The sequence below is a fragment of the Clostridium akagii DSM 12554 genome (assembly GCF_000686725.1).
Classification (GTDB): domain Bacteria; phylum Bacillota; class Clostridia; order Clostridiales; family Clostridiaceae; genus Clostridium_I; species Clostridium_I akagii.
Genome location: NZ_KK366007.1, coordinates 1 through 57,671, shown reverse-complemented (window position 1 = coordinate 57,671; position 57,671 = coordinate 1). Strand labels below are relative to the sequence as shown.

Genomic DNA, 57,671 nt, shown 5'->3' with positions numbered 1-57,671 from the left:
CAAATATAGCTGTAAATATCATGCATTCAAGAAAATATATTGGCAAAATTAATTTTACAATCAAGGCTTTAAATGTTCCTTTATAGATATCCGAAGTTTCAGCAAGTGGTGCTACTTTGTATATCCATGCGCCCTTATATTTTTCTGAATATTTTATCATCATTATTACACTGGGAAGCATTAAAGCACAAAAATATATAGTAAAGTATAATTTGCTTGATGCCATAGTCGAAAATCCTTCATCTCTAATATAGCTAAACAAAAATATGAAGGGTAATACAATAGAGAAACCTAAAGATGGATAAACTTTCAGTTTGAAATTTCTTTCGTTTTTCATCATATCTAAACAAAATCGAAAAAATGTTTTTTCTACTTTTGTAGAACATATCAAATTAGATATTCCATTAGTAAATTTATAATTTTGATTTTTATTTTGGGAATAGTTATTGTTTAGCTTTTGTAAATTTTTTTCGAAAGTTGGCAAAAGTTTAATATAAATGATTATAGCTATTATTGGTATAACTATTGCTAAAGCTGTTAATATCACGAAATATATTTTAGTGCTACCATTATTTATTAATTCAAATGGTGCTGAAAACCACATGGGAATAATAAAATATTGCCACCATTTAGGTACATAAACTACATTGTAACCTACAATATTAAATATTCTACCTATAAATTGATAACCTATTGTTATAGTTATAGTTAAAATAATTTGTACATAATTAATTATATCCTTTAATTTTTCTCCATCAAAAAATCTTAATATAAACAAATATATTAGTGCTGATAAAACTACCACAAATATATCTATAAAAATTATTTCAATTAGAAATATTAAAAAAAACAATACGCCATGGCGAATTAAAGAAGCAATAAGCCCTAATGCTGACAATGAAAAAGTGATTGAAATCATATAGATTAATATATGAACAAATTTTGCGCCACTTAAAGTTATATTTTTTACCGGTTTTGAAAAAATAATATTTTTATCCCTAATATCTAAAAATACAGAAGAAAAATCTGATATCAAAGTAGTCATAAGTAAAAATATTAAAATTCCAAAAACAAAGGACATTTGAAAAATATAATTTGTACCCATTAAAATAAATGGAAGGAATACAATTCCAATAATAAAATATACTAAAAGTGAGGTTTTGAATAAATTTTTATCTTTATTCCCCTCATTTCTTTTTCTTTTTGATGAACTATTCATGATTGTTGGAACTCTTCTTCCATCCATAGTCAATTTTATTTGGACTATTCTTCTCATTACATGGTAATCAATGCCCATTTTGTTGAAAATGCCTTTAAATCTATCCAGCAGTTTTAGTGCTATAAAAGCCTTCATGCTATTGTCCCCCTTGAACAATAGCTACGAATTGCTCTGCTATTTCTTTATGATTATTAAATCCTGTTAGATTGTTGAATATTTCTTCAAGCGAACCTTCCTTAGATTTTTCTTTAAGTTGCTCAAAAGTTCCATCTGCAACAATTCTACCATTTTTAATCAACACAATTCTGTTACTGATTTTTTCTACCACTTCCATTATATGTGATGAATAAAAGATAGTTTTACCTTGAAGTGCAAGTTGCTTCAAAATTTCCTTAACTACTATTACACTATTTGCATCTAAGCCACTTAATGGTTCGTCAAAGAACAATATGTCTGGATTATGCAAAAGGCTAGAAATTATAAGAACTTTTTGTCTCATACCCTTAGAATAAGACGTCATTCTAGAATTATAAACCTCCCCTATCTCAAACATCCTCATTAATTTTTTCGCTTTGTTGTCAGTTTCCTCTTCACCTAACCCATAAAGTTCACCTACAAATGTCAAATATTCTTTAGCAGACAAATTATCATATATTTCTGCAACTTCTGGAACATACCCGATTTTTCGCTTGTATTCAACATTGCCATCCGAAATATCTTTACCTAATATTCGCACCTGGCCTCCATATCCATTAACAAGTCCTAACATTATTTTTACAGTAGTACTTTTACCTGCCCCATTTGGTCCAATATATCCTATAATTTCTCCCTTACCAACTTTTAAATTGATGTTATTTAATACTACCTTGCCACCGTAATCCATACTTAAATCTTTTATTTCAATTATTGGTTCTTGAAAATCCATAAAAGTATTCCCCCTAATATAATAGTTGCAATGAATAATATTTTACCATTTTTACTGTTATATTGTAAATGATTTATAAATTACTAATACCATTTATCTTCAACGCAAAATAGAGAAAAAGGCTAATGAATTCCACCTTTTTCTCTATCCCTATTTAAAAATCAAATGTTATTTTATGCTGCTGTGCTTTCTAAAGCTTTATCTATATGTTTATTTATTTTTTCACCTTTTTTTACTAATACTAAGGCTACAGCTATTGATACTACAGCAAACACTAATAGTACTCCTAAATCTCTTAATACTAGACTTCCATTAATATTATTAGCGAATAGTAATTCCCTCAAAATTTGTACAGCATAAGTGAATGGTAAGAAATGACTTATACCTTGAAAAAATTTAGGTAATACTTCGTAGGGGAATGTTCCACCGTCAGAACATAATTGTAATACTAAGAGCACTATTGCAGCACCTTCTCCTACCAGTCCAAGTAAACTTACTAGAGCATAAAGTATAGCATCAAATGAAATAGCCATAACTATTAATGAGCCAAAAAACATCACCAAATGTGTGGGCTTAATTCCAAGAGATAAAGTTACAAAACCTAGTAATATTGCTTGTACTATACCTATTACAGCATAATTCAAGTATTTACCTAAAACAAACTCAAATTTGTTTAATTTTTTATAATTATGTTTTTTAATCTTTAATATAAGCATCATAAGTACGGCACCTAACCATAATGATATTGGCAAGAAGTATGGAGCAAGTCCAGTACCATAATTATCTATTTTATCTATATCTGTTTCGGATATTTTTACAGGATCACCAATAAAGGTTCCAAGATCTTTACTTGGCGATGTTACATTATCATTAATTGTTTTAACACCATTTGTTAAACCAGTTTGTAAATCTTTATTTCCATTATTTAAAGTTAATAAAGCACCACCAAGTTTATTTGATCCATCTGCAAGCTGCTGAGTACCAGACGCTAAAGCAGGCATTTTTCCGTTAAGTTCATTTATACCATTATTTAATGTAGATGAACCATTATATAATTGATTAGATGCACTTGCAAGAGATGGCATACTAGCATTTAAAGTTTCAAGTCCTGTAGCCACTTTAGTCGAACCTTGTGCTAATGCATCTAATCCTGTAGCCACTTGTCCTACTCCAGCTGTGTATTGATTTACTCCAGCTGTATATGGCTCAAGTGCTGCTTCATTAAAATTATTTAGTCCAGAATTAAAAGCTGCTGCTAACGAACTGGAATTACCAGTATTCAGCTGGTCTGATAGATTTTTAGTGCCCTTAACTAGTCCAGCTGTTCCCTTTGTCAATTCTTTAATTTTATTAGTGTTTTCACTACTAGACGCCTTCTCAGCTATAGCTTCCATAGTCATTAAATATTTCTGAATAGCTGGATCATTAGCTACCTTTGGATTTACATCCAAATATGCCTTCAATCCTTTTTGTGCCTCATTCATTTTATTTTGGCTGTCTTCTGTATTTTTAACCAATTCAGCTACTCCATCATTAACATTTGTTGCAACACCATTCAATGTATCCGCGCCACTTTTTAATCCTGATGTCATATCACTATATTTGCCAAGTAATATACCGTTGTACGCATTTACCTTAGTACCAGCATCAGTTAAATCTTTTGACTTTGAATTTAGTGTCTTTGCACCATTATCTGCATCAGATACACCTTTATTTAAAGTATCAGCACCAGATGAAAGCTGACCAACTGCACTTGTTATTGTAGGCACCTGTGAATTCAATTTACCTAATCCACTGTTAAGTGTCCCCGAACCATTTGCCAAAGCACTTGCACCACTCTGCAATTTAGGAACTTGATTATTAAGCACATTTAAATTAGAAGATATCTGATTATTACCATTATAGATGTCAGTTGTTCCAGTAATAAGCTTACCCGCACCATTTGAAGCATCATTTAAACCGTCTTTAGATTTATAAATGGAATCAAATGCAGTTTGTCCATATTTAGCAGCAATAGTTTGCTTGATTTGAACTAAAATTTCATTTTTAATATTTTCTGAGATTTTAGTACCAATATAATTTTTTTTGTTGTTGGATACATACTTTATTATTGGAGCTATTACTTTACCATTTTTTGCATCCGCAATTTTTTCTGAAAAATCCTTTGGTATTTCAATTAAAGCAAAATATTTGTCATTGTTAATTCCAGCATTGCCAGTTTTACTGTCCACAAACTGAAAACCAATGTTTGTTTTATCCTTTAAATCCTTAACAGTGTCATTACCATAATTGACCTTTTCATTATTTAAAGTTGCACCAGAATCGTTATTCACCACTGCAACGTGATAATCTTTTAAATCACCATAAGGATCCCAATAGGCTTTCAAGTAACTGAAACTATATAATAGGGGAATAAGTATAACGGCTAAAAGTGCAATTATTTTAATTTTATTTTTTAAAAATGATTTTGACTCTGTTTTTAATACATTAAATAAATTCATGTCATAACCTCCTATGTGCATATACTGACTAGTCAGTATATGAATTATACAACATTTTTAATTAAAACACAATATTTTTTTATATTATTAATGTAAGCAAAAATAGCGACTAATGTTTTACCATGTTTATTATTAAATGTAAACGTAATACATATTTTATTTATTCAGTTTTGTATGATAACCAGTTTAATGATATAATTATATATTGTCATTAGTCTTCTCAAAGAAAAGCACTAACATGTTAGCTGATTACTTTTTGAAGATGCATAAACATGACAAATAAAAAATGTAAAGTGAGAATAATAAAATGAGAAATGAAAAACTAGAACGAGCAATAGTTAAAATGGATAATGATATTGCAGCTATTAACATCGCTAAGAAATACTTATCTAATGGTGATGAAATAAATGAAGTAAGAGACAGCTTAAACAACAAGAAGCAATTGTTGTCTAACGAACTATACGCTGAAGACCATAAAAGTTATGCAGAATGTCGTGAAGTTATAGAAGAATTATTAGACAAAACACTTGGAAAAGAAGAACAAGTAAAATTGCTTGAAACAATTAAAGAAACATTTGGAAGATTAGCTCCAAATGTAAGCAAAAAAAGTAGTGGCCTTAATGGTTGGCTAAAAGAGCTTAACATTGAATATAGCTGGATTAAAGACGAAGAAACTGATTGGGATAATTTAGTTATAACTGGCTTCGGATTATATAAAGAGAGCTAGTTAAAAAAGAGATAAGTGCCCATTGGCTACTTGTCTCTTTTCTGTTTCAACTTTTCTTGTTGCGGTATTACCTTTTCAATAAATATACCTACAAGTTTAGGATCAAAGTTACTACCTGCCATTTCTTGTAATTCCAATATTGCTAATTCTTTTGTAAGTGCACTTCCATAACTTTTATCACTAGTCATTTCATCATATGCATCTGCTATAGTTATGATTCTTGATACCATTGGTATATCTTCTCCTTTTAACCCTTTGGGATACCCTTTTCCATCCCATCTCTCATGATGTGCTAATACATACTCTGCCATTTGTGACATGTCATTTACTGTACCCAAAATTCTATAACCAATTTCAGGATGACGATTAATTTCTTTCCTCTCATTCTCCGTAAGTTTACCTTGCTTATTAAGTATATTTTCATCTATAGCTATTTTCCCTATATCATGAAGTAGTCCAACTGTCTTAAGTTCTTCAACTTCATATTCGGTTAATCTAAGTGCTTTCCCCATTTTTTTGCATAGCTCTGAAACTCTATAGGAATGTTCTTCTTCTCTTTTATTTTTTTGGTAAAGGTTATTTATTATAGCTTTTATTGTTCTTCCTCTCATGCCTGGGCTTTCAAAAAGTTTTTTCTTGTACATCTTGTCTTCTGCCTTTTTAAATATATTTTCAATTTTTTCTTCCTCATTAACCTTAGTTTCAAAGCCAAATGCAATAGAAACATCCGTAGCTCCCACTTTTTCACTTAATGACAAATATGCAATACGATTAAGTATTTTTTCTGTTTCCAAAGCATCCGTTTTGGGTAGTATAATAACAAATTCATCCCCACCCATTCTGGCAATAATATCATCATCACGGCATGCTCTGGTTATTAATTGCGCCACTTTCTTAATAAGTTCATCACCCATTACATGCCCAAAAGAATCATTGATAAGTTTTAATCCGTTTACATCACCCATAACGATAGTTAGTGGAAGATTTCTTTTAGTATCCAGTCTATTTAACTCTTCTTCATAAAATCTACGGTTGTATAAACCTGTTAACTGATCATGATAACTTAGATAGAAAATTTCACTTTCCTTTTTTTTACGCTCTGTTATATCAATAGCCACACCTGCAAAATATTGCTTACCATCCAAATATAGACCACTGGCTGTAAAATACATAGGTATTGTTGTGCCATCTTTTTTCTGAAGTTCTACTTCACCATCCCCAAAGCCTTCCTCAACAGCTCTAGAAATGGCATCTTTTACAATATTTCGACTGATTTCATCACCAATAAACCAATCCAAAACATTGATTTTAAATAATTCCTCTGCTGAGTATCCTGTTATGTCCTCATGTTTTTTGTTCCATCTCACTAATTCATTTTTCTCATCATAGAGAAAAATCATTCCTGGTGCACTGTGAAATATTGCATCTGATAGAATCTTCTCGTTTAATGGTCTATATTTCCAAATTTTATGTTTTAATATAATTCCATCTTTAAATTGTTTGTAAAAATTATTATTCATATGGCATAACCTCCAATTAACTTTCGCGTCATAGTTGAAATTTTTTACATTCCAATATCATTTCATATATTATATCCTATATTTTGATAAAATTCTACACGTTTTTTTAATGTCATATGATTATTTTGAAAATAAAAAAAATATCAATTAAATTGCTCCGCGACACGCAATTCAACTGACACTTTTAATTTTAACTTATAATTATATAAAAAAAGCCCTATAGCATAGACTTTAGATCTACCCTATAGGGTTAATTGTAATTACTTGTAAATATTTATATTCTTCAATCATATATTTAACAATAAGCGTGTCCATTTGTTGGCTTACTACAACTATTTTTTCCATGTCTTCGGCATTTTCGGCTAAAGCGCACATTTCGTTTAAAACGTCTCTTAATTCATTAATATCATTTTTGAGTTCATCGTTATTTATGTGCCCAATCATCTCTGGATTCATCAAACACCTACCTTAAGATATATTTAAGAGTTATCCTAACTTAGAAAAAGCTACTATTACAATCTTAAATCGGCGATTTCTTTAGCTACACTTCATTCAATAATTACAAGTATGTATATATTTACCTTGAATTATACCCAAATGGTGCATACTAAAAAATATGCTATAAGACAACGATAATAATTGTCTTATAGCATATTTTATTATGTATTTCATCTGTTGCAAATTTTATCTTGTAATATGAGGTAAAATTGTTTTAATAACCTCTTCAATAACACTAGCCTCTTTTTCTGAACATTTTACGATTAGGGAATGTAGCTTATTTTCCTCTTCATCACTATAAGCCTCTCCAAAAATCAAATAATCTAATGATATATGTAAGCACTCTGAAACGTTTATCAACGTACTAATGCTCATTTTTCTTTCTCCTCTTTCAATTTGTCCCACAAAAAATGGAGATAGATCTAAAAGTTCTGCGAATTTTTCTCTGGACATATCGAACTTTTCTCTTTCAATTCTAATTTTATCTCCAATTTCTTTATAATTTATTGTTTTTTTCATGTACTCACCTATACATAATTTACCTAAAAATAAGGTTTTTCACCATATGCCATTTGCATAAATTTAATTTTTACTCACAGCATATCATAAAACAAGCTATATTTTTCAACATAATATCTATTATATTATTATGCGAAAAGCAGAAAAAATTATACTTACGCTGAAAATATTTATTAAAGATATTTTATTATCTGATTATTTAAACTAAAAAATACCAGTAGAGTTGCAGGCTAATCTGCAATTCCACTGGTTCATAAAATTCATGTATCAAATGTATTTGTACACACAATTACTAATGAATGATTTTTATTATGCTTACAGGCACATATATAAAAATCAACTATACACTAATATTCTTACAGTATAGTACTTTTCATATTATAATTCTACCTATATTTATTATTTAATATTACTAACAGCATTTTTTATTTTATCAGCACCATCTAAAGCAGCTTTGGTCCACAATACTTTTGAAGGAATCATTTGTTCTATTTTAGTATAAGTTTGTTTTATTACAGGTATGTTTACAATATTTGTACTTTGAAAGCACATTAAAACGAACCAACAAGCCACTACTATCATAACTACTTTAAATATAACACCTATTACTTTTGATACTACATAAAAAGCAATAATAGCTAATATTATTAAAATTATAGTATTGCTAGTTAAATGTACTGGGCTCTTACTGATTAAATTATTTACACTTTGCATTTATACTCTCCTTTTAGGGTTGCACATAATCCACCCGTTTTATCACTAAATTTTTATTTTTTTTTACTTGAATATGTTTTATTCTTCTTCTCTGACATAAAAATATAATAATCATCAATTTCAGTTATTTTAACGCCACCAAAAATTGAAATCAACTTATTTTTATACCATTCTTTTCTCTTAGTAACCATATACATTTTCCCACCAATCGCTAATCTATTAAAACCTTTTTCAATAAATTCCTTTGGAACGGAAAAATCCATATGATATGGTGGGTTAGAAAAAATCAAAGTAAAATCTTTTTCATCCATATTTTTAAATCCATCACTTTTGTGTACCCTAACTCCCTGAACATTATTAAGTAAAATATTTTCCCTTGTAAGTTGTATTGCGTTATCATCTACATCAATCATTACTACATTATTTGCTCCAGCGATTTTGGCTGAAAGTATACCAACTATGCCGTAACCGCAGCCTAAATCTAATACTTTATCATCACTATTTATTTGTGCAACTGATAACATAGCTAAGGTTCCCTTATCAATGTTCTGGGGAGAAAAAACTTTATTTGTTGTATTAAATTTCATGTTTATATCTTTTATGTTTGTAGTAATCATATTTTCATTTAGCCTCCGCTACTTAAATTATAGTACGCATAAAGATATATTAAAATGAATAAGGACTGTATTCATTTTAACACATCTTCACCTTTTATCAAAAACATCATTTGTGAATTAAATATAAACATTCAAGTACGGAATGCGGGCTTTATCCCTAAGTTCAGACTTCGTTGCACTCGTCTTCACTAGGAGTTTACTCCTGAATGAGTAAAACCTTAGTTGTTATTTTATTTTTAAAAAGGTTTTATGTACGTATTCCTCCGCTGTGCTACGGAATGCGGGCTTTATCCCTAAGTTCAGACTTCGTTGCACTCGTCTTCGCTAAGGGCTAAATGCCTATACTGTCCTCTTTCCAGTGAATCATCTAACTTGAGTGCTCCAATGGAAACTCTTTTTAAGTATAGAACATAACAGCCTACAGCCTTTAACATACGTTTTACTTGGTGATTACGTCCCTCCGAAATAGTGAGATATCCAGAAACCGCGGGCAGGTTATAATAGTTTTGGTTTATATTGCACAGATTCTCAGAAGCCATTTCTTGTTCAAACTCTTTATATAGACCATTTTTTTGCACTTCTATTTTACTAGGTGCCGTTTGTATTTTACCTTTTCCTAGAGAAATTCCTTGCTCTAGTTGTTTTATATCTTCCTTATCTAATGACCCCAAAGCCCAAAAGAAATAAGTTTTTTCAACATGGTTTTGTGGGTCCATTAATTTACGCTCAAATTCACCATCATTGGTAAGCAGTAGCAATCCTTCCGTATCTTTGTCTAATCTTCCAACATGAAATATTCCGTTCATGTTTTCATTATCGAAATAATCAAATACTGTTTTATTAACTGCATCTTTTCTTGCGGTAACGCAGCCAGCAGGTTTATTAAACATATAATATACTTTTCCAGTATAAACAATTACTTTACCAAGATATTCAATAACATCAGAACTTTCATTAATCTCTATTGCAGGTTCCCATATCACTTCTCCATTTACCTTCACACAGCCATCTTTAACATAATCCCTAACTCTTTTCCTCATTCCAAGGTCTGATTGTGCTAAAAATTTATCTAGTCTCACATTTCATCACCTCCCTCGTTTCTAACATAAAATTCCCTCAAACATCCGTCTGGGGGAACCAACATCAAAGTCTATTTCATTAAAAATTTTCTAATTCCTTTGTTACGACACTATTTTCTCACTATCTTCACTACATTCTCTACATGTGAAGTCTGTGGAAACATATCTACCGGCTGAATTTCAATGGTTTCATAACCTAAGCCATCTAGGATACTAAGATCTCTAGCTAAAGTTCCAGGATCACAGGACACATATACAATTCTATTTGGTTTCATGCTTGCTATAGCCTCTAGAAGTGATTGTGCACAACCTTTTCTTGGAGGGTCTACTACAACCACCTCTGCATTAATACCCTTGTTTATAAGCTGTGGAATTACTTCCTCTGCCTCTCCAACAATAAATTCAGTATTTTTAATTTTATTTTCAATAGCATTTGCTTTAGCATTATCAATAGCTTCTTTAATAATTTCTACACCATACACTTTTTTAGCCTTTTGTGATAAAAATAAGGATATGGTACCAGTGCCACAATAAGCATCAAATACAATTTCATTACCACTTAAATTTGCATACTCTAAAACTTTTTTGTATAATATTTCTGTTTGCTTTGGGTTAACTTGAAAAAATGATAATGGCGATATATCAAAACTATAGCCGTCAATTGTATCAACTATTTTATCTTGTCCAAATAATGTTATACACTTTTGCCCTAAAATAACATTTGTAGCTTTTTTATTAATATTTTGAATCACACTTTTTACGTCACTTATGTTTTCCGTTAAAACATGGATAAGTTCATCTGAGTGTGGTAATTCATTAGAATTCACAACAATCACCACCATAACTTCGCCAGTTCTAAAAGATTTTCTAACCATTAAGTGCCTTAATATTCCTTGTCCATTTTTTTCATCATAGGTAGATATATTATATTTATTAATCCAAGTTTTAACCAATTTTATTATATCATCAAAGGCTTCGCACTGAATATAACAATGCTCCATAGGAATTATATCATGACTCCTTGGTGAATAAAATCCAATCACAGCTTCGCCGCCTAGATTTGAAATTGGTAGCTGTGCTTTGTTCCTGTATCTATATGGGTTTTCCATTCCGATGGTTTCGTGGATATTTATCCCATCATATCCAAGACTTACAATTTTCAATTTTCCTATTCTTTCAATGCAATCCTCCACTCTTTTTTTCTTAAAATCAAGTTGAGCTCTGTATTTTAAATGTTGCAGATTACACCCTCCACATTTATTGTATATTGGGCATATTGGCTGATCTCTGTTTTCTGATTTTTTTATTATTTTTATAATCTTACCAAAAGCAAAATTCTTATTAACTTTTAATATTTGTGTCTGAACTTGTTCTCCTGCAATGGCATTTTTAACAAAGATTGTAAAATCTTCTATTCTGCCAATTCCTTCACCTTCATATCCATGAGCATCTATATTAATAGTATAAGTTTCATTTTTAAGAACCGGAACATTTTTTTTCATTTTTTTCACCTTTCCAAATAAAATTGATTATAATGCAAGTGAATTAATTATATCATATAAGTGAATTTTCATGAAATTATGATTTTGAAACGAACACCTCACATTTAGTACACCTACTGTCCTCACATTTTAATCCATATATTTGAACACGCTTTGCAACGCACAAATCGCCACTATTGTAAGTACACTGCTTGGCATCACAAATCACTTGAGGACTCATCTCTATTTCATTACTGCTCACAATCTGTTTTACTTCTCCTATTAAGTTTGTATTCACAATACTTGTCAATGTATTTTTTAAATTTCTATTTAAATAAGTTTCACAATCTGTGTCTTCAATGTTATTGCTTATCCCTTTAATCCCTATATGTACATTTCTAGCGGAACATAACACTCCATTTATGTTATATATGCAACTTACAGCACTACATATTAAATCCGACATATATTATCACCTCATTTAAAGTTGTAAATACTAAATTAAATATAGTCTTATGTTTTACTTTAATAAGCAATTTTATTCAGGAAATTTAGGTAAAAAAAGTGCACCACAAGGGTGCAAATAGAATCAGTTGCCATTTTATCAATATTCTCTTATATTTTATCATTATATTATTTTATCCACAATATGTAATTTTATACATTCACTCTATTTAAATAAAAAAGTGGCTACGACAAACTGATTAAATCACTTTGCCATAGCCACTTATTTTTATGGAGTAGGATTATTTTTCAGATCCAACTACATGAACTTTAAGCATATTTGTTGATCCAGCTAATTGAACTTGTATTCCAGCTGCAACAACAACTAAATCACCATCTTTAACAAAATTATATTCTTTAGCTTTCTTTACTGATTCAACTATTAATGCATCAGTAGATACAACCTTTGGAGCAACTATTGGATATACTCCAAAGCTAAGCGCTAATGATCTAGCAACTTTTTCATCTGGTGTAACTGCAATAACTGGAGCTTGTGATTTATATTTAGCTACCATTCTTGCTGTGCTTCCAGTTTGAGTAGCAGTAACTATAGCAGCAACATTAAGTTCGCTAGCTGTTTCACAAGTCGCAAGGCTTATTGCATCTGCAACATTTGTGATTGGAGTTTGTCTTTTCTTTTTAAGAACTTCTTTGTAATCTAATTGTTTTTCAGCAGCTATTGCAATTTTAGCCATAGTTTGTGCAGCTTCTACTGGATATGCTCCATTAGCACTTTCACCACTAAGCATTATTGCATCTGTACCATCGAATATAGCATTTGCTATGTCTGAAGCTTCTGCTCTTGTTGGTCTTGGATTTCTTATCATAGAATCAAGCATCTGAGTAGCAGTTATAACAACTTTTCCTGCTGCGTTACATTTTTTAATTATCATCTTTTGTGTAAGTGGAACCATTTCAATTGGAATTTCAACTCCCATGTCTCCTCTTGCTACCATTACACCATCAGAAGCTTCGATAATTTCATCTATATTATCAACGCCTTCTTGATTTTCTACTTTTGAATATATTTGTATGTGCTCTCCGCCATTTTCTTTTAAAACTTTTCTTATTGCAATAACATCTGCTGCTTTTCTTATAAATGAAGCTGCAACTGCATCAACTTCCATTTCACATCCAAATATTAAATCGCCCTTATCTTTATCAGTCATAGCTGGAAGTTTTATTGAAACGTTAGGAACATTAATTCCTTTATGACTTCCTACCATTCCAGTATTAGCTACTGTACATATAATGTTTGTTCCTTCTATAGAGTCAACTGTTAATCCAACAAGACCATCATCTATAAGAATTGTGCTTCCTTTTTTAACATCCTTATAAAGATCTGTATATGTTATTGAACATTTTGTTGCATCTCCAAGAACTTCTTCATTACAAACTACAGTGAATTTATTTCCTTTTTGTAATTCTAATTTTCCACCATCAAAATTATGAGTTCTTATTTCTGGTCCTTTAGTGTCTAAAATAATAGCTATAGGTTTATTATATTTTGCTCTTAGTTTTTTAACAAGTAGCATTCTTCCTCTATGTTCTTCATGGTCACCATGTGAAAAATTATGTCTTGAAGCGCTCATTCCAGCTTCAATTAATTTTGATACTACCTCGTCTGTTTCACTTGCTGGTCCTACTGTAAAAATCATTTTAGTCTTTTGCATTTTTATTTCTCCTTATGTTCTTATTTTATATTATATCTTTGATAAATCCTATTTTGAAAGCATTTTTGATATTTCATATAGTGATTCATCAAATATTCTTGGCATTGCTAAAGCTTCATCTATATCATCATCAGTTATTTTATTTTCTCTTATTCCAATAACTCTTGATGATTCTCCTTCAATTAGAACCTCAACAGCTCTAACACCCATTCTAGATGCAAGCATTCTGTCAAAAGAAGATGGACTTCCACCTCTTTGAATATGTCCGAGTATTGTTGCTCTTGTCTCTATACCGGTAACTTCCTCAACTTTTTTAGCTAGTTCTGCTGAACCACCGATACCTTCTGCAACAATAATTAGATTATGCATTTTTCCCTTTAATTTTCCTTCAAGTATACTTCTACACAACTCATTAAAGTCATAACCTTTTTCTGGCACTATTACAGACTCTGCTCCACCTGCAATACCAGAATATAATGCTATGTCTCCACAGTCTCTTCCCATTACTTCAATTATACTTACTCTTTCATGGGATGTAGATGTATCTCTTATTTTATTTATAGCATCTAATACTGTGTTTAAAGTAGTATCAAATCCTAATGTGTAATCTGTATATGGTAAATCATTATCAATAGTTCCTGGAATACCAACTGTAGCTACCCCAAGTTTTGATAGTTTTTGCGCTCCCATAAAAGAACCATTACCGCCTATAACTACTAGTCCGTCAACTCCAAATACTTTAAGTACGCCAGCAGCTTTTCTTCTTCCTTCATCAGTAAGAAATTCAGCACATCTAGCAGTTCTTAAAACAGTTCCACCTCTTTGTATTATATCAGATACATCATATCTCTTCATTTCAAAGAGTTCGCCGTTAATTAAGCCACTATAGCCTCTCTTAACTCCCATTACCTTGATTCCCTTGTCTAGTGCAGTTCTCACCACAGCTCTTATAGCCGCGTTCATACCAGGTGCGTCTCCTCCACTTGTCAATACAGCAATAGTTTTCATACATATACCTCCTACGACCACTTGGGACTAAACTTGTCCCACATATTTTATAAAATTGCCAAAGTAATTGATATTTCCATTACAAACACTTACCTACCTATACAATTCTAATTGAAATTAGGAAAAACTTCAATGGTTTAAACAAAATATAACACAATTTAATAATTATTTTATGTAAGTTGTAGAATTATATACTCAGTATTTTATAATAAGGCATAACCAATAAAATAGACTAGAATACTAGTTTACTATTTTATTGACTATTCCTAATTTTAAATAACTTTTACATTTTCCTCTCCAAACCTTTTTCTAAGGAAATTCAACGCCTCAATTTCTTCATCTATCCAAAGGTTATCTGGAAGTAAAAATTTTTTTCTTTCTTTTTTAGTACAAATATAAATAGGTGTACTTCCGCTAAATTCAGATAAAGCTCCACTTATTTCACTTATCGTAGCTCTAACCTGTTTTGCTTCTTCAATTTGCACATAAACTTTTGTATCGTTGACTTTCACAAGAGGTTTAATTTCCTCAGCAAGTATTTTAGGCTGTTCCTCTTCTCTAATACTCACTCTACCTTTTATTATAACCAATCCATCTTCATTAATTAAAGTATTACTCTTATCTAATACCTTTGGAAAAACTACAATTTCAATTTCACCATATATGTCTTCAATCTTTATGAAAGCCATCATAGTGTTTTTCTTTGTAATTTTTCTAGAAACTTCTGTTATTATTCCTCCAATTACTACCCTGTCTCCATCTTGAAACTTGAAGTTTTCATCTGCTTCATTAACTTCTAGAGGTGCATCAACTTCTAGGGATTCATCAACTATTATATCTGAAATTTTAGTATTGGTAACAGCGTTAAGAGTTTCTGCGTATTCATCCAGTGGATGCCCTGAAATATAAAGTCCTGTCATTTCTTTTTCCATGGATAAAATATATTTTTTATCAAATTCTTTAATATCAGGATATTTTATATCCATCTCCTGTTCATCTTTGCTACTAAAATCTTCAAAGAGACTCATCTGTCCATCAATATTTTTTTTCCTCTGGCCACCAATGCCGTCCATTATCTTTTCATATACTGCAGAAAGCTTTGACCTATAAACATTAAAGCAATCAAATGCTCCTGCCTTAATTAGGCTTTCTACTGCTCTCTTATTCACAACTCCAATATCGGCTTTATTACAAAAATCCACAAAACTCACAAACTTACCTTTTTGAATGCGAGTAGCTACAATACTCTCTATTACATTAAATCCAACATTTTTAACTGATGCAATACCAAAACGAATGCTCTCACCATTAACCGTAAACTTAGCAAAACTTTCATTTATATCCGGTGGTTTAATCTCAATGTTAATTTCTTTAGTATATCTTACATAATAAGCCACTTTTTCATTAATACCCATAACACTGTTTAACATTGCCGCTATAAATTCTGTTGGATAATATCTCATTAAGTACGCCGTATGGTATGCCACCAATGCATAAGCCGCAGCATGAGATTTATTAAATGCGTAACTTGCAAAATCCATCATAGAATCAAATATTTTATTTGCTGCCACCTCTGAAATACCATTTCTAAGACACCCTGCTACTTCAATGTTACCATCCGCATCAACAATCCCATGGACGAAATTCTTTCTTTCTTCTTCCATAACATGCTGCTTTTTTTTAGACATTGCACGCCTTACAAGGTCACTTCTACCCATAGAATATCCGGCTAAATCCCTTACAATTTGCATTACTTGTTCTTGATAAACCATACACCCATAAGTAACGCCCAGTATTGGTTCCAGTTCTGGTGTTATATATTCTACTTCCAATGGATTATTTTTATTTTTTATATATCTAGGGATCTCATTCATTGGACCCGGTCTATACAAACTAACTCCGGCTATTATATCCTCAAGACTGTCAGGTTTAAGTTCCTTCATAAAGTTTGTCATTCCCGGTGATTCAAACTGGAACACCCCTACAGTTTTTCCTTCACCAATCATCTTATAAACTTTTTTATCATCAGTATCTATATTATCTAAATCTATTGTTATCCCTTTACCATCTTTTATCATGGTTATGGCATTCTTTAAAACTGTGAGAGTTTTAAGTCCAAGGAAATCCATTTTTAAAAGACCAAGTTCCTCTAGGGTACCCATGGTAAATTGGCTCACAATAGCCTCATCATTTTTAAGTAGTGGCACAAAATTAACTAGTGGCTGTGATGCAATAACTACACCCGCAGCATGAGTTGAAGTATGTCTTGGAAGACCTTCCAAATCTTTTGAAACGTCTATAAGTGCTTTTACTCTAGGTTCTTCATCATAGATCTGCTTAAGTTCAGTATTTATCTCCAGTGCCTTATCTATGCTTATATTTAGAATGCTAGGTATCATCTTTGCTATTCTATCAACCTCAGCATAAGAATAGTCCATGGCTCTTCCCACATCCCTAATACAAGCTCTAGGTGCCATTGTTCCAAAGGTTACAATTTGAGATACATTATTTTTACCGTACTTTTCAACAACATAATCTATAACCTCTTGCCTTCTCTCATAACAAAAATCCGAATCTATATCTGGCATAGATACTCTTTCCGGATTCAAAAATCTTTCAAATATAAGATTATATTTTATAGGGTCAATTTTGGTGATTCCAAGAGTATAGGCTACAATAGACCCTGCTCCACTTCCTCTTCCAGGACCTGTTGGTATAAACTTTTCTCTAGCAAACCTTATAAAATCCCAAACTATTAGAAAATAGTCCACATAACCCATAGTCTTAATTATATCTAATTCATATTCAAGCCTATCTGTAAGTTCCTTTGTCATATCACTATATAGTTCATTAAGTCCCTTATAACAAAGTTCCTTCATGTATTCATAATGATCTATCCCTTCTCCTAGTGGGAAATTAGGAAGTTTTGACTTATGAAATTCATAATCAAAATTACACTGATCTGCTATTTTAACAGTATTCTCAAGTGCTTCTTTTACATATGAAAACTGGCTATACATTTCTTCTGGTGATTTCAAATAGAACTGATCTGAAGCATACCGCATTCTATTCTGGTCATCCACGGTTTTTGCCGTCTGAATACATAACAATATGTCATGGGATTTATAATCGCTATTTCTAATATAATGCACATCATTAGTTGCAACTAATGGTATATCTAATTCCTTGGACATATCTACAAGTACTTCATTTACTCTAAGTTGCTCATCCATACCGTGATACTGTAATTCCAAGTAAAAACCATCTTTGAAAGTTTCTTTATAGAAAAGTGCAGATTTTACTGCCTCTTCTTTACCCATTTTTAAAATTTTTGATTGTACCTCTCCACCTAAACATGCACTTAACGCAATAATACCTTCACTGTGCTCCCTTAAGAAATCATGATCAACTCTTGGTTTATAGTAAAAACCATCAATAGAAGCAGCAGAAACAATTTTCATAAGATTTTTATATCCGGTTTCATTTTTAACTAGGAGAACCAAATGATATGTATGATTTTCTGGGTCTGGCTGTTTTATGTGCATGGATTTTCCTGCCACATAAATTTCACAACCTATAATTGGTTTAATACCTGCCTCTTTTGCTGCCTTATAGAAATCCACTACTCCATACATTGCACCATGATCAGTTATTGCCATACTTTTCATTCCAAGCTCTTTAGCTCTAGCAATTAACTTAGTGATTTTTCCAGAACCATCTAAAAGGCTATACTCTGTATGAACATGAAGGTGAACAAAATCTTCGCTCATTGAATACCCCCTATATTTCAATACTTATTTTTAATAATTTTAGCTGATAACATAAGTTTAGATATCAATTTTTCATTTCCACTAAACATATTTACCTCAACCTTGCAAAACGTTCTTCCCATATCTACTATAGTAGTAAAAACCTCTATTTCACTATCCATTTGAACAGGTTTCATAAAATATGTAGTAATACTATCCACAGCTACATTAACATTATTTTTTTCTCTAAGAGTCATTATACCCATGGTTGACAGTAACATATTAAGAGAACTCCATGATGCTATACCAATAACATCTAACATTTGAGCAACTATCTTACCCTTAAAATGCATTTTTCCTTCCTTATGCTCATACTCAAAGTTCTTAAGGATCATGTCTTCAAGCGTCTCCCCTGTTTGGGGTTGCCTTAATGCATATTGTAGTGCTTTTATTACATCCTGTCTATCCACTATACCTAGTAATTTTTTATTCTCAATTACGGGACATATTTCTATACCTTCCCATCCCATAATATGTGCAGCATACGCTACTGTAGTTTTTGATGTAACTGTCATAAAATCCTTATTCATAAATTTGCTGATAGGTTCATCACTATTAGTTTCAATATCAAAGTTAATTTCTTTCTGAGTTATAACCCCAACAACTAAGCCCTTATCATCCATTACTAAATATTTATCTTTTTTAGTTTTTTTAACAAGTTCACTCCATTTACTTACAGTATCATTTACATTCATGCTATAAATTTTTGTCTCCATAATATCTTCTACTAAAATAATTTCTTTTTTTATTAAACTTTCTGATATAGCCCTATTTATCATGGTAGCAATAGTAAAACTATCATAAGATGAGGATATAACTGGAAATTGTTTTTCATTTGCCAATTTTTTTATGTAATCGGTACATTCAAAACCTCCAACTATTAAAACAGCACAATTGTTTATTAATGCTAATTTTTGAATGTCCTCTCTATTTCCAACTATGATTAAGCATCCAGGACTTATATATTTTTTTGCGGCATCATATGTCATTGCAGCTATGACGAATTTATTCAAAGTTTTATTAATTCCATTTTTGCCGCCAAGTATTGTGCCATCAACTATATTTAAAACTTCACTGTAATTAAGTACCTCAATACTCTTCTTTTCAACCTTATCAATCTTAATGGTTCCAACCCTAGGAATAGTAGTAACAATTCCCATATTTTCACATTCTTTAATTGCCCTATATGCCGTACCCTCACTTACCTCAAGTTCAGTAGCTATAGTCCTTACAGATATTTTTGTTCCTTCTGCGATAGTTCCAATATAATTTATAATAGCTTGATGCTTTGACATATATTCCTACTTACCCTCTTTTCTAAGTTCTTCAGCAATTTTTTCAATTCTTCTCAGCCTGTGATTTACTCCCGACTTTCCTACAGGTGGATCTAACATTTGTCCTAACTCATTTAGAGTTTCATCTGGGTAGTTAACTCTTACTTCAGCTATGTCCCTAAGATTTTGAGGTAGTCTTGAAAGCCCAATTTCCCTTTGTATAAGTCTAATGCTTTCAACTTGTCTTACTGAAGCATTTACGGTCTTACTAAGATTGGCAGTTTCACAGTTTACTAGTCTATTTACATTGTTTCTCATTTCTTTCATGATTCTTACGTTTTCAAGTTTCATAAGACTTGAGTGAGCACCAATTATATTTAAAAGGTCAACTATTTGTTCTCCTTCTTTAAGGTACACTACAAAACTGTTTTTTCTCTGTATAACCTTTGAATTCAATCCAAAACAGTTTATTACACCGCTTAAATCTCTAGCGTAGTCCTCATTATGTGTAACAAACTCCAAATGATATGTTTTTTCTGGATTACTTATACTTCCGCCACCTAAAAACGCACCTTTAATATATAATTTTTTACATTCATCGTTTTCAATTATTTTTTTTGGTATGCTGTAGTCAAGTGATATGATACCCTGTTTTTCTTTCAGCACTGATACTTCTTGCAATAAAGTTCTTATTCCCATAGCTTCATTTATATGAACAATGTAAACATTGTTTTTCTTAAGAGAATTGCTCTTTTTAACTAAAATTTCTGTGTGGATATTAAAATTTTCTTTTAATATTTTAAATATGAATCTCGCAATAGCAGGATTTTCTGTAGCCACATTAAAGCTCATTTGTTTATTACCACCTAAAGATAAGGTTCCACTTACTTTCATTATTGCTGAAATAACTGCTATAGCCTCATCCTTAGAAAAATCAGGAAATCTACAAATTTCATTTTTTACACCCGATGAAAATGACATATCTAATTTACTCCCTGCTTGATTTCATTTTGTTTTCCTTCAATCTTTCTGATAAATAGAAGTATTCAATAATCTTCTTTCTATCATAAAATAATTTTTTATCCATTATTGTTTCAATTAATATGGCCGCTAATTTTTCTGAGTCATGTCTTACAAAACCATCTTTTATTTGTATAAAATCACCTTTAGTAATACCTACGCCTAATTTTTCTATTTCTTTTTCATCAATATTAACTAGTTCAGATGTTTTTTCTGAATATTTATCTTGAAATTCATCATCTATTTTTTCAGTATTAACTACTGTATAATCTATTATCCCTTCACCCACATGCTTGTGTATAGCCTTAATATGATCAGATACAGAAAAACCATCGGTTTCTCCCGGCTGAGTCATAATATTTGAAACATAAAGTTTTAATGCTTTTGTTTTTTTAAGTGCATTAGCTATATCTTTAACTAAAAGATTGGGAATAACACTAGTATACAGACTTCCGGGACCTAAAATTATCGCATCAGCCTCCAGAATTGCTGTTATGGCATCATCCATTGCTTTAGCTTCACTTGGAACAATAAATATGCTCTCAATTTGGCTCTGATACTGAGTAACTGCTTCAGGTATATTTGATTCTCCCTCTACCATAACCCCATTATAAAGTTTTGCCTTTAAAGTTACGTCCTCTAAAGTTACAGGTACAACTCTACCTGTAACTGCTAAAACAGAACTCATTTTTCTAACTGCTTCTTCAAAATTAGTTGACATTCCATCCATAGCCGCAAGAAACAAATTACCAAAACTTTGATTTTTAAGTCTCCCCTCAGTGAATCTATATTGCAAAAGTTCCTGCATTATAGGTTCTGTATCTGAAAGGGCTAGAATACAGTTTCTAATGTCTCCTGGAGGGAGTATCCCAAGATCTTCACGTAAATCACCTGAACCGCCACCATCATCTGCAACGGTTACTATAGCAGTTATATTTGACGTATAATATTTTAGGCCTCTTAACATAGTTGAAAGACCTGTTCCCCCTCCAATTGCAACAATTTTTGGGCCCTTTACTAAAAGTCTTTTTTCATAAATAAGATTTCCAAGCTTTCTAGAATCTAATGATACATTTAAATAGCCTTTGTTTATAAGGGATATAATAGATTTCATTCCTTGAGCAACTGCAAAATATAATATAAAAGCTCCACTGAAAACTAGGAAAACATAAAAAGCTGTATATTCTTTGGAATAAAACCTACTATTTCTCATCATCTCAGATAAACCAAAGGTCATCATCATGATACCCAAAACACCAAACATAATCCATCTTTTCACTTTAATTCCTGGTCTAACCCAGTCAATTATTTTCATAATTTTTTACCACCTCTATTTATATCCTCATCGATGTCTCTATGTTCTATATTAGTATTATATCCGTCATCTTTAAGTTTATGGTAAATTTCATTTGCTATTGCCACCGATCTATGTCTGCCACCAGTACATCCGATTGAGATAATAAGCTGCCTCTTACCCTCTTTTAAATAGTTTGGAATCAAATACTTTAACATATCATCTAATTTGTCTATAAATACGTTGGTTTCTTCAAAACCCAGTACATAATCTCTAACCTGCCTGTCATTTCCCGAAAAAGCCTTAAGTTCAGGAATATAAAATGGATTTGGAAGAAATCTTACATCAAATACTAGATCTGAATCCACAGGTATACCATATTTGAATCCGAAAGACAATACAGTTACTATAATTTGTGTCTCTATTTGCCCTTCTCTCTGGTATATACTATTGATTTTTTCTCTGAGCTCACGGTTTGAAAGTTTTGTTGTATCAATAATATTATCCGCCCTATTTCTAACCTCTTTAAGTCTGTTCCTCTCAAGTTCTATACCCTTTAAAATTCTTCCCTGTGGGGCAAGTGGATGTTTTCTTCTTGACTCTTTATACCTTTTTATCAATACCTCATCACTGGCATCTAAGTATAATATCTCATAACTATATCCGTTATTCTTTATTTCTTTAAGGCTTTGAAATAAGTCATCAAAAAATTTTCCGCCTCTTATATCTATTACTAAAGCAACCCTGTCTATATTGCCTTCTGCTCGAAAACAATCGTCAGCAAATTTAGATATCAAAGTTGGAGGTAAGTTATCAACACAAAAATATCCCAAATCCTCAAGACTTCTTACCGCTTGAGTCTTACCTGCCCCTGATAATCCAGTTACAATTACAAATCTCATATAACTTCCTCCTCCTTATAGGTCTTCCCCTATGGAAAACTTTATTATTGTTACAGGCTGTGATTTTAAAGTATTTTGTCTTCACCTATTATTCTAACCTCAGGACATAACTCAACATTATACTTTTCTTTTACTGTTTTTTGAACAAGTTTAATTAAATCTAAAACATCCTGCGCCGTAGCATGATTTTCATTGATTATAAACCCTGAATGTTTCATAGAAACCTGTGCTCCACCAACTCTTACACCTTTTAATTCACTATCTTGAATCAATTTTCCTGCATAATAACCTTCTGGCCTTTTAAATGTACTTCCTGCAGAAGGATATTCTAGTGGTTGCTTATCATGCCTTCTTTTAGTGAGTTCTTCCATTCTATTGTTAATTTTATCATACTCACCTTGTTTTAGTGCAAATGTAACCTCTAAAGCCACATAATTTTTTTTAAGTACAATACTGTTTCTATATTCTAATTGTAACTGTTCCTTATTAAGTTTCAACAAATTTCCATCATTATCTAAAACTATAGCACTTTCAACAACAAATGACATCTCACCATCGTATGCACCTGCATTCATAGTCAATGCTCCACCAACGCTCCCTGGAATCCCACATGCAAATTCCAATCCTGTAAGCGATGCTTTTCTTGCTGCAAAACTAGTTTTTCCAAGAGTAGCTCCACTTTCAGCAGTTATTCTAGTAGATGAGACAGTAATTTTATCCAGTTTTGAAAGTTTTATTACTACACCTCTTATCCCGCCATCTTTAACAACTATGTTAGATCCATTTCCTATTATATAAAAAGGTATACCCTCATTCTTGCACAATTTAATTATATTTGCCACTTCTTCATTACTTGTTGGTGTTACAAGTATATCTGCAGGTCCACCTACTTTGAAAGATGTATAGTTTTTCATTTCTGCTTGAATCTTTATATTTTCATTCTTAATTGTCTCTTGTAATTTCACCATTATGTTATCAAAACGCCTCATTTAGAATCTCCTCAAAAATTATTCATATAAATTTAAGTATAATGTAAATTACATTTCTAATCAAGGACTAAATCTTTTGTCCTTGCTTTTCTATATATATTAATGAATATATTACTTATTTTTATTAAAATAATCATATATGCTAGTAGCTGCTTTTTTATCTATAGAAACTGTATCTAAAAGTTCTTCATAATTAGCTTTTTTTATATTTTCTATACTTTTAAATTTTTTCAGCAATTCTTTCCTTCTTTTCTCCCCAATACTTGGTATATCATCAAGTATTGAATGTAATACTCTCTTATCTCTAAGACTTCTGTGATAGGTAATTGCAAATCTATGAACTTCATCCTGTATTCTTGTAACAAGATGTTTAACACTTTGTTTGCCATTTAAATTTATTTCTTTATCATTATATATAAGCCCTCTAGTATTATGTTTATCATCCTTAACCATTCCACAAACAGGTATATCTATATTAAAACTTTTTAATACTTGAAGAGCCACATTAACCTGTCCTAGACCACCATCCATAAGAATGAGATCCGGAAACACACAAAATTTTCCTGCGCTCAGTGACAAATTTCTTTCTGCAATTTCCTTAACTTCATCCAATCCGTGTTGAAACCTTCTTGTTAATATTTCCCTCATACTATCATAATCATTAGCACCTTTAACAGTTTTTATTCTAAATCTTCTGTAATCACTGTTTTTAGGTTTTCCATTTTCGAAAACTATCATAGATCCTACAGAATCAACCCCCTGAATGTTAGAAATATCATAAGCCTCAATTCTCTTAGGCAACTCTTCAAGTTCTAACACTTGTGCAAATTCATTAATAGTATCTTTGTTTATAACTTTATCCTGTAAAATTTTTAATTTAAATTGGTCCATCACAGAGTTTGCATTTTTCCAAACCATTTCTAATAAATCCTTTTTAGAACCTTTTTGTGGAATATGTATCTCTACCTTTCCATTCTTCTTCATGGACAACCAGTTTTCTAAAAGCTCCGAATCTAAAATAGCTGGAACATATATTGTTTTTGGAACAAAGGCAACTCCTCCATAAAATTCTTTTATAAACTCTGTAATTATTGCTGAGTTTTCTTCACCAGAAGTGTCCTCCACTATAAAGTGTTCCCTTCCTGTTATATTTCCATCTCGGAGGAAAAATATATTTATGCAAGTATCATTTTCATCACTATCTAAATTAATAAAATCCTCATTTTCGAAATTACCAGTCATTATCTTTTGCTTTTCTGTTATTTTTCCCACTGCAATGATTTTATCCCTGTAGGAAGCAGCACTTTCAAACTCTAAATTATTAGCTTTTTCTTCCATTATACCAGTCAATTGTTTTATTATAGCAGTGTCCTTACCATTTAAAATATCAGTTATCCCTTTAACTATTTCTCCATAACTTGATTTACTTATAAGTCCAGCGCAAGGTGCATCACATAAATGTATATAGTGATTTAGGCAAGGTCTTGTTTTTTCTCCCCCTTCTTTTATACTCCTTTTACATGTCCTTATAGGAAATATTTTTTTTACAAGTTCTATAGTTTCATATACAGCTGATACATTTGTATATGGTCCAAAATATTTAGATCCATCTTTAGCTAAAATTCTCGTAATAAATACTCTTGGGAAGTCCTCATTAGTAGTTACTTTAATGAACGGATAGTGCTTATCGTCTTTAAGAAGGATATTATATCGTGGCTTATACTTCTTTATAAGATTACATTCCAAAATTAATGCTTCCATCTCTGAATCCGTAACAATGTACTCAAACTCAGCTATATTTTTTACCATAGCTTTTACTTTAACAGAATGATTTTTGGAGCTCTTAAAATATTGCTTTACTCTGTTTTTTAAGATTTTTGCTTTTCCCACATAGATAATTTCTCCAAGAGAATTTTTCATAAGATACACTCCCGGTTTATCCGGTAAAATCTTTATTTGATATTCAAAATCAAACATTATCACACCCCCAGTTTTATCCGTAGTAATAGTGGTATATTATAAGCAATATATAAAATTGAACAAATAATTATGATTTCCTCTATAACATTTCCTTTTTTGGAACCTACCCTAAATGAGATAGGAAATTTTATATTCTTATTTCTTAAAGGATAAAATAGAGGTACACCCCTATTGGTAAACATATCACCTATAATATGAGAAGCATAACCAAGAATAAAATAATATACTAAATTTTTATCATTATATATATTTCCTATATAATTTGCAACAAAAGCAAAAATTATAACCCCAGAAATACTATGTGTAAGTCCAGTTCTATGGGATGAAAAAGCTACTATAATAAGAATCGCTCCTGCCACATTTAATTCAGGTATCCTCTCATATTTAAAATTGAAAATTAATAGAGCAATACCCAAAGATCCATATACTATAAATTTAACTCTATTACTTTTTACTGGTAATATATATTTATTAAATATACTTTTCGGATGATCAACATCTGGTAGTAATGAAGCTATAACAAGAATCGCTATGGACATAATATTCATTACACCAGGCAACCTATTACTTAATGCAATACCTATTGCTGTTCCTAGTCCAACGTGAGTCTTTCCTGTCATTGTCATTACCTGCCTATTTCAGTTCTAAGTTTCTCACTATTTGGTCAAAGAGGCTTGTATTACACCGCCTGCAATTTTTGCTGCTGCTATTCCTCCTTGACCACCATCTTCTACAATAACTGCTACTGCAATAGTAGGATCATTTTCTGGTGCAAACCCAATAAACCATGAATGAGGAGTCGCATCTTTGGTGCCTTCTTTATGGTCTGCAGTACCAGTTTTTCCTGCCACATTTAAACCACTTATATTAGCTGCTGATCCAGTCCCATCCGTTACAACACCTCTCATGAATTCCTTCATAGTGCTAGCAATCTCTGGAGTGATTATTGTTCCAAGTGAAATATTATTAAATGTTTTTATAGTATTACCATTACTATCCACTACAGAATTTACAACATGTGGTTCCATCATAATCCCATTATTAGCTATTGTACTAGCTACCATGGCCATTTGCATTGGGGTAGCTAGTACTTGGCTTTGTCCTATGGCACTTTGAGCTATATTCCCCTTCTCATAACTCTTAAACGTAGGAAATCTACTCTTATCAATGACAATACCATCACTTGGTAAATTTTTATTGAAATAGAAGCTTTCAGCTGTATTTTTTAAATTAGTATTTCCAAGTTCTAATCCAATAGTACCAAACACAACATTACTGGAATGAACATAAGCCTGTTTAAAATTAATGCTTCCAAAAGATTCTCCTGCAAAGTCATTTAGAGATTCTGTAGCATTAAATCTAAGAGTTCCATTATCCACAAAAGTTTTATTCATTATTCCACTTATGTTTTCTTGTGCACTAACAGCTGTAACCGTCTTAAATGTTGAACCAGGTGGATAAAGCCCAGATACTGCCCTATTTAGAAGTGGTCTATTAACGTCAGTATTCATAGCAGACCAATTAGCTTTCAATGCTTCGCTATTAGGATCATAAGAAGGTTTGGATACCATGGCAATTATCTCACCACTCTTGGGATTTATTGCCACAACTGCACCCTTATTATTCCCTAGTAAATCAAATGCTGTTTTTTGCACATTACTATCAATTGTTGTTATTAAGTCATTACCTTTTTTATCCTGCTGTTTTACAGTTCCCTTGCTAGCGATTAACTGTTTTATATACTCAGTTATTCCTATGTTGCTTGAGGCTGTAAGATATTTATCATATTGTGATTCAAGTCCTGTAAGTCCATATTGCGTATTTGCATACCCTATCACATGTGCAAAATCCGCTCCACCTGGATATTGTCTATTCTGTGTAACATCGTCGTTAGCTCTTGTACTTACTGCTAATTGAACTTTATTTTTATCATATATTGTTCCTCTTAGAACCTTGTTTCTTGTTGCCCAAAGTCTTGCATTATCGGAGTTGTTAACAATCTTTGGTGCTGTGTACAGTTCAAAATAAGCCACATAGGATATAACTATTACAAACAACAATAAAAATACAAATAGAACTTTTTTTATACCAGTTGAAATCTCATCCATAGCTACCTACCTCCTTCTGAAATCTTTTGGAGTACGCCAAGAGCCATAAAAGTTATAAGCATTGATGTACCTCCGTAACTTACTAAAGGAAGTGTTATTCCTGTAAGTGGAATCATATTTGTAACCCCACCAACTATAACTAGAACTTGAGCTGCTATCATAGAACTATATCCCACAGCAAGCATTCTTGAAAATTTATCTTCTGCTAATATAGCTGCTCTCATACATCTATAAACAAGTAAGAAAAACAATATCATTATTGCAAATCCTATTAGTGCGCCCATCTCCTCACATATTGCTGAAAAGATAAAATCGTCAATATTTACAGGTACTATATTTGGAAACCCTAGACCAAGTCCAGTACCAGATAGTCCACCCCACGCTATAGAATACATAGATTGTACAACCTGATAACTTTGGTCCGCCTTGTATGGCCATGGGTTTTGCCAAATCATAACTCTAAGTCTCACATGACTAAAAAGTTTATAACTTACCATAGCTCCAATTACAAATAGTGCCAAACTAACTATTACATATTTAGCCTTTTCAGTTGCAATATAAAGCATAGCCACTGCAATAGTAAAAAATATAAGAGCAGAACCAAGATCCTTCTGAAGTACCATAAATCCAAGCGTGGCCATAACAACACATGCCGGTTCAATAAGTTGTTTGAAATTTTTATAGTCCTTTAGAGAAGATGCCAAATAAGCTATAAAAAATAGCTTTCCAAATTCCGATGGTTGGAAACTCAATCCATGAAATCTAACCCAGTTTTGCGATCCATTTACTGATGTACCAATAAAGGTTGCCATTCCTATAAATAAAAGCGTACATACTAAATATACATACCTGTATTTTCCATATTTTTTAAGTTCAGGTAATAATACCACTATCAATATAAAAGCCGCTATTCCCAGTACAAACCAAATGATCTGTTTTATTGCGCTTGGAGCACTTAATCTATAAATCATTACCATTCCTATGCTTGAAAGAATACATGCAAAAATCAGTATGTATTTATCTCCATCAGGGAAAAATCTTCTCACTACAAAATGCGCATACCCCATAAGTACGCAAATTACTACTCCTATTATAAGGGCGCTACTATCAAATGTAGGCTTAATTACAGCTAAATTAAAAAAGCTAACTAAGCAAAAAAGATATGTTGCCCTTAAAAGTTTCTTTTCATCTTTTAAACTCTCCATATCTTCACCTATCCTATTACTTTAAACAAAGTTGTTCCTATTTTAAGTTCATCTCCAGAACGAATATATACTTTGTTGTCTATTCTTTCTCCATTTAACACCGTACCATTGGTACTTTTTAAATCCTCTAACACATAATTATTATTTTTCTGATAAATTCTGGCATGATGCCCCGATACATATCCTTCCTCAATTACAACTACATTATCTTCTCTTCGTCCTATTGTAACTTCTCCGTTAATTGGTACTACCGAACCTATTTTTAACGTCTTACTTATTCCAGCATCAACAACCTCAAGCCCAAAGGTCTTTTGTTTTTGCGATCTTACTTGTTTCCTATCTCCATTTTTTAAATCTTTATACATTATTTTAAGTGCAAAAAATATTATAGCATATATTATTCCAATAATAATAAACTTAAAAACAGTGCTTAGCTGGCCGAGTCCTGAAAGACTAATTCCGGCTAGATATATATTACTTGACATCAAGCATTCCACCCTCTTATAATCATAATAATAAAGGACTAGCGTGTTGTTTCAAATGCTAGTCCAGTCTTAATTCAATTATAACATTTTTTTTAAATATTGTCCTGTGTAGGAGGAATTATTTTTCACAATGTCTTCTGGAGTCCCAGTACATAATATATTACCACCTTTTTCTCCACCTTCAGGTCCAATATCAATAACATTGTCTGCGCATTTAATCAGGTCCAAGTTATGCTCTATTACAACAATAGTATTTCCAGCATCAACAAGTCTCTGTAATATTAAAATCAATTTTCTAACGTCATCAATATGAAGACCCGTAGTTGGTTCATCAAGTATATACAAAGTTCTACCTGTACCTCTTTTAGATAATTCAAATGCCAATTTAATCCTTTGGGCCTCTCCACCTGATAATTGCGTAGAAGGCTGACCAAGTTTAACATATCCAAGTCCAACATCCATAAGTGTATCTAACTTATTTTTAATTCTTGGAATATTCTCAAAAAATACTTGTGCTACTTCCACAGTCATATTCAAAATGTCGTCTATATTTTTACCTTTATATTTTATCTCTAGAGTTTCTCTATTATACCTTTTTCCCTTACATACCTCACAAGGAACATACACATCTGATAAAAATTGCATCTCGATTTTAATTATTCCATCGCCTCTACAAGCTTCACATCGTCCGCCCTTAACATTGAAACTAAATCTTCCTGGTTTATAACCTCTCATTTTAGAATCATTTGTAACTGAAAACAATTCTCTTATTATGTCAAATACTCCAGTGTAAGTAGCAGGATTTGATCTCGGTGTTCTACCAATAGGGCTTTGATCTATATTTATAATTTTATCTATATTTTCAATGCCCTGTATCTCCTTATGTTTACCTGGATTTGCTTTGTTATTATTTAATTTTCTATTGATTCCCTTAAATAATATCTCATTTACAAGAGTACTTTTTCCTGAACCTGAAACACCAGTTACGCAATTAAACACACCTAGTGGAAATTCTACATTTAAGTTTTTAAGATTATTTTCCTTGGCACCAATTATTTTAAGTTGGTTTCCATTTCCTTTTCTTCTCTGCTTTGGTATATCAATTTTTTTAACACCTGTAAGATATTGACCCGTTATTGATTGCTTACATTTTTTTATTTGCTCTACAGTTCCAGCAGCTACAACTTCTCCACCATGTTCTCCAGCCCCTGGTCCAATATCCACCACATAATCAGCTTCTCTAATGGTATCTTCATCATGCTCAACCACAATAAGAGTATTTCCAATATCTCTAAGATGCTTCATAGTATGAATTAGCCTATCATTATCTCTTTGATGAAGACCAATACTTGGCTCATCTAGTATGTATAAAACTCCAACTAAACTTGATCCAATCTGAGTGGCAATCCTTATTCTTTGAGATTCACCTCCTGAAAGTGTTTTTGCCCCTCTAGTAAGGTTTAGATAATCTAATCCTACATCTAGCAGGAATTGAAGTCTGTTTTTTATTTCCTTTATAATCTGATTACTAATTATTTTATCCTTTTCACTTAATTCTAAACCATCTAAATAATTTAATTCTTCCCTTATAGGCAAACTACAAAATTCATGAACATTTTTATCTCCAATGGTAACAGATAAAACCTCTGGTTTTAGTCTTGCTCCCTTGCATTTTGGGCACGGAGTATCAGTCATAAAATTCTCAATATCAGTCTTTATGTAATCTGATCCGCTCTCCATATATCTTCTTTTAAGTTCAGTTATAATTCCCTCAAAACGATGGCTAAACTGCATATCTTGATTATCCTTTTTATAATATACAGTAATTCTTTCACCATCACTGCCATATAACAAAACATTTAAGATTTTAGGATCTAAATCATTAATTGGAGTATCAATACTAAACTTATATTTTTTCTGAAGCGCTGTTAAAATTGCAAAGGTCCAAGAATCTTCTTTTAATCTTCCATCACCCCAAGATGCTATGGCACCTTCAGATATACTTTTACTTTTATCAGGAATAATCAAATCCTCATCAATTTCCAAAAGGGTTCCAAGTCCATCACAAGTATCACACTTACCAAAAGGTGCATTAAAAGAGAACATTCTTGGTGTCAATTCATCAAGACTTATTCCACAATCAGCGCAGGCAAAAGCTTCACTAAAAATCAAATCTTTTTTCCCTGGAATATTAATAATAACAGTACCTTCTGTTAGTTTTAATGCTGCTTCTAAGGAATCTGACAATCTACTGGTAACTCCTTCTTTAATAACAAGTCTATCAATTACCGCATCTATGTCATGTTTTTTAGTCTTTTCAAGTTTTAAATTGTCATCCTCAATTTCAATTATTTCTCCATCAACTCTAACCCTCACAAAACCATTTTTCTTTATATTTTCAAGTACCTTAGTATGTTCACCTTTTCTGCCCTTTACAACTGGTGCCAATACTTGTATTTTTGTCTTTTCACCTAAAGCTAGAATCTGATCTATCATTTGATCTACTGTTTGCTGCTTTATCTCTTTTCCACACTTCGGACAATGAGGTACACCAATATTTCCATATAGAAGTCTCAAATAATCATATATCTCAGTAACTGTTCCAACGGTGGAACGAGGGTTTCTCCCTGAAGTCTTTTGGTCAATGGAAATTGCCGGTGAAAGTCCTTCAATGGATTCAACATCTGGTTTATCCATCTGACCTAGAAACTGTCTTGCATAGGAGGACAAAGACTCCATATAACGTCTCTGCCCCTCAGCATATAATGTGTCAAAAGCAAGTGATGATTTTCCTGAACCGGAGAGCCCAGTAAAAACAATAAATTTATCCCTTGGCAATGTCAAACTAACATTCTTTAAATTATTTACATTTGCACCTTTGATAACTATTTGGTTTCTCAAATTTTTCCACCTCTTATCTGTTTCTTTTGTTCTTTTTGTAGTTTATATATCATATCTCTAATTTTTCCAGCTCGTTCAAACTGTAAATCTTTAGATGCATTATTCATTTCAATCTCATATTTTTTTATGGTTTTTCCTATACTTTCAATACTGCCCTTTATTGCCTCTTCTAAACTACCATACTCACTTTTCTCTTCGGCCACCGCTGATATCTCTATAATATCCCTTATATCCTTTTTAACAGTAGTAGGAGTTAATCCATGTTTCTCGTTATAAGCTATTTGTATAGCTCTTCTTCTGTTTGTCTCACTAATAGCCCTATCCATAGATCCTGTAATATGGTCTGCATACATTACAACCTTACTTTCAGAGTTTCTAGCTGCTCTTCCTATAGTCTGAATAAGAGCAGTTTCTGATCTTAAAAAACCTTCCTTATCTGCATCAAGTATTGCCACTAGTGCAACCTCTGGAATATCAAGTCCCTCTCTCAAAAGATTAATCCCAACTAAAACATCTGCTTCACCTTTTCTAAGTTCTTGTATAATCTTCATTCTCTCCATAGTGTCAATACCTGAATGCATATATCTGGCTTTTATATTCATATCCTTTAAATAATCTGTTAAATCCTCAGACATTTTTTTCGTAAGTGTTGTTACCAAAACTCTGAATCCCTTTTCTATAGTCCTATTTATCTGCCCATAGAGATCATCAATTTCACCCTTAACAGGAAGTACCACTATTTCCGGATCCAAAAGCCCCGTAGGCCTTATTATCTGCTCTGCCACATTAGTGGAATGTTCCAATTCGTATTTACTTGGAGTGGCACTTACAAATACCACCTGTTTAAATTTCTTTTCAAACTCCTCGAATCTAAGTGGTCTATTGTCAAAAGCTGATGGAAGCCTAAATCCATAGTCTATAAGTGTATTTTTTCTAGACCTATCTCCACCATACATTGCTCTTACCTGGGGAAGAGTTACATGACTTTCATCTATAAACAATAATAGATCATCTGGAAAATAATCAATAAGTGTTTTTGGTGGCTCACCTGGAGTTCTCCCATCCATAATTCTAGAATAGTTTTCAATACCAGTGCAGTAGCCAACCTCTCTCATCATTTCTATATCATAATTAGTTCTCTGCTTCAGTCTCTGTGCCTCTAATAATTTGTCTTGTGAAATCAGCTCATTAAGTCTTTCTTCAAGCTCCCATTCAATTTGCTTAATGGCAGCCTCCACATTTTCTTTTGAAGTTGCAAAGTGAGAAGCTGGAAATATAACCGCATGCTTAAGAGAACCTATAATATTTCCTGTTAAAACATCAAATTCCTTTATTTTTTCTATTTCATCCCCAAAAAATTCAATTCTTATACCTTTGTTTGTAGCAGAGGCTGGAAATATATCCAAAGTATCTCCTCTAACTCTAAACGTACCCCTGACGAAATTGATTTCATTTCTCTCATATTGTATTTCAATAAGCTTTTTAAGAACTTCATCCCTCTCCTTCTCCATGCCAACTCTAAGCGAAATTGAAAGCTTCTTATATTCATCTGGATTACCTAATCCATATATACAAGAAACTGAACACACGATTATCACATCTCGTCTTTCAAAAAGTGCAGAAGTAGCGGAATGTCTAAGTTTATCTATTTCATCATTTATTGAAGCATCCTTTTCAATAAACGTGTCTGTCTGTGGTACATATGCTTCTGGTTGATAATAATCATAATAGGATACAAAATACTCCACAGCACTATCAGGAAAAAAGTCTCTGAATTCGGAACATAGTTGTGCTGCTAAGGTTTTATTATGTGCCAAAACCAAAGTCGGTCTTTGTACTCTTTCAATAACGTTTGCCATGGTAAAAGTTTTACCTGAACCTGTAACTCCAAGTAAGGTCTGACATTTATCTTTATCTTCTATTAATCCATGCACCAAACTATCTATTGCTGTTGGCTGATCACCCGTGGGCTTAAACTTTGAACATAATTTAAATTCATTCATAATTTCACCTCAATTGAACGCTTGTTCGTATTATTATTTTATACTTTCATTGAATTAAAGTCAACAAAAAAAAAGCAGAATTTTGCTATTAACTAGAGAGCTCTATCCATCTAATTTAAGTACAGTTTCAAGATATTTAATTAAAGCTATCCAAAATGATTTTTGGATAGCTTTAATTTATTCATTGATTTTCAACGTTTACCTTGTCACTTGTACCTTGTAACTTGCAACTTGTCACTTGTCACTTGTCACTTTTCCCGTCATCATCATTTTTTTTCTTAGCTTTTTGAAGTACATCTTTAAATTTGTTTTTATCGTACTTTACCACTACACTTTCCTTTGGAATAATTCTAGGTACAAATATTATTCCCAGTCTCTTTGTTGTATTCATCTTATTGTAATCAACCTGAAGTAATTTGCCTTTTACTGTCTTAACTTTTAGCCATATAAAATTAGACATTTCATTTAAAGCTTCTATCATATCCTGCTCATTAAATATCCTTTTATCATTCACTTCTATAAGCAGATCGCCACTTTTAATACCCATCTCATAGGCTGGTGAGGAAGGTGCCACTTCAAGTACCATTAACCCGTCATCTGTACTCACATATTTAGGTTTGCCTTTCAATTCATAATACATTTGCAGTTTAAGCATTACTTCATGAGCTAAAGGTGCAAAAATAGCAACCATAAGTTGTGCAAAAAGGCTTAACCGTGCAAATTGAGCAACTATAAGCAAAATAACACCATAACTTCCTATACAAATTCCTGAGTTAATAGCCTTTTCTCTCTTTGTTTTAGTAAATGTTATTGCACTATACCCAATCATTCCATAAAAGGGTAATAAAGCTATAGCAGTGGTAGCTACTATTTTAAAATAACTACTTTTAACTATTGGCCATAAACTTGGTGTTGCCACATTCAAACTATCAGCCGTAACTGGATTATTTATTAAAAACATAACTGCTATTGGTATTGCCCAATACCTTTTTAATGCAAAACCTCCGATAATTTTATTATCCTTATTAGAGAAAACTGGTATTGCACCTTTATTTCCATCAATAAATACAAGTATTCCTTCTATTATGTGCATTACTGCCACAAGTGACATAACCATAACCACATCTACTTTTAAAAAATCGTACTGTGATAAATTAATATTACTACCTCTTTGAAATATTTGAAAAACTACACTCACTATTGACAGAATTCCTGCTGAATATGAAAAACATATAAATCTGCTTCTGAATAACATTAGAATTACAGATAACATAAAAAGTAGTGATATTGTTATTTGATTATCAAAAATCACTCCTAAATATGAAAGCATAAGACTACCTAATGCGCCTCCCATTATTCCAAGCACAATTTGTGATATTGTAAGTTCCAAAGCTGAGTTCATATATTCCCCAATTACCATTCTCTGCATTGCCACTGTATTTTTATTTCTTAAATACAGTACAAACCCTATAGTAATGAGTATTAAAACATAGGGCATTGTTGTTATAGCTTCTGCAATAGCTCTAAGTGTAAATATTGCCATATTCATTAAAAACTAAATCCCCTCTCAAATAAAGTGAAACTTGCACTGACATGGAGCTTAGTTTTCCCCCATGTCAGCGATAGCTTTGAATAAATCCATTGTCGCATAAGGCGTTAATTCCTTCTTGTATAATGAGGAATCTTACTCCCGGTAGCATATGGATAAAACTTATTTAACTTTTTGACTCACCATATCTAGTGCTTTTTTAAACTGAGGATCAGTATTTCTATCATAAGTCTTATTCAATAAATCCTGTGGATATTTAACTACTACATCAGGATTAAATCCGTTATGTTGTACATTAGTTCCTAGTGGAGTATACCATTTTGCAACTGTTACTTTTAATTGGGTATCATCACCAGTGTTAAGAGTACTTTGAACTATACCTTTTCCGAAAGTTTTTTCTCCTATCAATGTGCCAGCTTTATAATCTCTCAAAGCACCTGATAATATTTCTGATGCACTAGCAGTATTTCCGTTTACCAGAACCATAACTGGCATTCCAATAGCCGATCCACCATCTGATTTGTACACTTCTTTACTGTTGTTTTTATCCACAGTATAGGTAACCGTTTTACCTTTATCAATAAAATTAGAAGCTACACTTACACTGTCTTGAAGAACTCCGCCTCCATTATCTCTAAGGTCTAAAATCAATCCTTTCATGCCTTTTACCTGAAGCTGTGAAAGTTCCTTTTTAAAATTATCTCCTGTATTTTCATCAAACAATGTGATACTTATGTATCCAATTTTATCATTTAACATTTCACCGGTAACTGTACTGTATGAAACTTTTTCTCGAGTAGCCTTTACATCAAAGCTTCCCTTACCCGCTCTATTAAGAGTAATTGTAACGTCAGTACCAGTCTTGCCCTTCATTATGGCTACTGCTTTGTTTAAATCATCACCTGTATAAGCTATGCCGTTAACTTTCTCAATTATGTCTTTTGTTTTTATACCAGCCTTTTCAGCTGGTGAATCTGCAAAGACGCCTTCAACTGTTATCTTTTTATTATCATTAGCTACTTGTATTCCAATTCCTACATAGTCTTGACCTTGAATCTGAGTATTAAATTGTTTGCTTTCACTTTGGTCCATAAATACAGTATATGGATCTTTAAGTGAATCCGTCATTCCTTTTATTGCACCAGAGACTAATACTTTATCATCTATTTTTCCATTATAATATTTTTCCAGCTGATTTTTAACCACAAACATCTTTTGAAACTCCATTACCTCATTATATGAACTCTGACTTAATTCCACGTTACCACCTGGCAGTGACAACGGAACTCTATTCCCTATAATAAAACTCATTGAATTCGTAATTATCAATACAACCACAGCGATAATTATCCACTTTTTCTTGTTTTTCGACAATATCTTCACCTCTTTATAATATGTACTCTTATAGTATTTATGTAAATATACTCAATTATAACACTAGAAATATAAATTTGCAGAATTCTTTTATTAACAAATCATTAACCATTCAAAATGAATCTCTTGTAAATATAAAAAATGCAAGTGGATTTGTGAAACAAATCCACTTGCATTGTAATTCATCCCTATCATCTTCACTTGTCACTTAACTTATAGCTTATGTTAAACAATTAAGAACTTTCTTATAGATAGTATACTACCTAACGCACCAATAAGTATTCCTCCAATAATAAATGCCCATGATAAATTAGTTACAAAATACATAGGATCTACTAGAGTCATCATAGTGGAAACGAAAGAACCAGCTCTATTATATGCTAATGCATAAACATTATAAATAACAATGTCTGCTACTACGGCTCCAAAGAAACCAATTACCATACCTTCTATGATAAACGGCCATCTTATAAACCAATCTGTTGCACCGATATATTTCATTATACCAATTTCTTTACGCCTAGCATAAACTGTAAGTTTTATTGTATTTGATATAAGGAATAATGATACACCAACCAATATAACTAGTAGAACTCCTCCTACCCACTTAACAGTTTTTGTAACAGCTGAAATCTTGCTTACAATATCTCTTCCATCACTAATTTCATATATACCACTTACACCCTTTAAACTGGATTCAACCTTGGTTATATCTTCTGGGCTTTTAACCTTTACGATATATGAGTTAGGTAGTGGATTGTTTTGTTCCATTCCTGAAAGTAATTCTTTGTTTTTTGATCCTAATTGTACTTTCCATTGATTTAATGCTTCCTGCTTAGTTTGAAATGAAATATTAATAACTTCTGGTATATCATTTAACTTGCCTAAAACATTTTTTTGATCATCTATACTTATATTATCATTTAAGAACACCTTAGCTTCTACCTGTGATTCCACATCAGTTATTCCCACTTTTACGTTTAGAAGAATCATTACAAATGCTCCCAAAACAAAAAGTGTAGCCATAACAGTTGCAACTGAAGCTATACTTATTGTTTTGTTTCTTCTAAGACTCTTTAATGCATCCGTTATAAATAGTTGAATAGTACTAAATTTCATCGTATCTACCCCTCTCCTCGTCTCTTGACAATGTTCCATTCTCTATAGCTATAACTCTTTTTTTCATGTTATTAACTATATTTCGAGCATGAGTTGCCATAAGAACTGTTGTCCCAGCACTATTTACATCAGTCATAATTCTCATTATATCATGAGCAGTATCTGGATCTAAGTTTCCAGTAGGCTCGTCTGCTATTAGAATAGTTGGATTATTAACTATTGCTCTAGCTATTGCAACCCTTTGTTGTTCTCCTCCAGAAAGTTGATTTGGAAAAGCATCGTGTTTACCTGACAAACCAACCATAGATAAAACTAGTGGAACTCTCTTTCTTATTTCCCTATGACCTGCCTCAACAATTCTCATTGCAAAAGCCACATTTTCATAAACATTTAAAGTAGGTATCAATCTAAAATCTTGAAATATCATTCCAATCTTTCTTCTATAATAAGGAATTTGTTTTCTTGTAATAGTAGATATATCCGTATCATTAAGTATTATACTCCCTGACGTTGGATCTATTTCCTTCATCAATAACTTTATAAATGTAGATTTTCCAGCACCACTTGGTCCAACAAGGAAGACGAATTCTCCCTTTTCAATTTCAATATTGATGCTTGAAAGCGCCAGAACGTCATTAACATACACTTTGCTTACATTTTTAAATTCGATCATCGCTTTTTTCCCCTTAATAATTTGTCTTTCAAATTTTCTATGCTATACGAAACGATTATAACATATTTTATTGTCAAACAAAATTTTTTTTGTTTTATAAGACTTTATGTAACTAGCTTAATCCACATATACATGATATTACTCTATAATCTTGGTTTTTTCTACAACATATTGTTTCATATTAAGCTAAATTTTTCATAAGATATCTGAAAAAAACAAACTAGTTCTTTCAGATATCTAATACTTATTCTTCACCAACTATATTATTAAATCCTTCACCCAATACTTCACGAGCATCACATACGGTAATAAAAGCTTTGGGATCAACTTCCTTTATGTGCTTTTTTAACTTAATAAACTCATTTGTGCTTAGCACAGTATACAATATGTAAGTATCTTCCCAGGTATAACCACCTTTACCATTAAAGATTGTACATCCTCTCTCTAGTTTTTCTATAATATATTTACTAAATTCCTGATTTTTTTTGCTTATAACCATAACTTGCTTACAAACATTAAAACCTTCTATAACTGAATCTATTATAAACCCATGAAGTATAACAGATAAAAGAGAGTACATTCCAAGTTCAATTCCCATTGTTGCCACTGCAAACAAAGTTATAATAAAATCTACAATAAGAAGCGATTTTCCAATATCTATGTGGAAAAACTTATTAAGTAATTTTGCAAGAATATCCGTACCGCCAGTAGATGCATTTTGATTAAATACAATTCCCATGCCAATTCCACCGATTAAAGTCCCAAATACGGTAGCTAAAAATAGATTATTGGTTACCATACCATTTGGAATAAATTTATCAAGAATCCAAACTGCTCCTGAAAGCCCTAGTCCCGAATATATAGTTTTTACTCCAAACCTCCCACCTATAGATGAAAATGCCACAATAAAAAGTGCACAATTTAATACGAACATAATCATACCAACGGATAGATTTGGTGAAATATCATTTATTATTATGGCTATTCCCATAACTCCGCCAGCTGCTATTTTATCAGCTTCCAAAAAGAACTTCACACTTATAGCCACAATCAAAAAACCTATGGTAATCAATAAATACTCTTTAAACTTTTTCATCATACCCCCCCTTTAAATTAAGTGGCAAGTTACAAGTTTCAATCTACAGACTGAGAATGCTCATAACTTGTCACTTGTCACTTGTATTACTTCAGTTTGTTCACTTTCAACTTAATTCCTTTTCTAACTGCGCTAACTATGTCATCCGCTGTAAGTCCATAGGCTTTAAGTAATTCATCTGCTTTGCCACTTTGGCCAAATAAATCTTTTATTCCAACTCTAATTACTGGTACAGGATAATTTTCACTTGTAACCTCACAAGTCGCGGAGCCAAGCCCACCAATTATGCTGTGTTCTTCTGCTGTTACAATAATTCCTGTTTCCTTTGCAGCTTTAATAATTATTTCACTATCAATTGGCTTTATAGTATGGATATTAACCACTCTAACATTTATGCCTTCACTTTTAAGTATTTCATATGCTTCTATTGCTGCATCCACCATAATTCCCGTGGCAATAATTGTTGCATCAATTCCAGATTTAAGCTCAACGCCCTTACCAATTTGAAATTTATATTCAGGATTATCATTTATTATATTAACTCCTGCTCTTCCTAGTCTTACATAACATGGTCCATTATATTCAGCTATTGCCATAATTGTTGCCTCTGTCTCAATAGCATCACTAGGGCATATTACTGTCATATTAGGTATACTCCTCATAAGGGATATATCAGCTATTGATTGATGTGAAGCTCCATCCTCGCCAACTGTAAGCCCAGCATGAGTGGCACATATTTTTACATTAAGTCTTGGGTAACAAATTGAATTTCTAATCTGCTCATAAGCTCTTCCTGCTGCAAAAATCGCAAAGGTACTTGCAAAGGGAATTTTCCCACAACTAGCCATACCTGCAGCCACTGCCATCATATTACCTTCAGCTATTCCCATATTTATAAATCTTTCTGGGCACACACTTCTAAAATCTGCAGTTTTTGTAGACTTTGAAAGATCTGCATCCAAAACAACTATATCTTTGTTTTTGAGTCCTATTTCAGCTAATGCCTTACCATAAGCTTCTCTAGTTGCAACTTTTTTTTCCATTATTTTTCGCCCCCAATAATTTCCTTCAATGCCACATCACGCTGCTGTTTACTTGGGGCAGTTCCATGCCAACTAGCTACATTTTCCATAAAACTAACACCTTTTCCTTTAGTAGTTTTACAAACTATCATAGTAGGCTTTCCTTTAGTGTTTTTTGCTTCTTCTATAGCTGCTATTATTTGACTATAATCATGTCCATCAATGTCAATTACATGCCAATTAAAAGCTCTGAATTTATTACTAATTGGTTCAGGTGACATTACATCTGAGCATTTACCATCTATTTGTAAACCATTATTATCAACAAAAGCTGTTAAATTATCCAGGTTATATTGAGCTGCTGCCATGGATGCTTCCCAAACTTCGCCCTCTTCAAGTTCCCCATCACCTAGTATTGAATATACCCTATAGTCCTTACTGTCAATTTTACTAGCAAGTGCCATACCAACGGATGCCGATATTCCCTGGCCTAATGAACCTGTGGACATATCAACGCCAGGAACAGTATTCATATTTGGATGTCCTTGAAGTATTGACCCAAATTTTCTTAGGCTAATTAATTCTGCTGTAGAAAAATACCCTCTTTCAGCCAGTACACTATATAATGCAGGCGCGGCGTGACCTTTTGAAAGTACAAATCTATCTCTATTATCGTCATGAGGATTCTCTGGGTTTATGTTCATTTCTTTAAAATATAGTGTAGTTAGTAGCTCAACTATAGATAATGAACCTCCTGGATGACCTGAAGCTGATTCTGTAAGCATTGTTACAATATGTTTTCTAACATTTTTAGCGATTTCTTCTAGTTTTGTAAAATCATTTTGCATGTTATTTACCTCCTGTTTTACATTATATACAGTTAATTCTTTATATAGTATATCACATTAGCTCAATATTGCTACATATTTAAGTGCTAGAATAAACTGCCCTCACCTTTATGCTGCATAGTTTATTTCAAATACCTTATTCAAAAAAGCATCCTAGTTATATCCTAGAATGCTATTGGTTATTTTAGCTATTTTTTAATGCCATACTCACAAGCAAAGATGTTTGGACTTTATCCATATCATTATCAGTCATGTGGCCTATTTTTTCTTTAAGCCGTTTTTTATCAAGAGTTCTTATCTGTTCTAGTAAAACCACCGAATCCTTGTTTAAACCATATTCTTCTGAAGAAATTTCAACATGAGTTGGTAGTTTTGCCTTATTTATCTGCGAGGTAATTGCAGCCACAATTACTGTTGGGCTATATTTGTTCCCTATATCATTTTGAATTATAATAACAGGTCTTATTCCTCCCTGTTCTGATCCAACAACGGGACTCAAATCAGCATAGAATATATCTCCTCGTTTCACTACCATGGTCATCAGGCAAATCACTCTCCGAAAGCTTAACTTCATATTCTTTCAATTCACATATATCAGTACATAATCCCATTTCACACAACTCAAGGTTCAAGTCCGCCATTTCCATATAACCGTTTTTCATCTTCTCCACTAAATGAAGTTTTTTCTGTTCTTCTATATATAATATTATAGCTTCACGAATAAATTCACTTCTTTTTTTACAATCTTGTTTTAGTGCTTCATCAAATTCAGAACATAGTGTATCTGAAAGGCTTACAACTAATTTCTTTGATTCTGACATAGAACGATCAATACCTCCTATTAAAAAAAAACGAAAATATGTATACTATGATTATAATTCAAAAATTGTCAATATGTCAAAGGATTTGCCTTTTTTTTCATAGGTTTTATCATGGTATCTATTATATGTAATTCCTTATTTTTATAACCTTGTTATTTTTTATATACACTCTTGGAACTCTTTTACTTATCATACATATTATTTCATAATTAATAGTGCCTAATATTTCTGCCATATCATCTGCATTAAACTTGCAGTTTTCTGATTGCCCCATTAGTATAACCTCGTCTCCAACCTTAACATCCTTAATATCAGTTATATCTATCATACATTGGTCCATACATATCCGTCCTACCACAGGAGCAAATTTATCTTTTATAATTACTTTTGCTTTTGAATTCAATAGCCTAGAGTAGCCATCAGCGTAACCAACAGGTATAGTTGCTATAACACTATCTCTTTGGCATTGAAATGTCCTTCCGTAACTTATATAATTACCTTTTTTAAGTTTTTTTACGTGTATAACATTAGTTTTAAGTGTCATTACAGGTTTAAGCTTCAAGTTATCCTTTTTAACTTCTTCAGAGGGATAATATCCATAAAGTATTATCCCTGGTCGTACTGCTTGAAAATTTGTGTTTGGTAAATCCATAATTGCTGCACTATTAGCTATATGTTTTACTCTTATTGAAATACCTTTATCCTCTAGCCTTTGTAAAAACCACTTATACTTTTCCAACTGTATATTGGAATACTCTTTATCCCTCTCGTCAGAAGTAGCAAAATGTGAAAACAATCCTTCTATTACTATATTGGGTAATTTGCTTATTTTATATACATCTTCTACACTTTCTTCATTAGGTAAAAACCCGATTCTGCCCATACCAGTATCAACTGCAATATGTACCTTTACATCTATATGATCTTTTTCTGCCAGTTTGGAAAGTTCCTTAACATATTCATAAGAAAAAACCGTTGGTTCTATACCATATTTAAAAATATCTTCAGTCAAAATCATTGGCGTATAACCTAAAATCATAATGGGTACAGAAATACCAGCACTTCTTAGTTCAACTGCCTCACTTATTACAGCCACTGCTAGTCTAGTAACTCCATTTTCAAGTAGCGTAGGAACTATATCTACAGCTCCGTGCCCATATGCGTCAGCTTTTACAACCCCAATCATCTCGGCGTCTTTAGTACACTTTTTTATTCCCATTAAATTAAATGACAAATTATCAAGATCAACTTCTGCAAAAACAGGCCTAACATGTTTAAACAAATCTACCACACTCCTAACTTCACTCTTTAGTTTATATTGAAAAGATTCTTATCAATAGTCTCATTCTTGAAATTTTTGTATTTTATTATTATCTTTTCATTTCCCTTAGCATCATATATTACCAATGCTCTTGGCAATTTTTCTTTTTGGTTAACATATAATACTAGACGATTTATATTCCTGTTATTTTCAGCCATTGATGTGGTTATAAGTTCATATTTATCCCCATCTATTTCTTTAAATTCATAATTTGTCTTGCCATTTGTATTTAATAATTTTATGAACTCATTGAAAAAGCTAATCTTATAAACATCGCCTGAACTCTTTACTGTTGTATACTTTTGTCCACCTATTAAATCTGAAACATAAATTTTATCATCAGTATATATGAAAACTCTTTCCTTATTTAGCTCAAGCCTCGATCCTAAATCTTGTACATAAAATTGTTTTCCAGCATAATTCAGTTTTTGTTTGTCATTTTGAATGGTCATATCCATATCAGTGCTATAGCTTTTTATATTTTTTAAATAAGGAGTTAAATCCTTATCGGTCTCCTTCTGATAGGTGCATCCAGAAATAAAGACCAATAAAACAGATGTTATTAAAACAAGAAAAAATTTTTTCAAAATTCCTCCATGAAAAGATTGTTTCCATTATTAATACTATATAATTTAGCAATTTATGAGTAGTACCACACTATTAAAAATATTTTAATGGTGTGGTTCCAGTTTTTTGTCACTTGTCACTTCATGAATAGTATATGGTATTTCCCTCAAAAGTTCTGTAGCACTAACACTAAACATATTTTTTGAAAGTGTCTCCCCTGAAAGTCCATGAATATAAGCCCCAGCTGCAGCTGCTACAAGAGGGGATAATCCCTGTGCAATAAATCCAGCTATGATTCCAGTAAGACAATCTCCCATTCCCCCTGATGCCATAGCACTGTTACCAGTTGGGTTTATATAGGTTGTTATTCCATCAGTTATTACTGTATTATAACCTTTGAGAAGTACTATTATCTCATGTTCTTTTGCAAAATTTTGCGCAGTACTTATTCTGTTCTCCTTAATAAAATCTATGGTGAGACCTGTAAGTCTAGACATTTCACCAAGGTGTGGTGTTATAACTATCCCTCTATTTTCACAATTAAACATATTAAGTTTGCCACTGAAAACATTTAAGCCATCTGCATCCAAAACAATTGGACACTTAGCATTTTTTAAAACATAAATAACAGTATTAAATGTATTTTCAGTATTGCCCATGCCTGGTCCTAGGGCAATAGCCTTAGACTTTTCCATAAGTTTTTGAATTCTGTCACTATCCTCAAATGAAACCGTCATAACTTCTGTAAGTTTCTCCCTCAAAATGTTCAGTATATCTTTTGATGAACACAAAGTTACAAGTCCGGCTCCAGATCTTGCGGCACCCATGGAACAAATATATGCTGCACCCACATATTCATTGGAACCTGCAAAAACCAAAACCGATCCATAATCACCCTTGTGAGAATATTTATCTCTAGTAGCTATATTATCCTGTACAAAATTTCTATCAATTATGAATTCACTTTCGCAAAATCTCTCAGCTGCTTCTTCTGGTATACCTATATTTTCTACAATAACATCCCCAAGATAATCGCTAGCACCATAGGTAAGAAAACCTTTTTTATAAAGCTGAAAGGTAACTGTTTTATTACTTACAATACAGCTACCAAGTTTTTTCCCAGTATTACTATCAAGTCCTGATGGAACATCTATAGATAAAATGTACTTTGAGTTTTCGTTTATAACAGATATCACCATTTCATAAATACCAGTTACGTTTCTTTTTATTCCTGTACCTAAAATCCCATCAATTACTACATCAGCCATCATAACTTCAAATTTCAAAGTTTCTATATCCTCTGAAGAAATTATACTGTGAATGCTAACACCCATGTTTTTTAAAATTTCATAATTTATCCTACAGCTTTCACTGATTTTTTCTAAGCTGCCAATAAAAAATACCCTTACACTTTTATTCAATATAAAAAGATGGCGTGCAATCGCAAAGCCATCTCCTCCGTTATTTCCTGTACCACATACTAAAACGAAAAAATTGTCGTTTTTTAAACTTAAATTGTTTAAAACCTTCAAAGCTGCATTCTCCATTAAAACAAGTTCAGATATTCCAATTTTTGAAATACAATAGTCATCAATTTTTTTCATAGCCTCACTGCATGCAAATCTCATATTGTGCCTCCTTACTTTATCTCTAAAATAGCATATGCCATTGCATTTTCTCTGCTGTGGGAAATACTTAAATGTATTTTATATTCACCAAATTTTTGTGCTATCTGCTTAGCTTTGCCCTTTAATATTACAACTGGTTTTCCGTTAGCATTTCTATCAATTTCTATGTCTTTCATACTATACTGAAAAATTCCTGTACCAAGAGCCTTGGAAATGGCCTCTTTAGCTGCAAATCTTCCTGCCAAATACTCTGGTCTGAAATTCCTGCTTTTAAAATATTCAATTTCATTTTCAGTATATATTTTATCTATGAACAAATTATTTTTCTCAATAGCATCCTTAATCCTACTTATTTCTATAATATCTACTCCTACTCCTACTATCAACTCACACCTCCATTAAAACTTTATTCCATTGTTTACTAAACAATATAAGAAATTAATGATCATTCACTGAAGATACTTAATCTAAGCATATTATAATATATATTTAGTCATATATGTAGTTAACAGAGAAATTTTTAACTAAATGTTTTCAATTCTCCTAATCAGTATTTTAGGCATGTGAAATAAAATTAAAAGGGAAATGTAAGTTAATTTGTCTTAACAAATACACCTGCATTTCCAAACATTTTAAGTAATCATGAAACCCTTTAACTTATAACTTGTAACTTGCCTCTTGTAACTTGTCACTTGAAAAGTCACTAATGTACTGATCAACATACTCACCCAAAACCTCCACGCAGTTAATTGGTGATACTACATTGTCATACAAAAGTTTTGCTAATGATTGTACCTTATGTATTTGTGGGCTTACGTTTTTAATTATATCCCTTTCAAGGTTAAAAACTTTGCCACCCTGTAAATCTTTACGTTCTACTTCAATGCCATAGGATTGTATTCCCTCTTCACCATAGTTATTACTTTTGAAAGAAGATCTAATTACCCTGTACTCATATCTTCTCTCTACATCATCGTCTTTTAATGATTTACTTAGCGTATCCATTATATACATTGGAAATCCCCCCCACACTTAATGAAATAATATTACCACTTAGTAAAAAAAAAATATGTCACTTGGTGTTTTTTGATAAATTTAATTATCCTTTTAAACTGACAATAAATTTTTAATTGTCCCAGTTAAGTTATTTTTACTAAAATAACTTTAATATTATAATATATTTTAGTATGTTTTTTTGTCACTTATTACATTTTTTTGTATTACTCTTTTTGATTATTTTAAAATTTATGCATATATTCACTTGAAATAATCAAGTTTTTATGAGAAAATCAAGTTGCATCTGAATTATGAGAGTATTTCTTTTAATTTGGTATTTTAACATGTTTTCTAATTGCAAAGTAATTCTGAGCAAAAGGAAGGGTAACTAATAAACATACTACCTTCCTAATTAATTTGGGAAGTTTTTTTATTTTGATAACAGATGTTAAGCATCTTGTAGAGGTGAGATTTATGGAAAAAAGATTAGGTGTGGTTGGAATTATTGTTGAAAATACAGAACACGCTCAGGAAATAAATGAAATACTTCATGGTTTTAGTGATATAATCGTTGGTCGCATGGGAATACCTTACAAGGAAAGAGGATTATCCGTCATCTCTCTAATTGTAGATGGATCAATGGACAAAATCAGTTCAATGACGGGAAAACTTGGAAAAATAAGCAGTATAAGCGTTAAATCTGCAATTTCTAAGAAATAAAAGTTGGAGGTCACATAATGGAAAATCAAAAAGCAGACTACATTAAGGATGAGGACATAAGAAATTATCTTGCAAAAGGCGTCACCACTTCAACAGATACTAAATACGTTGAGAGCTTAATACAAAAAGCTTCTGAATGTGAAGGATTAAGCATTGATGAGGTTGCTACTCTTTTACATGTGGAAGATGAAACTTTACTAGATAAAATGTACAAGGCTGCCGTAAAAATAAAACAAGAGATATACGGAAATAGAATTGTAATGTTTGCACCACTTTACTTAAGTAGTTATTGTGTTAATGGATGTGTTTATTGCGGATATAAATGTACCAATAAGGATGAAAGAAAAAAACTTACCAAAGAAGAACTTATTACTGAAGTTGAATTAATAGAGGATCTTGGACATAAAAGAGTAGTACTTGAAGCTGGAGAAGACGATGTTAATTGCCCTATAGAATATATAACAGATTGCATGGATACTATCTATAGCGTTAAAAAAGATAATGGAGCAATAAGAAGAATAAATGTAAATATTGCTGCAACTACAGTTGAAAATTATAAGAAACTAAAAAAGGCTGGAATTGGAACATATACTCTTTTCCAAGAAACTTACCATAGAGAAACTTATGCAAGACTCCACCCAACAGGGCCAAAACATAATTATGACTATCATACAACTGCCATGGATAGAGCTATAGAAGGCGGAATAGATGATGTTGGTATAGGTGTATTATTTGGTTTATATGATTATAAATATGAAGTAATAGGTCTATTCCTTGAATCAAAACATCTTGAAGAAAAATTCAACGGGGTAGGACCACATACAATTTCTGCTCCTAGACTAAGACCTGCTGCAGGAGTTGACCGTAATAATTTTCCTTACCTAGTTGATGATAAGGACTTCAAAAAATTAGTTGCCATTATAAGACTTGCAGTCCCTTATACCGGAATGATTTTATCCACAAGGGAAGAACCAAATTTTAGAGAAGAAGTTATATCTGTTGGTATTTCACAAGTAAGTGCAGGATCAACTACAGATGTTGGTGGATATAAAGAAAGCCATGACAATAAAGGCAAACAAATGTCTGCACAATTTTCTGTAAATGACAGTAGAACCCCTATGGAGATTTTAACTAGTCTTTGTGAACAAGGTTATATACCAAGCTATTGTACTGCTTGCTATAGACAAGGCAGAACAGGCGAAAGATTTATGGCTCTTGCTAAAAGTGGAAACATCCATAACTGTTGTCTTCCAAATGCTATAATGACCTTTAAAGAATTTCTTATAGATTATGCAGATGATAATTTAAAAGAAATTGGACAAAAAACTATAGAGAAAAACTTAAAGGACATTACTAAAGACAAGGCAAGAGAAGAAACTATAGCAAGACTTAAAAGGATTGAAGCTGGGGAAAGAGATTTATTCTTTTAAAGCAGTTCCCTTTTCAAGTGACAAGTTAAAAAACAGAATGCAAGAGATAAATTATAAGATATGGAAAGATAAAAAACGCAAGACACAAATTTGTCATTTAAACGAGAGACATGTAGGTAGATTTGTTGAACAAATCTACCTACATGTCCTTTGTTTTTTAGTTCTTGCATAATAGAGATTTATCAACTATATTCTAAATTCAAGTCATCCATCATTTTAATATCCTTAGCAACTTCTTGTCCACCTGTAGTAAGATAGTTTCCAATAAGCATACCATTGAGTCCAGAAATAAATCCTAGGCATTGAAGATTTCCAAGATTCTCTTCTCTTCCACCTGCGTATCTTATATTTTTATCAGGTAAAATAAATCTTAAAATCGCAAAACTCTTAACTATTTCCATAGGTGAAAGCCTAGATTGATTTTCCATTTTTGTACCTAGAATTGGATTCAGTATATTTACTGGCACTGCATCCACTTCTAATTTCTTAAGTAAAAACCCATGTTCTATACGCTGCTCCATAGATTCACCCATACCAATAATCATTCCTGAACATACTTCCATACCAGAACTTTTTACATTTTTTATTGTTTGAATTCTTTCATCATACCCATGAGTAGAAACAACATTCGAATAATAACTCCTTGCTGTTTCAAGATTATGATTATATCTCTCCACACCTACATCTTTTAAAGCATCCGTGGATTTTTTATTAAGTGTTCCCAAACAGGCACAAAGCTTTAGATTTGTACTCTTTTTCATTCTTTTAAACGCACTTAATATTATTCTAAAATCCTCTTCTTCTCCTGTATATCCAAGTCCACTTGTTGCAATATCACAATGCATTGCACCTGCTTTTTCACGCTCAATTGCCATCTCCACTATTTTATCTTCATTTAATATAGAATAATTTTTTACATTTGTATTATGATATGCAGATTGAGCGCAAAATGCACAATCCTCAGAACAGTTTCCTGATTTTGCATTTATTACTGAACATAGGTCTACATGATTTCCATTAAATTTTTCTCTTATTTTATTTGCAAAACTACACAATAAAATTATGTCGCTGCCTTCTGCTTTTCCTAATTTTATTGTCTCTTCATATGTAATATTTCCACCCTTTAGTATTCTCTTTCCTATTGATACTATGCCTTCCCATAATTCTTCCAAAATGATACCCCCTATATTTTTTTATACGATTTTTTTATGCCATCTTTTTTATATGATTTATTTAATTTGGGTATTATTTTTGATCCTAATTCAGCCGTAATAACACACTTTATAAAATCTCCAGGAATAAAAACTAAAATTCCTACTTCAACAGACTTTAATAATGTTATTTTTATATTTGTTACGTAATTTAATATTATATACATATATGTTGTTCCAATTAGATAAGTTACTAATAGTCCCAAAATTGAAGCAATTAGAATTCTAGAAAATGATGGTTTAGCATTGTATACAATCTTGCCAATTATGTATGGTGCAACAATAAATCCTAAAAGATAACCAAAAGTTGGAGTTAATATATAAGATAATCCCCCTCCAGAAGTAAATACTGGCAAACCAATAAGTCCTAAAATTACATAAATCAATTGCGACATCGCGCCTAATATAGGCCCTAATAGTACCCCCGAAAGAGCTGTAAATAAATATTGAAGTGTAATTGGTACAAATCCAATGGGAATTTTCATAAAAGCACCTATTATTGTAAGTGCACTAAAAAGTGGTACTAATATAATTTCTCTTGTTTTAAATTTCATATAATCCTCCTATATTTTATTGTTAACCATATTTATTTTATAGGTTGACAATAAAATTATAGAATTAATTTTCATTGCTGTCAACTTAATATTCTACGATGTTGCATTCACTATCTCTTCTTTTGTGGAATTAAAAAATATCAAAGTTTTTATTTACTACTTGAAAAGCTTTTCTTAACTTTGTAATATTCCCTTTCAATAGCTTTAAAATCTATTTCATCTGATTCAACGTTTGAAAATTTTGTTTTATTATAGATTTCACTTATATGATCTAATTCATTTACTAAATGAGATTTTTCTTTTGCAGCCCTTGATAGCTCTGTAGCTGTATGATGAAATTTGAAAATCCCCTTTTTATTAGTAAGCTTCTCAAATTTTAAATAGATTATCTTTATCTTTTCATTAGGGGATAGCCCTTTCATAAACACATTTATTTTTTCTTTTTTCTTGTGATCATATATAATATTTTCAACTTCAATAATCCCATCTTGATTGTTGTATATTATTTTCTTTTTATTATCCTTTAAAAACCTTATAATTATAAAATATATTATGATAACTATTAATAGTGCAAGTACAATCTTAATAACAAAATCCACATATATTGATCCAGTTTGATGATTTTTTGTAATATTAGTTTTACTGTGTGCATCTCCTATTAAATGGCTGAGCATATCACTTTGTTTAATTTGAGGAATTTTAATCTTATTAAAAAGTGCTCCCAAAATAGAAATAATCACATAAATTATTTTCGGAGTAACCGTATCAAATATATAATTTAAAAATTTCAACAAAATATAGAATGCCCTAAGTACTTCCCTTAAAACCCCATCCACACTCAAAAACAATATAAATATGGCGATAAAAACACTATTCCTCATAGACTTTTTATTATTCAAATTTGATAAAAGATCTCTTGTATTTCTTAGTAGTAGTACAGAAAAAATTATAAACCCCATATAAAATTTAAAGATCTGGTTACTAAAACTTAAATCACTGAAAAATAAAACCATAATAGATACAGCTAAAATCAATAACATATTTCTCACTTCACACCTAAATGAATCATAGTCTATACTTAAATATTTAAAATGTTTTAAAACAATAAGACCTAGTATCACCACAATTCCTATGTAAAACAAAATCGTAAAGTTAACAAATAAAATATGAGTGAGTATGCTCCAAATTATAAATGCAAAATTAAATATACACAGGTCATACAAAACTTTTATTTCTATAATATACGCTTTTTTACTATTCATAATAAATACCCTCGTCTTCGCTCACATAAATAATTTTCACATTTATTCCATACTTTTTCATAACTGAAATTTGTTCTTTAATTTCCTCATCCATGTAACTTGTAATTATCACATAAACAGTATTTCTATTAAAAATTATATTTGAAGTTTTCAAATAATCTTTAAGACTAACTTTTGTATCATAGCCAACTCTTGCACAAGTTTCTGCGATAAGAAGAAAAGATTTTAAAGATGACTTAATTCCCTTGAATTTTTTTGAAGAAGCACCTGACAACATTGCATTTGTATAAAATCCTGTTTCAACTCCAATTTTGATTGAATTTTTGGCAATTGCCATGGTAAGCTCTATGGATTTCTCAATTAAACTAGGTTTAATATACTTCCAATATGGCTCACCACCCTGTACATTTAAAATTACATCCAATTTTTTATTAGAAGTACTATCAAATTCATTTACCATTAACTTCATCATTCGTGAACTTGCCTTCCAATTTATATCCTTCATTCTATCACTTTGAGAATAATCTCTAATCCCTTTAATATATAAATTGTCCTCAGCTAGCCATCTTCTTATTATCCTATCACCTGAGTTACCAATATTGTTAACTTTAAAGCTTTTAATGGGAGGCGATTTTGGATAAACAATTATTTCATTATAACTGTTGAATTTTTTAGTATCCAAAGAAAAACCAAACATATCTCCAAGTGAAACTTCCATATCTTCTAATACATATACTCCTCTTTTGGTAATTTTAGCTTTAACACTTCTTTTAATTCTCTGATTTTTGCCTATTTTAAAATTATATAAATCTTCTCCACCCTGAGCACTACTTAAAATAACATTATTAGGCATACTCTGTTTTAAATTCAAATAAAATATAGGTAGCATTTTTTTATTCTCAATAATAGTGCTAATTGTAAATACCTCATCTACATTTAGCTTATATTTATCAACATTTCTTATAACTGTGAGCCTTTGAAAACCTCTTTTTCTAGTAACATCAGCTAATACAAATAGTATAGCCCCAATAAAAATAAAAATTAAATACTTTAGCATAGCTTCATGCCTCCCAGTAAATCATAATTCTTCATGAGGTGTCTCTACTAAATTTACAATCTTATCAATAAAAGAATTATCTTCATCATTTAAAATAATTCTATGTAAAAGCACCTCACTGCTCATCTCCTTAACATCTTCTGGAATAACAAAATCTCGTCCACAAATGGATGCAAAAGCCTGACTAGCCTTCATAAGTGCCAAACTTCCCCTAGGACTTGCTCCCACTAATGCTAAGTCTGAATTTCTAGTAGCTTGAACAATTTTCACAATATAATCCTTAATATATTCACTAACATAAACAGAAGTATAATTGTTTTGAACATAATCAATTTCCTCAAGACTTACCACAGCCTTTAAATCCGAAATAGGATCTTCACTAAGAAATCTGTCTAAAATTTGTTTTTCCTCAATTTGAGTAGGATATCCTAATGAAATCCTAACAAAGAATCTATCTAGCTGTGCTTCTGGTAGTGGGAACGTTCCAAATTGTTCCACAGGATTTTGAGTTGCAATAACAAAAAAAGGGGAATTAAGTTTTATTGTATTTCCCTCAACGGTGACCTGACCTTCACCTAAAGCTTCAAGTAATGCTGATTGTGTTCTAGGTGTGGCTCTATTTAGCTCATCTGCTAAAACAAACTGACTTAATATTGGTCCACCTCTAAACTGAAATTCACTGGTCTTTTGGTTGTAGAAGTACAATCCAGTGATATCTGAAGGCATCATATCCGGAGTAAACTGTATCCTTTTAAAACTGCAATTTAAAGATTTAGCCATAGACTTTGCAAGCTGTGTCTTACCAAGCCCAGGTAAATCTTCTAAAAGTACATGCCCTTTACAAATAAAAGCAACAATTATTTTATCAATAACTTTTTCCTTACCTACAATAACCTTACTAATATTATCATTTACTTTTTTCCTAAAATCCACAAATGCCTGAACTTCCACTATTTTTCCCCCTAATTCTTTTAACTTGCCCCTTGTAACTTGTAACTTATAACTTATCTTGTGTTACCTTAAAATTATTTACTAAATCAAATAAACTCTGTGCCATGTCGGCTTGTGACTGTGCCATTATTGCAACTTCTTCCATTGCCAATGTGGATTCTTCTACGCTAGCAATTATTTCACTTGAACTACTTGCTGCAATTGTTGTTGATTCCGATGTATTTTGTATTGAAATACCCACTTGGTTTACAGCTAGGTTTATACTATCTGCCATAGACGATATTTTCTCATACATATCGGTAATTTTCGTAGAATCCATTTCGTATTGTTCCCCAGTTTTGCCCAAAGCTTCGTAATCAAGTTTAACTATCTCATCAATGTACCTAAGTATTTCCCCTGAATTCTCAGACAAATTTTCAAAAGCATTTTTAACTTTAATAATTGTGCTCTGTATGCTAGTTGCCATTTCAGTTGATTTCTCTGCAAGTTTTTTAACTTCTTCTGCAACAACTGAAAATCCCTTCCCTTGTTCTCCAGCTCTAGCTGCCTCAATAGCAGCATTTAAAGCAAGTAAATTGGTCTGTTCTGATATTCCTGCAATTACATTTGCCATATCGCTAATTTCATTAACAACTTTTCCTTGCTCCATAGCATTAATTATCTTTTCATATTTTTCATTGTATAACAAAGCACTGTTTGCTATTTTTTCTTTACTTTCAGTCTTAACTTTAGTTGCATGAGTCTTAATAAGAATGGATAAGTCTTTTCCCTTATTAGTCTCATTTGCAAGATCATTTATTGTTGCGTTCACTTGTTTTGCCGAAGCACTAACAGCTTCTGTAGCTGTACCTAAATTGTCTATCTCCTTATTTATCTCTTTAACCGAACTATCTATAATCTCATATTTTGCTGATAATTCCTCTGCTGTGGCTGAAAGTTCTTCGCTGGAGGAGCTCATATTACCAGTGTTTTCTAGCACAGACTTTATTATTTTCTCCATACTTGCTGCCATATTATTTAAATGACCACTCATCTGGCCTATTTCATCTTCCGATTTTATATCTAACCGTTTTGTTAAATCGCCTTCTGCAACAGCCTTTGCAAAACTATTTACTTTATTTAAGTTTTTAACAAGGTATCTTGAAAAAAGAGATATTAATAAAATACATAAAACTATTGCTATTATTGCTGTAAATAACAACCTTGTAAATAAAGCAGTTGTAGGATCATTCAATTCACTTTCAGATATAGTAAGTCCAACAATCCACCCTGTTTCAGGTACTACTCCATAGTAAATCTTATTTGCACCCTTATTGTCAGTATAAGAAGTACTTCCATTTTTAGATGAAAGCATTAGCTTCCCTGCCTTTGCAAAGCTGCTGTTTGAATCGTTTGATATTTTCGCTTTCATTATCTTGGTTGAATCTTGACCCGCGATAAAGGTTCCATGGTTATCAATTAGAAAAGCATTTCCAGTGCTTCCCACCTTAATATTCTTCATGTCTTTTTGTAATGTTGACAGATCTATATCTGCAGTTGCTACCCCTAAAAAGTTTTTATTACCATCATAAAAAGGTGCTGTAGCTGTGACCATTGAAATCTTAGTAACATCATCCATATAGGCATCACTCCAGGCAACTTCAGCACCAGTGATTTTACCAATTTTGTACCAATCATTTTTAGTGTAATCATAACTATCATTGTTATAATCATCCAAATATACCACTTTACCCTCTTCCCTACAAGCATAAGGAGCAAAGTTTTTGAGTCTTGGATCATATTTATTTGGTTCATACCAAACCCCAGTACCAAAGGTTTCAGTATTTGTACCTGTAAACTTAATCACAAGATTTTCATATTGATTTTTGTTTAATGTATTCCCAGAAACCTCCGCAGTCTTTGCTAGACCCTCTGCTACCTTAGCATGTCTGTTTAATCTATTTTCTATATCAGAAATCTCCAGTTTAAGCTGTTTGTCCATTTTTTGTGTTGTATCCAAATTTATTTGATTTTTACTATAAGAATAACTTATTAATGTAAGAACAACCATTGCAATTATAAATATTGGTATAAGTGCCATTAATATTTTAGCCCTAAGACTTTTTATTTTCATTTATTTTCCTCCTAAGTTTGCTTTATGGGTAATATATATAATATACCATAATTTTGTACTATTGTTACAGTTTCTTTAATAATTATGCGTAATTATTGATAATTTAATAATTATATTATGAAAACGATTAAAAAGCCGAACTATAATTGGTCTATTATGGTCTATTATGGTGTTTTTTTTAGTTAAATATTGTATAATGTATTAGAATATACTATTATTATGGAGGAATTTTAATGAAAATAAAGAAATTATTATCTCTAACACTTGCAACCTTACTCAGTGCATCAATTTTAGGATTAATGAATGGACAAACTGTAAAAGCAGACACGCCTGCATCAACTACGGAAGTAGGAGTCACCTATGACAGTCATGTAGAAAACATTGGATGGCAACCATGGGTTAGC

At 31.7% G+C, this 57,671-nt stretch carries 48 protein-coding genes and 1 pseudogene (1 of these 49 running past the window's edge); 3 read left to right on the top strand and 46 right to left on the bottom strand.

What is annotated here, in order from left to right:
- The 3 genes from BR66_RS0115860 to BR66_RS0115850 form a co-directional block, all read right to left on the bottom strand.
- Window positions 1–1,354: the 5' portion of a hypothetical protein gene (locus BR66_RS0115860; RefSeq protein WP_026883769.1), read on the bottom strand. 284 nt of this gene lie to the left of the window's left edge; 1,354 of the gene's 1,638 nt are visible here — the first part of the coding sequence; it begins with the start codon at window positions 1,352–1,354; its stop codon lies beyond the left edge, outside the window.
- A 1-nt stretch (window position 1,355) separates the two neighbouring features.
- The gene (locus tag BR66_RS0115855) at window positions 1,356–2,144 is read right to left on the bottom strand and encodes an ABC transporter ATP-binding protein (RefSeq protein ID WP_026883768.1); all 789 of its coding nucleotides are present in this window, start codon (window positions 2,142–2,144) and stop codon (window positions 1,356–1,358) included.
- Window positions 2,145–2,317: 173 nt separating this feature from the next.
- Window positions 2,318–4,645: a YhgE/Pip domain-containing protein gene (locus BR66_RS0115850; protein ID WP_026883767.1), complete on the bottom strand. Its 2,328-nt coding sequence runs from the start codon at window positions 4,643–4,645 to the stop codon at window positions 2,318–2,320.
- A 307-nt stretch (window positions 4,646–4,952) separates the two neighbouring features.
- On the opposite strand from BR66_RS0115850, the gene BR66_RS0115845 reads away from it, so the two are divergent.
- A complete protein-coding gene (locus BR66_RS0115845) occupies window positions 4,953–5,372 on the top strand; it encodes a hypothetical protein (RefSeq protein ID WP_026883766.1) in 420 nt (139 codons plus the stop codon).
- Window positions 5,373–5,398: 26 nt separating this feature from the next.
- Here the strand turns inward: BR66_RS0115845 and BR66_RS0115840 are convergent.
- The 37 genes and pseudogenes from BR66_RS0115840 to BR66_RS0115660 all read right to left on the bottom strand — a co-directional run.
- A pseudogene (locus BR66_RS0115840) lies at window positions 5,399–6,814 on the bottom strand (HD domain-containing phosphohydrolase); the annotation flags it as partial.
- Window positions 6,815–7,129: 315 nt separating this feature from the next.
- Window positions 7,130–7,348 (bottom strand): aspartyl-phosphate phosphatase Spo0E family protein, encoded by a 219-nt coding sequence (locus BR66_RS24095; RefSeq protein ID WP_035796458.1) that lies wholly within the window; start codon window positions 7,346–7,348, stop codon window positions 7,130–7,132.
- 228 nt (window positions 7,349–7,576) lie between these two features.
- Window positions 7,577–7,909 carry a helix-turn-helix domain-containing protein gene (locus tag BR66_RS0115830; protein WP_026883764.1) on the bottom strand — a complete coding sequence of 111 codons (333 nt, stop codon included), beginning with the start codon at window positions 7,907–7,909 and terminating at the stop codon, window positions 7,577–7,579.
- A gap of 399 nt (window positions 7,910–8,308) precedes the next feature.
- Window positions 8,309–8,623, bottom strand: a complete 315-nt coding sequence (locus BR66_RS0115825) for a hypothetical protein (protein WP_026883763.1) — start codon at window positions 8,621–8,623, stop codon at window positions 8,309–8,311.
- 53 nt (window positions 8,624–8,676) lie between these two features.
- Entirely contained in the window at window positions 8,677–9,240 is a 564-nt protein-coding gene (locus BR66_RS0115820; RefSeq protein WP_026883762.1) for a class I SAM-dependent methyltransferase, read from the bottom strand.
- 299 nt (window positions 9,241–9,539) lie between these two features.
- On the bottom strand, window positions 9,540–10,319 hold the full coding sequence (locus BR66_RS0115815) for a pseudouridine synthase (RefSeq protein WP_026883761.1): 780 nt from the start codon (window positions 10,317–10,319) through the stop codon (window positions 9,540–9,542).
- Window positions 10,320–10,429: 110 nt separating this feature from the next.
- Complete coding sequence (gene rlmD / locus BR66_RS0115810; RefSeq protein WP_026883760.1) at window positions 10,430–11,821, bottom strand: 23S rRNA (uracil(1939)-C(5))-methyltransferase RlmD; 1,392 nt, start codon at window positions 11,819–11,821, stop codon at window positions 10,430–10,432.
- A 76-nt stretch (window positions 11,822–11,897) separates the two neighbouring features.
- Window positions 11,898–12,266, bottom strand: a complete 369-nt coding sequence (locus BR66_RS0115805) for a DUF1540 domain-containing protein (RefSeq protein ID WP_026883759.1) — start codon at window positions 12,264–12,266, stop codon at window positions 11,898–11,900.
- A 280-nt stretch (window positions 12,267–12,546) separates the two neighbouring features.
- On the bottom strand, window positions 12,547–13,977 hold the full coding sequence (pyk, locus tag BR66_RS0115800) for a pyruvate kinase (protein ID WP_026883758.1): 1,431 nt from the start codon (window positions 13,975–13,977) through the stop codon (window positions 12,547–12,549).
- Window positions 13,978–14,025: 48 nt separating this feature from the next.
- Window positions 14,026–14,985 (bottom strand): 6-phosphofructokinase, encoded by a 960-nt coding sequence (gene pfkA, locus BR66_RS0115795; RefSeq protein ID WP_026883757.1) that lies wholly within the window; start codon window positions 14,983–14,985, stop codon window positions 14,026–14,028.
- A gap of 272 nt (window positions 14,986–15,257) precedes the next feature.
- Window positions 15,258–18,755, bottom strand: coding sequence for a DNA polymerase III subunit alpha (locus BR66_RS0115790; RefSeq protein WP_026883756.1), 3,498 nt, complete (start codon window positions 18,753–18,755; stop codon window positions 15,258–15,260).
- A 17-nt stretch (window positions 18,756–18,772) separates the two neighbouring features.
- Window positions 18,773–20,089, bottom strand: coding sequence for a DRTGG domain-containing protein (locus BR66_RS0115785; RefSeq protein ID WP_026883755.1), 1,317 nt, complete (start codon window positions 20,087–20,089; stop codon window positions 18,773–18,775).
- A 6-nt stretch (window positions 20,090–20,095) separates the two neighbouring features.
- Window positions 20,096–21,049, bottom strand: coding sequence for a DNA-binding protein WhiA (gene whiA / locus BR66_RS0115780; protein ID WP_026883754.1), 954 nt, complete (start codon window positions 21,047–21,049; stop codon window positions 20,096–20,098).
- 7 nt (window positions 21,050–21,056) lie between these two features.
- Entirely contained in the window at window positions 21,057–22,403 is a 1,347-nt protein-coding gene (locus tag BR66_RS0115775; RefSeq protein WP_026883753.1) for a gluconeogenesis factor YvcK family protein, read from the bottom strand.
- Window positions 22,400–23,284, bottom strand: coding sequence for an RNase adapter RapZ (gene rapZ, locus BR66_RS0115770; protein ID WP_026883752.1), 885 nt, complete (start codon window positions 23,282–23,284; stop codon window positions 22,400–22,402). Before rapZ ends, BR66_RS0115775 begins: the two co-directional genes overlap by 4 nt.
- A 65-nt stretch (window positions 23,285–23,349) precedes the next feature.
- Window positions 23,350–24,273, bottom strand: a complete 924-nt coding sequence (murB, locus tag BR66_RS0115765) for a UDP-N-acetylmuramate dehydrogenase (protein ID WP_026883751.1) — start codon at window positions 24,271–24,273, stop codon at window positions 23,350–23,352.
- Window positions 24,274–24,384: 111 nt separating this feature from the next.
- On the bottom strand, window positions 24,385–26,250 hold the full coding sequence (gene uvrC, locus BR66_RS0115760) for an excinuclease ABC subunit UvrC (RefSeq protein ID WP_026883750.1): 1,866 nt from the start codon (window positions 26,248–26,250) through the stop codon (window positions 24,385–24,387).
- 2 nt (window positions 26,251–26,252) lie between these two features.
- A complete protein-coding gene (locus tag BR66_RS0115755; RefSeq protein WP_026883749.1) occupies window positions 26,253–26,873 on the bottom strand; it encodes a metal-dependent hydrolase in 621 nt (206 codons plus the stop codon).
- Between the two features lie 36 nt (window positions 26,874–26,909).
- Window positions 26,910–28,361, bottom strand: a complete 1,452-nt coding sequence (locus BR66_RS0115750; protein ID WP_026883748.1) for a peptidoglycan D,D-transpeptidase FtsI family protein — start codon at window positions 28,359–28,361, stop codon at window positions 26,910–26,912.
- Window positions 28,362–28,363: 2 nt separating this feature from the next.
- Window positions 28,364–29,566, bottom strand: a complete 1,203-nt coding sequence (locus BR66_RS0115745; RefSeq protein ID WP_026883747.1) for an FtsW/RodA/SpoVE family cell cycle protein — start codon at window positions 29,564–29,566, stop codon at window positions 28,364–28,366.
- Window positions 29,567–29,574: 8 nt separating this feature from the next.
- On the bottom strand, window positions 29,575–30,051 hold the full coding sequence (locus BR66_RS0115740) for an FHA domain-containing protein (protein ID WP_051624271.1): 477 nt from the start codon (window positions 30,049–30,051) through the stop codon (window positions 29,575–29,577).
- A gap of 78 nt (window positions 30,052–30,129) precedes the next feature.
- Window positions 30,130–32,952 (bottom strand): excinuclease ABC subunit UvrA, encoded by a 2,823-nt coding sequence (gene uvrA, locus BR66_RS0115735; RefSeq protein ID WP_026883745.1) that lies wholly within the window; start codon window positions 32,950–32,952, stop codon window positions 30,130–30,132.
- Window positions 32,949–34,955 (bottom strand): excinuclease ABC subunit UvrB, encoded by a 2,007-nt coding sequence (gene uvrB, locus BR66_RS0115730; protein WP_026883744.1) that lies wholly within the window; start codon window positions 34,953–34,955, stop codon window positions 32,949–32,951. The genes uvrA and uvrB overlap by 4 nt, the downstream gene beginning before the upstream one ends.
- A 241-nt stretch (window positions 34,956–35,196) precedes the next feature.
- A complete protein-coding gene (locus BR66_RS0115725; protein WP_026883743.1) occupies window positions 35,197–36,504 on the bottom strand; it encodes a PDZ domain-containing protein in 1,308 nt (435 codons plus the stop codon).
- A 162-nt stretch (window positions 36,505–36,666) separates the two neighbouring features.
- Entirely contained in the window at window positions 36,667–37,878 is a 1,212-nt protein-coding gene (locus BR66_RS0115720) for a S41 family peptidase (RefSeq protein ID WP_242841171.1), read from the bottom strand.
- Between the two features lie 225 nt (window positions 37,879–38,103).
- Entirely contained in the window at window positions 38,104–38,997 is an 894-nt protein-coding gene (ftsX, locus tag BR66_RS0115715) for a permease-like cell division protein FtsX (protein WP_026883741.1), read from the bottom strand.
- On the bottom strand, window positions 38,987–39,670 hold the full coding sequence (ftsE, locus tag BR66_RS0115710) for a cell division ATP-binding protein FtsE (protein ID WP_026883740.1): 684 nt from the start codon (window positions 39,668–39,670) through the stop codon (window positions 38,987–38,989). Before ftsE ends, ftsX begins: the two co-directional genes overlap by 11 nt.
- 244 nt (window positions 39,671–39,914) lie before the next feature.
- Window positions 39,915–40,766, bottom strand: coding sequence for a YitT family protein (locus BR66_RS0115705; protein ID WP_026883739.1), 852 nt, complete (start codon window positions 40,764–40,766; stop codon window positions 39,915–39,917).
- Between the two features lie 86 nt (window positions 40,767–40,852).
- The gene (locus BR66_RS0115700; RefSeq protein WP_026883738.1) at window positions 40,853–41,809 is read right to left on the bottom strand and encodes a transketolase family protein; all 957 of its coding nucleotides are present in this window, start codon (window positions 41,807–41,809) and stop codon (window positions 40,853–40,855) included.
- Window positions 41,809–42,687, bottom strand: a complete 879-nt coding sequence (locus BR66_RS0115695) for a transketolase (RefSeq protein ID WP_278246821.1) — start codon at window positions 42,685–42,687, stop codon at window positions 41,809–41,811. The genes BR66_RS0115700 and BR66_RS0115695 overlap by 1 nt, the downstream gene beginning before the upstream one ends.
- A 133-nt stretch (window positions 42,688–42,820) precedes the next feature.
- On the bottom strand, window positions 42,821–43,177 hold the full coding sequence (locus BR66_RS0115690; protein ID WP_026883736.1) for a type II toxin-antitoxin system PemK/MazF family toxin: 357 nt from the start codon (window positions 43,175–43,177) through the stop codon (window positions 42,821–42,823).
- Window positions 43,137–43,457, bottom strand: a complete 321-nt coding sequence (locus tag BR66_RS0115685) for a CopG family ribbon-helix-helix protein (RefSeq protein WP_026883735.1) — start codon at window positions 43,455–43,457, stop codon at window positions 43,137–43,139. The genes BR66_RS0115690 and BR66_RS0115685 overlap by 41 nt, the downstream gene beginning before the upstream one ends.
- A gap of 121 nt (window positions 43,458–43,578) precedes the next feature.
- The gene (gene alr / locus BR66_RS0115680) at window positions 43,579–44,739 is read right to left on the bottom strand and encodes an alanine racemase (RefSeq protein ID WP_026883734.1); all 1,161 of its coding nucleotides are present in this window, start codon (window positions 44,737–44,739) and stop codon (window positions 43,579–43,581) included.
- Window positions 44,740–44,765: 26 nt separating this feature from the next.
- Window positions 44,766–45,365 (bottom strand): germination lipoprotein GerS-related protein, encoded by a 600-nt coding sequence (locus tag BR66_RS0115675; protein WP_026883733.1) that lies wholly within the window; start codon window positions 45,363–45,365, stop codon window positions 44,766–44,768.
- Window positions 45,366–45,449: 84 nt separating this feature from the next.
- Window positions 45,450–46,973: a bifunctional ADP-dependent NAD(P)H-hydrate dehydratase/NAD(P)H-hydrate epimerase gene (locus tag BR66_RS0115670; RefSeq protein ID WP_026883732.1), complete on the bottom strand. Its 1,524-nt coding sequence runs from the start codon at window positions 46,971–46,973 to the stop codon at window positions 45,450–45,452.
- 11 nt (window positions 46,974–46,984) lie between these two features.
- Window positions 46,985–47,359 (bottom strand): holo-ACP synthase, encoded by a 375-nt coding sequence (gene acpS / locus BR66_RS0115665; RefSeq protein WP_026883731.1) that lies wholly within the window; start codon window positions 47,357–47,359, stop codon window positions 46,985–46,987.
- A gap of 271 nt (window positions 47,360–47,630) precedes the next feature.
- On the bottom strand, window positions 47,631–47,987 hold the full coding sequence (locus tag BR66_RS0115660; RefSeq protein WP_026883730.1) for a DUF6514 family protein: 357 nt from the start codon (window positions 47,985–47,987) through the stop codon (window positions 47,631–47,633).
- A 456-nt stretch (window positions 47,988–48,443) separates the two neighbouring features.
- Between BR66_RS0115660 and BR66_RS0115655 the strand changes: the two genes are divergently transcribed.
- Together BR66_RS0115655 and hydG are read left to right on the top strand one after the other, a co-directional pair.
- On the top strand, window positions 48,444–48,689 hold the full coding sequence (locus BR66_RS0115655; protein ID WP_026883729.1) for a TM1266 family iron-only hydrogenase system putative regulator: 246 nt from the start codon (window positions 48,444–48,446) through the stop codon (window positions 48,687–48,689).
- A 17-nt stretch (window positions 48,690–48,706) separates the two neighbouring features.
- Complete coding sequence (hydG, locus tag BR66_RS0115650) at window positions 48,707–50,119, top strand: [FeFe] hydrogenase H-cluster radical SAM maturase HydG (RefSeq protein ID WP_026883728.1); 1,413 nt, start codon at window positions 48,707–48,709, stop codon at window positions 50,117–50,119.
- Window positions 50,120–50,301: 182 nt separating this feature from the next.
- On the opposite strand, the gene bioB is transcribed toward hydG, so the two are convergent.
- The 6 genes from bioB to BR66_RS0115620 all read right to left on the bottom strand — a co-directional run bounded on the left by bioB (window position 50,302) and on the right by BR66_RS0115620 (window position 57,267).
- Window positions 50,302–51,291, bottom strand: coding sequence for a biotin synthase BioB (gene bioB, locus BR66_RS0115645; RefSeq protein ID WP_026883727.1), 990 nt, complete (start codon window positions 51,289–51,291; stop codon window positions 50,302–50,304).
- An 11-nt stretch (window positions 51,292–51,302) separates the two neighbouring features.
- Entirely contained in the window at window positions 51,303–51,884 is a 582-nt protein-coding gene (locus BR66_RS0115640) for a biotin transporter BioY (RefSeq protein WP_026883726.1), read from the bottom strand.
- Window positions 51,885–52,033: 149 nt separating this feature from the next.
- Window positions 52,034–53,146, bottom strand: coding sequence for a hypothetical protein (locus BR66_RS0115635; protein ID WP_026883725.1), 1,113 nt, complete (start codon window positions 53,144–53,146; stop codon window positions 52,034–52,036).
- Window positions 53,139–54,203, bottom strand: coding sequence for a DUF58 domain-containing protein (locus BR66_RS0115630; RefSeq protein ID WP_026883724.1), 1,065 nt, complete (start codon window positions 54,201–54,203; stop codon window positions 53,139–53,141). The genes BR66_RS0115635 and BR66_RS0115630 overlap by 8 nt, the downstream gene beginning before the upstream one ends.
- A 21-nt stretch (window positions 54,204–54,224) precedes the next feature.
- Complete coding sequence (locus BR66_RS24090; protein WP_035796454.1) at window positions 54,225–55,154, bottom strand: AAA family ATPase; 930 nt, start codon at window positions 55,152–55,154, stop codon at window positions 54,225–54,227.
- Between the two features lie 46 nt (window positions 55,155–55,200).
- Window positions 55,201–57,267: a methyl-accepting chemotaxis protein gene (locus tag BR66_RS0115620; RefSeq protein WP_026883723.1), complete on the bottom strand. Its 2,067-nt coding sequence runs from the start codon at window positions 57,265–57,267 to the stop codon at window positions 55,201–55,203.
- Between the last annotated feature and the right edge of the window lie 404 nt (window positions 57,268–57,671).

Bases quoted from the DNA above. Each gene is read 5' to 3' on its own strand.
- BR66_RS0115830 (WP_026883764.1), bottom strand. From the start codon at position 7,909: ATGAAAAAAACAATAAATTATAAAGAAATTGGAGATAAAATTAGAATT.
- rapZ (WP_026883752.1), bottom strand. From the start codon at position 23,284: ATGAGATTTGTAATTGTAACTGGATTATCAGGGGCAGGTAAGACTCAA.
- BR66_RS0115805 (WP_026883759.1), bottom strand. From the start codon at position 12,266: ATGTCGGATTTAATATGTAGTGCTGTAAGTTGCATATATAACATAAAT.
- BR66_RS0115755 (WP_026883749.1), bottom strand. From the start codon at position 26,873: ATGACAGGAAAGACTCACGTTGGACTAGGAACAGCAATAGGTATTGCA.
- BR66_RS0115775 (WP_026883753.1), bottom strand. From the start codon at position 22,403: ATGAAAATAATTGACTGGGTTAGACCAGGAATTAAAGTGAAAAGATGG.
- BR66_RS0115825 (WP_026883763.1), bottom strand. From the start codon at position 8,623: ATGCAAAGTGTAAATAATTTAATCAGTAAGAGCCCAGTACATTTAACT.
- BR66_RS0115690 (WP_026883736.1), bottom strand. From the start codon at position 43,177: ATGACCATGGTAGTGAAACGAGGAGATATATTCTATGCTGATTTGAGT.
- BR66_RS0115705 (WP_026883739.1), bottom strand. From the start codon at position 40,766: ATGAAAAAGTTTAAAGAGTATTTATTGATTACCATAGGTTTTTTGATT.
- rlmD (WP_026883760.1), bottom strand. From the start codon at position 11,821: ATGAAAAAAAATGTTCCGGTTCTTAAAAATGAAACTTATACTATTAAT.
- BR66_RS0115660 (WP_026883730.1), bottom strand. From the start codon at position 47,987: ATGTATATAATGGATACGCTAAGTAAATCATTAAAAGACGATGATGTA.
- BR66_RS0115745 (WP_026883747.1), bottom strand. From the start codon at position 29,566: ATGGAGAGTTTAAAAGATGAAAAGAAACTTTTAAGGGCAACATATCTT.
- pyk (WP_026883758.1), bottom strand. From the start codon at position 13,977: ATGCAAAAGACTAAAATGATTTTTACAGTAGGACCAGCAAGTGAAACA.
- BR66_RS0115845 (WP_026883766.1), top strand. From the start codon at position 4,953: ATGAGAAATGAAAAACTAGAACGAGCAATAGTTAAAATGGATAATGAT.
- BR66_RS0115635 (WP_026883725.1), bottom strand. From the start codon at position 53,146: ATGAATAGTAAAAAAGCGTATATTATAGAAATAAAAGTTTTGTATGAC.
- whiA (WP_026883754.1), bottom strand. From the start codon at position 21,049: ATGTCATTTTCATCGGGTGTAAAAAATGAAATTTGTAGATTTCCTGAT.
- BR66_RS0115640 (WP_026883726.1), bottom strand. From the start codon at position 51,884: ATGAAATTTAAAACAAGAGAAATTATATTAGTACCACTTTTTAGTGCA.
- BR66_RS0115855 (WP_026883768.1), bottom strand. From the start codon at position 2,144: ATGGATTTTCAAGAACCAATAATTGAAATAAAAGATTTAAGTATGGAT.
- BR66_RS0115740 (WP_051624271.1), bottom strand. From the start codon at position 30,051: ATGTCAAGTAATATATATCTAGCCGGAATTAGTCTTTCAGGACTCGGC.
- uvrC (WP_026883750.1), bottom strand. From the start codon at position 26,250: ATGTTTGATTTTGAATATCAAATAAAGATTTTACCGGATAAACCGGGA.
- pfkA (WP_026883757.1), bottom strand. From the start codon at position 14,985: ATGAAAACTATTGCTGTATTGACAAGTGGAGGAGACGCACCTGGTATG.
- BR66_RS0115785 (WP_026883755.1), bottom strand. From the start codon at position 20,089: ATGTCAAAGCATCAAGCTATTATAAATTATATTGGAACTATCGCAGAA.
- BR66_RS0115725 (WP_026883743.1), bottom strand. From the start codon at position 36,504: ATGAATATGGCAATATTTACACTTAGAGCTATTGCAGAAGCTATAACA.
- BR66_RS0115655 (WP_026883729.1), top strand. From the start codon at position 48,444: ATGGAAAAAAGATTAGGTGTGGTTGGAATTATTGTTGAAAATACAGAA.
- BR66_RS0115820 (WP_026883762.1), bottom strand. From the start codon at position 9,240: ATGATTACTACAAACATAAAAGATATAAACATGAAATTTAATACAACA.
- BR66_RS0115670 (WP_026883732.1), bottom strand. From the start codon at position 46,973: ATGAGATTTGCATGCAGTGAGGCTATGAAAAAAATTGATGACTATTGT.
- murB (WP_026883751.1), bottom strand. From the start codon at position 24,273: ATGAGGCGTTTTGATAACATAATGGTGAAATTACAAGAGACAATTAAG.
- BR66_RS0115790 (WP_026883756.1), bottom strand. From the start codon at position 18,755: ATGAGCGAAGATTTTGTTCACCTTCATGTTCATACAGAGTATAGCCTT.
- ftsE (WP_026883740.1), bottom strand. From the start codon at position 39,670: ATGATCGAATTTAAAAATGTAAGCAAAGTGTATGTTAATGACGTTCTG.
- hydG (WP_026883728.1), top strand. From the start codon at position 48,707: ATGGAAAATCAAAAAGCAGACTACATTAAGGATGAGGACATAAGAAAT.
- BR66_RS0115685 (WP_026883735.1), bottom strand. From the start codon at position 43,457: ATGTCAGAATCAAAGAAATTAGTTGTAAGCCTTTCAGATACACTATGT.
- ftsX (WP_026883741.1), bottom strand. From the start codon at position 38,997: ATGAAATTTAGTACTATTCAACTATTTATAACGGATGCATTAAAGAGT.
- BR66_RS0115750 (WP_026883748.1), bottom strand. From the start codon at position 28,361: ATGGATGAGATTTCAACTGGTATAAAAAAAGTTCTATTTGTATTTTTA.
- BR66_RS24095 (WP_035796458.1), bottom strand. From the start codon at position 7,348: ATGAATCCAGAGATGATTGGGCACATAAATAACGATGAACTCAAAAAT.
- BR66_RS0115700 (WP_026883738.1), bottom strand. From the start codon at position 41,809: ATGGAAAAAAAAGTTGCAACTAGAGAAGCTTATGGTAAGGCATTAGCT.
- BR66_RS0115620 (WP_026883723.1), bottom strand. From the start codon at position 57,267: ATGAAAATAAAAAGTCTTAGGGCTAAAATATTAATGGCACTTATACCA.
- BR66_RS0115630 (WP_026883724.1), bottom strand. From the start codon at position 54,203: ATGCTAAAGTATTTAATTTTTATTTTTATTGGGGCTATACTATTTGTA.
- BR66_RS0115850 (WP_026883767.1), bottom strand. From the start codon at position 4,645: ATGAATTTATTTAATGTATTAAAAACAGAGTCAAAATCATTTTTAAAA.
- uvrB (WP_026883744.1), bottom strand. From the start codon at position 34,955: ATGAATGAATTTAAATTATGTTCAAAGTTTAAGCCCACGGGTGATCAG.